The 56,381-nt window shown below is 64.8% G+C and carries 55 protein-coding genes (2 of these 55 only partly in view); 21 read left to right on the plus strand and 34 right to left on the minus strand.

The features are described 5' to 3' along the window. The 18 genes from M2341_RS13360 to ubiA all read right to left on the minus strand — a co-directional run. Positions 1-1,805, minus strand: partial view of a DUF2460 domain-containing protein gene (locus M2341_RS13360; protein WP_264585570.1) — the 5' portion only. 523 nt of this gene lie to the left of the window's left edge; 1,805 of the gene's 2,328 nt are visible here — the first part of the coding sequence; its start codon is at positions 1,803-1,805; its stop codon lies off the left edge, out of view. 102 nt (positions 1,806-1,907) lie between these two features. Then, the gene (locus M2341_RS13365) at positions 1,908-2,471 is read right to left on the minus strand and encodes a tail tape measure protein (RefSeq protein ID WP_264585571.1); all 564 of its coding nucleotides are present in this window, start codon (positions 2,469-2,471) and stop codon (positions 1,908-1,910) included. Next, positions 2,464-2,673, minus strand: coding sequence for a phage tail assembly chaperone (locus tag M2341_RS13370; protein WP_181560366.1), 210 nt, complete (start codon positions 2,671-2,673; stop codon positions 2,464-2,466). The genes M2341_RS13365 and M2341_RS13370 overlap by 8 nt, the downstream gene beginning before the upstream one ends. Next, a complete protein-coding gene (locus M2341_RS13375; protein ID WP_181560367.1) occupies positions 2,670-2,990 on the minus strand; it encodes a gene transfer agent family protein in 321 nt (106 codons plus the stop codon). The genes M2341_RS13370 and M2341_RS13375 overlap by 4 nt, the downstream gene beginning before the upstream one ends. Then, complete coding sequence (locus M2341_RS13380; RefSeq protein ID WP_181560368.1) at positions 2,987-3,394, minus strand: phage major tail protein, TP901-1 family; 408 nt, start codon at positions 3,392-3,394, stop codon at positions 2,987-2,989. Before M2341_RS13380 ends, M2341_RS13375 begins: the two co-directional genes overlap by 4 nt. A 61-nt stretch (positions 3,395-3,455) precedes the next feature. Next, complete coding sequence (locus M2341_RS13385; protein ID WP_264585572.1) at positions 3,456-3,839, minus strand: DUF3168 domain-containing protein; 384 nt, start codon at positions 3,837-3,839, stop codon at positions 3,456-3,458. Positions 3,840-3,847: 8 nt separating this feature from the next. After that, positions 3,848-4,387, minus strand: coding sequence for a head-tail connector protein (locus M2341_RS13390; protein ID WP_264585573.1), 540 nt, complete (start codon positions 4,385-4,387; stop codon positions 3,848-3,850). Positions 4,388-4,482: 95 nt separating this feature from the next. Then, the gene (locus M2341_RS13395) at positions 4,483-5,634 is read right to left on the minus strand and encodes a phage major capsid protein (RefSeq protein ID WP_264585574.1); all 1,152 of its coding nucleotides are present in this window, start codon (positions 5,632-5,634) and stop codon (positions 4,483-4,485) included. Between the two features lie 81 nt (positions 5,635-5,715). Beyond that, positions 5,716-6,135, minus strand: a complete 420-nt coding sequence (locus M2341_RS13400) for an HK97 family phage prohead protease (protein WP_264585575.1) — start codon at positions 6,133-6,135, stop codon at positions 5,716-5,718. Beyond that, positions 6,132-7,277 (minus strand): phage portal protein, encoded by a 1,146-nt coding sequence (locus tag M2341_RS13405; RefSeq protein ID WP_264585576.1) that lies wholly within the window; start codon positions 7,275-7,277, stop codon positions 6,132-6,134. The genes M2341_RS13400 and M2341_RS13405 overlap by 4 nt, the downstream gene beginning before the upstream one ends. A gap of 119 nt (positions 7,278-7,396) precedes the next feature. Beyond that, positions 7,397-8,131 (minus strand): helix-turn-helix transcriptional regulator, encoded by a 735-nt coding sequence (locus M2341_RS13410; protein WP_264585577.1) that lies wholly within the window; start codon positions 8,129-8,131, stop codon positions 7,397-7,399. A 78-nt stretch (positions 8,132-8,209) separates the two neighbouring features. After that, positions 8,210-9,514: a terminase large subunit domain-containing protein gene (locus M2341_RS13415; RefSeq protein WP_264586051.1), complete on the minus strand. Its 1,305-nt coding sequence runs from the start codon at positions 9,512-9,514 to the stop codon at positions 8,210-8,212. Between the two features lie 13 nt (positions 9,515-9,527). Beyond that, positions 9,528-10,067 (minus strand): hypothetical protein, encoded by a 540-nt coding sequence (locus M2341_RS13420; RefSeq protein WP_264585578.1) that lies wholly within the window; start codon positions 10,065-10,067, stop codon positions 9,528-9,530. A 158-nt stretch (positions 10,068-10,225) separates the two neighbouring features. Next, positions 10,226-10,933, minus strand: a complete 708-nt coding sequence (gene trmB / locus M2341_RS13425) for a tRNA (guanine(46)-N(7))-methyltransferase TrmB (RefSeq protein WP_181560376.1) — start codon at positions 10,931-10,933, stop codon at positions 10,226-10,228. Positions 10,934-11,086: 153 nt separating this feature from the next. Further along, positions 11,087-12,295 (minus strand): methionine adenosyltransferase, encoded by a 1,209-nt coding sequence (gene metK / locus M2341_RS13430; protein WP_181560377.1) that lies wholly within the window; start codon positions 12,293-12,295, stop codon positions 11,087-11,089. A gap of 88 nt (positions 12,296-12,383) precedes the next feature. Beyond that, on the minus strand, positions 12,384-13,973 hold the full coding sequence (lnt, locus tag M2341_RS13435) for an apolipoprotein N-acyltransferase (protein ID WP_264585579.1): 1,590 nt from the start codon (positions 13,971-13,973) through the stop codon (positions 12,384-12,386). Positions 13,974-13,977: 4 nt separating this feature from the next. Beyond that, positions 13,978-14,559, minus strand: coding sequence for a YqaA family protein (locus tag M2341_RS13440; protein ID WP_264585580.1), 582 nt, complete (start codon positions 14,557-14,559; stop codon positions 13,978-13,980). A gap of 55 nt (positions 14,560-14,614) precedes the next feature. Continuing rightward, positions 14,615-15,526, minus strand: a complete 912-nt coding sequence (ubiA, locus tag M2341_RS13445; protein WP_264585581.1) for a 4-hydroxybenzoate octaprenyltransferase — start codon at positions 15,524-15,526, stop codon at positions 14,615-14,617. Positions 15,527-15,793: 267 nt separating this feature from the next. Here ubiA and M2341_RS13450 point away from each other — a divergent pair, with 267 nt between their 5' ends. After that, complete coding sequence (locus M2341_RS13450; RefSeq protein ID WP_264579571.1) at positions 15,794-16,555, plus strand: 16S rRNA (uracil(1498)-N(3))-methyltransferase; 762 nt, start codon at positions 15,794-15,796, stop codon at positions 16,553-16,555. 64 nt (positions 16,556-16,619) lie between these two features. Then, positions 16,620-17,993, plus strand: a complete 1,374-nt coding sequence (locus M2341_RS13455; RefSeq protein WP_264585582.1) for a glutamate--cysteine ligase — start codon at positions 16,620-16,622, stop codon at positions 17,991-17,993. A 145-nt stretch (positions 17,994-18,138) separates the two neighbouring features. Here M2341_RS13455 and sthA read toward each other — a convergent pair whose 3' ends face one another. Continuing rightward, positions 18,139-19,536 carry a Si-specific NAD(P)(+) transhydrogenase gene (sthA, locus tag M2341_RS13460; RefSeq protein ID WP_264585583.1) on the minus strand — a complete coding sequence of 466 codons (1,398 nt, stop codon included), beginning with the start codon at positions 19,534-19,536 and terminating at the stop codon, positions 18,139-18,141. Positions 19,537-19,854: 318 nt separating this feature from the next. Between sthA and M2341_RS13465 the strand changes: the two genes are divergently transcribed. From M2341_RS13465 to M2341_RS13475, 3 genes are all read left to right on the plus strand, one after another. After that, entirely contained in the window at positions 19,855-21,060 is a 1,206-nt protein-coding gene (locus tag M2341_RS13465; RefSeq protein WP_181560383.1) for a toxic anion resistance protein, read from the plus strand. A gap of 10 nt (positions 21,061-21,070) precedes the next feature. After that, complete coding sequence (locus M2341_RS13470) at positions 21,071-21,784, plus strand: hypothetical protein (protein ID WP_181560384.1); 714 nt, start codon at positions 21,071-21,073, stop codon at positions 21,782-21,784. A gap of 260 nt (positions 21,785-22,044) precedes the next feature. Further along, complete coding sequence (locus M2341_RS13475) at positions 22,045-22,227, plus strand: DUF465 domain-containing protein (RefSeq protein WP_181560385.1); 183 nt, start codon at positions 22,045-22,047, stop codon at positions 22,225-22,227. A gap of 42 nt (positions 22,228-22,269) precedes the next feature. Here the strand turns inward: M2341_RS13475 and M2341_RS13480 are convergent, their stop codons facing one another. Next, positions 22,270-23,241, minus strand: a complete 972-nt coding sequence (locus M2341_RS13480; protein WP_264579574.1) for an ArsR/SmtB family transcription factor — start codon at positions 23,239-23,241, stop codon at positions 22,270-22,272. A gap of 183 nt (positions 23,242-23,424) precedes the next feature. Here M2341_RS13480 and M2341_RS13485 point away from each other — a divergent pair, with 183 nt between their 5' ends. Further along, positions 23,425-23,634, plus strand: coding sequence for a circumsporozoite protein (locus M2341_RS13485; protein WP_181560387.1), 210 nt, complete (start codon positions 23,425-23,427; stop codon positions 23,632-23,634). 73 nt (positions 23,635-23,707) lie between these two features. Here the strand turns inward: M2341_RS13485 and M2341_RS13490 are convergent, their stop codons facing one another. Further along, positions 23,708-24,088, minus strand: a complete 381-nt coding sequence (locus M2341_RS13490; protein ID WP_264585584.1) for a GtrA family protein — start codon at positions 24,086-24,088, stop codon at positions 23,708-23,710. Positions 24,089-24,296: 208 nt separating this feature from the next. Here M2341_RS13490 and M2341_RS13495 point away from each other — a divergent pair, with 208 nt between their 5' ends. After that, the gene (locus M2341_RS13495) at positions 24,297-26,345 is read left to right on the plus strand and encodes a hypothetical protein (RefSeq protein ID WP_264585585.1); all 2,049 of its coding nucleotides are present in this window, start codon (positions 24,297-24,299) and stop codon (positions 26,343-26,345) included. Here the strand turns inward: M2341_RS13495 and M2341_RS13500 are convergent. After that, positions 26,304-26,762, minus strand: coding sequence for a nucleoside deaminase (locus tag M2341_RS13500; RefSeq protein ID WP_264585586.1), 459 nt, complete (start codon positions 26,760-26,762; stop codon positions 26,304-26,306). The two genes, M2341_RS13495 and M2341_RS13500, sit on opposite strands and share 42 nt — an antisense overlap. Positions 26,763-26,921: 159 nt before the next feature. On the opposite strand from M2341_RS13500, the gene rpmB reads away from it, so the two are divergent. After that, the gene (gene rpmB / locus M2341_RS13505; protein WP_181560391.1) at positions 26,922-27,215 is read left to right on the plus strand and encodes a 50S ribosomal protein L28; all 294 of its coding nucleotides are present in this window, start codon (positions 26,922-26,924) and stop codon (positions 27,213-27,215) included. 81 nt (positions 27,216-27,296) lie between these two features. On the opposite strand, the gene M2341_RS13510 is transcribed toward rpmB, so the two are convergent. After that, positions 27,297-28,301 (minus strand): esterase-like activity of phytase family protein, encoded by a 1,005-nt coding sequence (locus M2341_RS13510; RefSeq protein ID WP_264585587.1) that lies wholly within the window; start codon positions 28,299-28,301, stop codon positions 27,297-27,299. A gap of 188 nt (positions 28,302-28,489) precedes the next feature. Here M2341_RS13510 and M2341_RS13515 point away from each other — a divergent pair, with 188 nt between their 5' ends. Beyond that, a complete protein-coding gene (locus tag M2341_RS13515; RefSeq protein WP_181560393.1) occupies positions 28,490-28,864 on the plus strand; it encodes a glycine zipper 2TM domain-containing protein in 375 nt (124 codons plus the stop codon). Between the two features lie 101 nt (positions 28,865-28,965). Here the strand turns inward: M2341_RS13515 and M2341_RS13520 are convergent, their stop codons facing one another. The 3 genes from M2341_RS13520 to M2341_RS13530 are packed head-to-tail and all read right to left on the minus strand — an operon-like array spanning position 28,966 to position 31,381. Then, entirely contained in the window at positions 28,966-29,766 is an 801-nt protein-coding gene (locus M2341_RS13520; RefSeq protein WP_181560394.1) for a LytR/AlgR family response regulator transcription factor, read from the minus strand. Continuing rightward, positions 29,763-30,863, minus strand: coding sequence for a sensor histidine kinase (locus M2341_RS13525; protein ID WP_181560395.1), 1,101 nt, complete (start codon positions 30,861-30,863; stop codon positions 29,763-29,765). Before M2341_RS13525 ends, M2341_RS13520 begins: the two co-directional genes overlap by 4 nt. A gap of 8 nt (positions 30,864-30,871) precedes the next feature. Then, positions 30,872-31,381 (minus strand): winged helix-turn-helix transcriptional regulator, encoded by a 510-nt coding sequence (locus M2341_RS13530; protein WP_181560396.1) that lies wholly within the window; start codon positions 31,379-31,381, stop codon positions 30,872-30,874. A gap of 178 nt (positions 31,382-31,559) precedes the next feature. Here M2341_RS13530 and M2341_RS13535 point away from each other — a divergent pair, with 178 nt between their 5' ends. After that, positions 31,560-33,656: a RelA/SpoT family protein gene (locus M2341_RS13535; protein ID WP_181560397.1), complete on the plus strand. Its 2,097-nt coding sequence runs from the start codon at positions 31,560-31,562 to the stop codon at positions 33,654-33,656. Between the two features lie 237 nt (positions 33,657-33,893). Beyond that, positions 33,894-34,493, plus strand: coding sequence for a PEPxxWA-CTERM sorting domain-containing protein (locus M2341_RS13540; RefSeq protein WP_264585588.1), 600 nt, complete (start codon positions 33,894-33,896; stop codon positions 34,491-34,493). A 64-nt stretch (positions 34,494-34,557) separates the two neighbouring features. On the opposite strand, the gene M2341_RS13545 is transcribed toward M2341_RS13540, so the two are convergent. The 5 genes from M2341_RS13545 to M2341_RS13565 all read right to left on the minus strand — a co-directional run bounded on the left by M2341_RS13545 (position 34,558) and on the right by M2341_RS13565 (position 40,131). Next, positions 34,558-35,286 carry a DUF2807 domain-containing protein gene (locus M2341_RS13545; protein ID WP_264585589.1) on the minus strand — a complete coding sequence of 243 codons (729 nt, stop codon included), beginning with the start codon at positions 35,284-35,286 and terminating at the stop codon, positions 34,558-34,560. A gap of 183 nt (positions 35,287-35,469) precedes the next feature. Further along, a complete protein-coding gene (locus M2341_RS13550) occupies positions 35,470-36,000 on the minus strand; it encodes a CarD family transcriptional regulator (protein WP_181560400.1) in 531 nt (176 codons plus the stop codon). Positions 36,001-36,391: 391 nt separating this feature from the next. After that, complete coding sequence (fdxA, locus tag M2341_RS13555) at positions 36,392-36,730, minus strand: ferredoxin FdxA (RefSeq protein ID WP_181560401.1); 339 nt, start codon at positions 36,728-36,730, stop codon at positions 36,392-36,394. 94 nt (positions 36,731-36,824) lie between these two features. Next, positions 36,825-37,109, minus strand: a complete 285-nt coding sequence (locus tag M2341_RS13560) for an RNA-binding S4 domain-containing protein (protein ID WP_264571088.1) — start codon at positions 37,107-37,109, stop codon at positions 36,825-36,827. Positions 37,110-37,161: 52 nt separating this feature from the next. Beyond that, positions 37,162-40,131, minus strand: a complete 2,970-nt coding sequence (locus tag M2341_RS13565; RefSeq protein WP_264585590.1) for a helicase-related protein — start codon at positions 40,129-40,131, stop codon at positions 37,162-37,164. 226 nt (positions 40,132-40,357) lie between these two features. Here M2341_RS13565 and M2341_RS13570 point away from each other — a divergent pair, with 226 nt between their 5' ends. The 6 genes from M2341_RS13570 (at position 40,358) to M2341_RS13595 (ending at position 48,311) form a co-directional block, all read left to right on the plus strand. Continuing rightward, on the plus strand, positions 40,358-41,944 hold the full coding sequence (locus tag M2341_RS13570) for a M23 family metallopeptidase (RefSeq protein ID WP_264585591.1): 1,587 nt from the start codon (positions 40,358-40,360) through the stop codon (positions 41,942-41,944). Between the two features lie 160 nt (positions 41,945-42,104). After that, positions 42,105-44,294 carry a TonB-dependent receptor gene (locus M2341_RS13575; RefSeq protein WP_264585592.1) on the plus strand — a complete coding sequence of 730 codons (2,190 nt, stop codon included), beginning with the start codon at positions 42,105-42,107 and terminating at the stop codon, positions 44,292-44,294. A gap of 111 nt (positions 44,295-44,405) precedes the next feature. Further along, on the plus strand, positions 44,406-45,494 hold the full coding sequence (locus M2341_RS13580) for a YjgN family protein (protein ID WP_264585593.1): 1,089 nt from the start codon (positions 44,406-44,408) through the stop codon (positions 45,492-45,494). A gap of 15 nt (positions 45,495-45,509) precedes the next feature. After that, complete coding sequence (locus M2341_RS13585) at positions 45,510-46,592, plus strand: M48 family metallopeptidase (protein WP_264585594.1); 1,083 nt, start codon at positions 45,510-45,512, stop codon at positions 46,590-46,592. 13 nt (positions 46,593-46,605) lie between these two features. Then, positions 46,606-47,364, plus strand: coding sequence for an alpha/beta fold hydrolase (locus M2341_RS13590; RefSeq protein WP_264585595.1), 759 nt, complete (start codon positions 46,606-46,608; stop codon positions 47,362-47,364). Positions 47,365-47,372: 8 nt separating this feature from the next. Next, positions 47,373-48,311: a hypothetical protein gene (locus M2341_RS13595; RefSeq protein ID WP_264585596.1), complete on the plus strand. Its 939-nt coding sequence runs from the start codon at positions 47,373-47,375 to the stop codon at positions 48,309-48,311. A 19-nt stretch (positions 48,312-48,330) separates the two neighbouring features. Here the strand turns inward: M2341_RS13595 and M2341_RS13600 are convergent, their stop codons facing one another. Continuing rightward, complete coding sequence (locus M2341_RS13600; RefSeq protein ID WP_264586052.1) at positions 48,331-49,047, minus strand: SIMPL domain-containing protein; 717 nt, start codon at positions 49,045-49,047, stop codon at positions 48,331-48,333. 111 nt (positions 49,048-49,158) lie between these two features. On the opposite strand from M2341_RS13600, the gene M2341_RS13605 reads away from it, so the two are divergent. The 3 genes from M2341_RS13605 to M2341_RS13615 all read left to right on the plus strand — a co-directional run bounded on the left by M2341_RS13605 (position 49,159) and on the right by M2341_RS13615 (position 50,867). After that, complete coding sequence (locus M2341_RS13605; protein ID WP_264571096.1) at positions 49,159-49,593, plus strand: VOC family protein; 435 nt, start codon at positions 49,159-49,161, stop codon at positions 49,591-49,593. Then, positions 49,587-50,318, plus strand: a complete 732-nt coding sequence (gloB, locus tag M2341_RS13610) for a hydroxyacylglutathione hydrolase (RefSeq protein WP_264585597.1) — start codon at positions 49,587-49,589, stop codon at positions 50,316-50,318. The genes M2341_RS13605 and gloB overlap by 7 nt, the downstream gene beginning before the upstream one ends. A 132-nt stretch (positions 50,319-50,450) precedes the next feature. Then, a complete protein-coding gene (locus M2341_RS13615) occupies positions 50,451-50,867 on the plus strand; it encodes a DUF6491 family protein (protein WP_264575159.1) in 417 nt (138 codons plus the stop codon). A 15-nt stretch (positions 50,868-50,882) separates the two neighbouring features. Here M2341_RS13615 and M2341_RS13620 read toward each other — a convergent pair whose 3' ends face one another. Further along, positions 50,883-52,676 (minus strand): AMP-dependent synthetase/ligase, encoded by a 1,794-nt coding sequence (locus tag M2341_RS13620; RefSeq protein ID WP_264585598.1) that lies wholly within the window; start codon positions 52,674-52,676, stop codon positions 50,883-50,885. A 219-nt stretch (positions 52,677-52,895) separates the two neighbouring features. Between M2341_RS13620 and ggt the strand changes: the two genes are divergently transcribed. Beyond that, complete coding sequence (ggt, locus tag M2341_RS13625; protein ID WP_264585599.1) at positions 52,896-54,623, plus strand: gamma-glutamyltransferase; 1,728 nt, start codon at positions 52,896-52,898, stop codon at positions 54,621-54,623. An 87-nt stretch (positions 54,624-54,710) separates the two neighbouring features. On the opposite strand, the gene M2341_RS13630 is transcribed toward ggt, so the two are convergent. Beyond that, a protein-coding gene (locus M2341_RS13630) for a hypothetical protein (protein ID WP_264585600.1) crosses the window boundary here: on the minus strand, positions 54,711-56,381 show its 3' portion. It continues 57 nt past the right edge of the window; 1,671 of the gene's 1,728 nt are visible here — the last part of the coding sequence; its start codon lies off the right edge, out of view; its stop codon occupies positions 54,711-54,713.

Here is a 56,381-nt window from a genome sequence, read left to right on the forward strand (position 1 = left end):
TGGCCGGACACGCTCTCCACGATCCGCGTCGAGAAAGCCGGCGCCACCTGCGCGCGATTGCCGATGTCGAGCGGAAAGGCGAGGTCGTCGAAATGCTGCACGTCCGCATCTCCTGAAAGCTGGAAATAGGTAAAGCCGTCCCTCGCGACCTGGGGCAGCGCCCAGATGAAGGTGGCGGCATGGCCGCGCGCCCGCGCAGCATCTGCCGCTGCGGCGATCCGGTCCCAACCGGTCTGCGTTGACTCATCGGTGGAGCCAGCCGGCAAAAATCCGGCGAAATAATGCTGCTCGTCTGGCGGATAGCCCAGCCGCGCATTCATGGCAGCGCGCCCTGCGGCTGAGCGGGCGGTTCGGCCCTCGGTCACCCAGTCATAATCTTCGATCTGCAACCGGTCGAAAGCCGGCGCGGCCCAGTCTGTCGGCACGTTCGCGCGTTTGAGCTCCGGCGCCTCAGCGTCCAGCACGCTCGGCAGATAGACAAGCAGAAGAAGCTCAGCGTCGGGGGTCTCCGCGCGCACGGCATCCGCCACGCCCGCCGTCGAAGCGGCCAGCAGAGCGCCAGCCGCATCCAACAAAGCCATCTGCCCGCTGTCGAGCGTATCGCGAACCGTCGGAATTTCCACGGCAGCACTCCCGAACGCGGCGCGGGCAGCATCGTCATAAAGGCAGGGTCCCCCATCCGACATCACCCACCACCAGGGCTCGCCGATCTGGAAACGCACCGCTAGCCCGGCATCCCGCGCGATGCCCGCAAAGGCCCGCGCCACCGCACGCAAATAGTCGTTAGCCGCGGCATTGGCTGGCGAAAGCAGAGTAGAGGGCGGCGTCCACCCTGTCAGCGCGGGCGCTCCGTTCCACGCCCGCTGCTTCCACTCAGGCGGGCAATAGGCCTCGAACAGCTCGTAAGAGAGCGACAGGATCAGCCCGAACCCCAGCGCCTTGCAGCGCGCTGCGAAATCCTCGTGCCAGCGCCGGCACGGCGTCGCTAGCGCACCGCCCACCAGCGTCACGCGGAAATCGCTGCCGTCAGGGGCGAGCCGCATATAGTGGCTCATCCCGACATAGTGATTGATCGCGCCGCGATAGCCGAGCGCAAGCACCTGCCGCAGCAAGCGCTCAGGCGTCTGATTGTACGCATCATCATAGCCGCTGGCGATGGACAGCCCATGCTCCGGCACCATCGGATCGCCGATGGCGATGACCGATCCTGCCCCCTCACAAACCATCTCGCTGATTTCCACCCAGCCTTCGAGGGCGCCAGGAAAGGTCGTCTCTCCCTCATCATAATCGGTCTGGACGATGGAGATGAACAGGCGGTCGATGTCGCGCGCATCCACCGGGTCCGCATCGGCCGGCAAGGCAAAGCCACCGATCAACGCGTCGAAGTCGAGGGAGACGACCGCGTCCTCCGGACTGCCTTCCGCATAGTTCCAGAGCCGCACATACCAGGCGCGCGCATTGCCGGCCGCATCCCGCCCCTCGAGCGTCAACGTCGGGCCCTGAATGGCATCGAGCGGCTTGACCCCAGCGCTCCGCCACCGGAACCGCAGGGTGCAGCCACGATAATCCCGTCGCGTCTCATAACGGAGCAGCGGATGATCCCAGACATCAGCCGATTCCCAGATCAGCCCGGCAAGATCGCCCGAGCTGTGGAACACCGCATCCACGCGCAATCCATCATCCCCGACCGTCACGACGGAGGCCGTCATCGGCCGTGGGAAATTGACTGTCCAGAAAGGTGGCGAGAAGCGCTTGATGACATTGCTCTCCTGATTGCGCCTCTCGGTCGCCAGCCAGTAGGCCATAAGGATTGTCCTTTACTGATGCCATTTCGGCGGCGGATCCCCATCCGACCCCGCCCGCTCGTGTCGAGCGAAGTCGAGACACGGCCAGGATGGAAAAACCGCCTACTCCCCGAGCGCCCCACGCACCGCCCGCGCCACCTGACGCGCACTGCGCGCCAGCGCGCGCGGCGCCTCCTGGCCGCTGCCATTGACGGTGATCGACACGCGCACATCTCGTCCGCCCTGCCCACCGACGCCAGGCGCGATCTGGCCGCTGTTCGTCGGGACGAACACTTCGGGCCCGCGCTCGCCGACGAGATAGGCCCGCCCCGGCGCCACCGGGCCGCCCGTTGCCCGGCCGGGCAACCCAAGCGCACCGGTGAGGAGGCTCGTTCCCAACCCCAAAAGCCCGGAAGAGCCTCCGCCGCCAAGGACGGCCTCCAAGCCGTTACGGACCGCCGAACGGGCAATCTGGTCCATGACGGACAGCGCGATCTTGCCGAGATCTTCAAAGCCGATCCGCCCCGTCCGCACGGCACGCAGCAGCCCAGCCTCGATGGCGCGGCTCGCTCGTTCCGCGCCTGTGCTCAGTAAATCCAGCTCGTCCCGCAGACCGCTGGCATCTTCGCGCAAGCGGGCCATGTCGCTGCCCATCGGCGCGAACAGGCTTTGCATATCCTCATCCATCGGGATGCCTTTCCATCATTTTGGCCAGTGCAGATCGGTCGAACGGCGTGACCTGAGGCCCGGCCAGATCGCGCAACACCGCCAGGGCGTCGGCCAGCTCGGCCGGCGTCGCGCGCCAGAACTCGTCGGGGCGCCAGCCGAGCAACAGCCCGGCCTGCCCGGCCAACGTCCGAGCGACCTCCGCAAAGCAGGCCGACGTCATGCCCCGCCAGCCACGACCTGCCGCATGATTGCCCGGAGCGCCGGCAAGGCCACGCCCACGCCTTGCGCGATCAGCGCGTCGCCCAGATCGGCCCGGGCCATTGCCTCGGGTCGATCCGCAAGGCAGTGCCACAACAGAGCTTCCATCTCGGCGAGGCCGAGCCGCCCGTCCGCCGCGCGCTCGACCAGCGCAAGCAACGGCCCGGTCTCACGCTCGGCAGCGACCAACGCCGCAAAGGTCGGGCGCACCGTCAGGCAGTGCTCGCCGACCATCAGCGCGGCTTCCCCCCGCGCCTCATTCGCGACCGCCCCGCTCATAGTGCGCTCACGGCGCCGGAGCTTTCCAGCGCGAGCGTGTAGGTGCGTTCGCCATTATAGTCGCCGGCATAGTCCAGCCGCGTGACCAGAAACCGCCCACGCAGCTTCTCACCGCTCTCGAAGCTCAGTTCATAATCGTCGATGGCACCGGCCAGCGCATGATTGCGCAGCCGGGTTTCCGCCGCCGATCCGGTAAAGATGCCGGAGCCGGACACACTCACCGAGCGCACCCCCGCGCCCGGCAGAAGGTCGCGCCAGCCGCCGGAATCCTTGGAGGTGACATTCACCGCCTCACCATTGACGGAAAGCTGCGTAGCGCGCAGCCCCGCCACCGTCGCATAGCTTACCGGCGTGCTGCCATTGCCGATCTTGAGCAGAAACGCGCTGCCCTTCTCCACTGCCATCGCCTTGATCCTTTCTGTATCCGCATCCCCGCTCGCACCGAGCGAAGGCGAGATGCGGGCTTCAATTCAGCCGCGCCGCCCTCACGGCATAGTCGGCGCTCGCTCGCCACTCGGTGCGGCTGCGCAGGATGCGTGATCGCTCGAACCGCAAGCTGGTGATCCGCCAGTCGCCCAGATCGCCATCGACCCCCGCGAGCACGGCATCCACGCGCGCCAGCACGGCGGTCACCCGCGCCAGATCATCGCCACGAACGACCAGTTGGATGGGCAAGCGGACCGCCAGACCCGTCACATCCCGCGCGCCCCAGCCGGTCGACATCATCTCGCCGACCAGAAGCCAGGGCGGGCTTGCCTTAATCGGCTCGCCATTGCTCACGAGGTTGACCAGCGCCATCAGATCCGCATCGTTGCGGAGTGCGGCGATCACCGCCCCCCTCACTGCCATCTCGCCACTCATGCGAGGTGCACCCGTCGCCAGGGCCGCAACAGGGAGACAACCGATGCCGGCAGGTCTCCCTCCAGCCCGTCGCGTCGCGCATACCACTCGCCCGCCAGCCGAACGACGGCGTGCTGAAGCGCATCGGGCACATTGTCCGTGGCAAGGGCAAGGCCAGCACGATAGGTCACGCGAACCCGTCCGGCCGATCCAGGATTGAGTATCCGCACCCATCCCGCCCCCTGCGCATCGATATCAATGGCATAGGCCATGACCGGCAGGACGAACGCCGCGCCATCCGCCGGCAGTCCTTCAATGCCGCTGATCGCGCTGACCGGCGCCATCGTCAGCCGACCCCATGCGCCGCTGGCGCCGCGCACTTCGGTCACAGCTCTCTCGATCAGCATCTGGCCGAGATATTGCTCGGCCGCCTCGCTCGCCGCGCGCAGCAGATCGGTGAGCGCAGCATCATCGTCGCTAAGGCTGATGCCCAGATACTGCTTCAGGTCTTCAAGCGGCACCGCGAGCGGCCCACCCTTCTCGATTGTCACGGTCATGATCGCAGCCGTCCTTCAAGCATGAGAAAAAGGCGCCATGCCGGCGGGGAGAGACCGGCATGGCGCCCCTCATCGGTTCGCCGATCAGGGCCTCCTCAGGAGGCGGCGAACTTCATGAGCTTGATGGCCTCGCTGTTGGCGACCGCGCCGCCGATCCGCTTCACTGCGTAGAAGTGGACGAACGGCTTGTTGGTGAAGGGATCGCGCAGAATGCTCGTCTCGCTGCGCTCAGCGATCACATAGCCATTGGCGAAGTTGCCGAAGGCGATCGAAAGGGTGTTGGCGGCGATGTCGGGCATGTCCTCGGCCTCGATCACCGGATACCCAAGCAGCGTCGCAGGCTGACCCGCAATCATGCTCGGCTGCCAGAGGAACGCGCCGTCGCTGGTCTTGAACTTGCGGATCGTCGCCAGCGTCGCGGCATTCATCACGAATACCGCACCCTGCCGATAGGGCGCCCGCAGCGACTGGACGAGGTCGATCAGCCGATCCTGCGGATTGCTGGCCGGGAAGCCGCCCGCTGCCCCGGATGCGACATATTGCAGCGATCCAAACGGACGAACGCTGTCCGCCTGATTGGTGGTGGCATACGTCAGGAAGCCCTTGGGCTTGCTCGTCCCGTCGCCATTGATGAATGCCGCGCCCTCGGCCCGGCCAAATTCGCGGGCGATTTCCTCGGCGAGCCAGCTCTCCACATCGAACTGGGCATCGTCCAGCATCGCCTGGCTGGCCGACGGATTGGCGTAAAGGTCGCCGGAGGGCGGCGCGATTTCCTGGAAGGTGGGGGTCGCCGTCTCGGGCCGCGCTGCCGTCTCGGCCGCCCAGCCGGATACGACACCGCCGGTCGTCACAAGCTTGCGATATCCCGCCGATCCCGTGCGCACCACATTGGCCACCGCGCGGATTGGGGAAATCGATTTGAGCGCCGCGTCGATCATCTGGTCGATCTCGCGCGGCACCGCATAGCCACCGCTGCCGCCGCTCGCGCCCGAGAAGCTCTTCAGCTCCACACCGGCCTCGATGCCGCGCCGCAGATAGCGATCGGTGAAGGCTGCCCGCGCCGGGTCGACGTCGCTGCCCTTGGCGCCGTCCAGAGGCGGCCGACCGGCCAGCGCCATCGCCCGCTCGGCCTGCTTGCGCAGCGCCTCGTCAAAAGCGTCCATCCGGGCTTCCATGCCCGTCAGCCGGTCTGCCTGCAGGATCGCGTCGAAGCTCTCCTCAAGGCTCTTGGTTTCCACGTCCTGCATTGCGTCATTCTCCTGCGGTCAAAAACAAAAAAAAGGGGCCGCAGTCGGCCCCTCGAACATCCAGAAAATCGGCGCGCGTTGTCAGCCAGCCTCCACCGCATGAACCCGCGCCAGCGGCTGCATCGGGTGAGTCACCAGGCTCACCTCGACCAGATCGAGCGCATCCAGCCGGCGGGGCTGATGACCACGCGCCGCCACCACGCGATAGCCGAAGGACAATCCCTCAATCCGGCGATCGCGCAGCAGCGCCTTCGCCTGTTCCGCTGTCGGCCCGGCCGCACTAATCGTGCCGATCACCCGCAACCCGCGTGCATCCTCCGTGACATGATCGATCCGGCCGATCACCGCGCCCGCCCGATGCTGCCAGAGCAGCGGCAGCGCTGTCGCCGCACGGCGCGAGAGGCTGGCCGAGAAGGCGCCCGGCGCGATGACATCGCCACCCTGATCGATCTTGTCGAAGATCGCCGCATAGCCCGCGAACCGCATCGTCGCGGCGCTCATGCGCGCGTGGCGTCCAGCCCCAGCATCGCGCGCTTTTCCTCGGTCGAGAGGAAATCCGCCCTCTCGATCCGGTCCCACAGCAGCATCCTGTCCTCAGCCAGGGCGGGCAAGCGATTGAGATCGACCTCCAGCACCAGTTCGGGCCAGAAGTCGCACAGCCCCTGCCCGAGCGCGCCGAGCAGCTTGGCCAGCAGCGGCAGCACGCTTTGCCGCCACAGCGCCTTGTTGGCCTCCCGATAATTCGAGTAGGTGCTGTCCCCCGGCATGCCAATCAGCACGGGCGGCACGCCGAAGGCGAGCGCGATGTCCCGCGCCGCCGCTGCCTTTAGCGCCACGAAATCCATGTCGTGCGGGGAAAGGCTCATCGACTGCCAGTTCAGCCCGCCTTCCAGCAGCATCGGCCGCCCCGCATTGTCCGCACCCTGAAACGCGCCTTCCAGTTCGGCCTTCAGCCGGGCGAACTGCTCGGGCGCGAGCACGCTGCCATCGCCCGGCGCATAAATGAGCGCACCGGATGGCCGCGCCGCATTGTCGAGAAGCGCCTTGTTCCACTGCGTCGCCGCATTGTGGATCGCCACCGCACCCGCTGCAGCGCCGAGGCAGCCTAGCCCATAATGATCGTCTGCGGGGTTGATCGCTTTGACGTGGATGACCGCAGTCCGCCCCGCCGCATCCTCGCTGGCATAGCGCATCTCGCTTTCGCCCGCCCGGTAGCGATAGCCCACGGGCCAACCGGCGCGATCCTGCTCGATTGTCACCCGTTCGGGGCGCAGGGCATAGAGGGTCGCGGGCAGACCATCAGCGCCATGGCCAATCTGTGCGTAACCATTGCCATGCAGCAGCACATGCGCGGCGAGCGTCTCGATGAGACTTTGCCCCGCCACGCGCCGCTGCACGAGCGCCAGAGCCGCTTGCGCATCCCCCTCCTTGGCAGCCACCGCGTGCAACGCCGCGCTTCCCGCCGCCTCCGCCACCAGCCGCACCGCACGCTGCGCCACCGGGTTAGCAATCACTGCCCCCTTGAGCTGCGCCTCATAGCTTTGCGGCCAGTCGCCCGCTCCTGCCCAGCCAAGCCCCAGCCACGCGCGCGCCAGCGGCGGCCGCGTCGGTGTCGACGCGGCTTTTCGTCCAAACCATTTCACCTGATCGTCTCCTCGCTTGCGCACGAAAAAGCCGCCAGCGTCGGGGCTGGAGGCTGCAAAATCACTTATCGGTCGCGACGGCCGATGCGTGGCAACGCCCCCGATCGCGCGGGAATGGATCAGGCCGCGATCAAGCCGGACCCCACACCTTTGACGGCGGCAGACGTCCGGTCCGACACCTCCAGTTTCTCGTAAATCCGCCGCATATAGGTATCGACCGTTCCCGGCGATATCTGGAGGATGTCGGCAATCACCGTGTTGCTCTTGCCCCGCGCAACCCAATGCAGGATCTCCTTTTCCCGCGCAGAGAGTTGCCGTTCGCGCCCCGTTTCCTCCGCGAAGAGACCGCATATCCGCAAATGCGCCGCTTGCGCCGCAAAATGCAGCTGGGTCATCCGCTCTTCGCTCAGGTCCGCACCCGGCGCGATCCTCCCCAGGCCAACGACGCCATTGCGATTGCCGGGGCCATAACAGGGCAAGGAGAACCCATCGGTGAAATCGATCTGCCGCATGGCGTCCAGAAACTGGCGCTCCTCTACCGTCAGTTCGGTATTGCCCCACACCTCATGCCACCGGATGGGCACGCCTGCTGCCAGCGCCGCGCGCGGCACGATATCCAGCCGCTGGAAGTCGAATGAGCAATAGAGCGCCACCTCCTTTTTGGAGAAGCCATGTTGCAGCGGCAGAGTCGCCGGCATGTTGGTGCCGATTTTCACCCAATAATAGCTGACCGCGCCGAAACCGTTGCGTGCATAATAGCGCGTCATCCCGCGCCACAGCAGCGGGAGGCTGGATGCCTCGGCAATCTTCTCCAAAATGTCGTTCACCCGTGGAAGCTCCTGGGACAGCTTCATGGGACGATCATGCTGTGCCTGCTTGCAACCAATAGCAAGCACTTCCGTATCGTTCCCGAAACGGGGTGAAGCGACAAGCTAGAGTGATCGAACCCGCGCCTGCGGATTGGCCTTCAAAAGCAGTTCGGTCAGGCACCAGACGAGGGCATCCGCACGGTCAGGCGATCGTCCCGGCCCCTCGTAACGCCCATTGATCAACAAGCCGCACAACTGGTCCTCCAGCATCGCAAAGGGTCGGCCATGGCGGACCCGACCAGCCTCATAGGCGGCGGCAATCGGCTCGGCTCGCGCCACTTTGCCCTGCGCCGCGTGAACGAGGCGGACCGGCAGGGCCCTGTCGGCTCCGCGCAGCACGGTACGCACCATCTCGCCGCCATTATTCGCTTCCGCCACGATGCGATCTGCTGCCCAGCGCTCCGCGGCGTGCGCTACAGCCTGTGCCCAGCGTTGCGGGCTCGCCCGCTCGACGCTCGCATCCTCCAGCACGATTGCCGTGCCGGCGTGATCGATTCCTGCGACAATGATGCCGCAAGCGTCGCCCTCCGCACTGGCTGGCGGATCAACGCCGACCGCGACCCGCACCAGATTCCCACGCTCCAGCACGGGGCCCGTTAAACGGCACGTCTCAATGAGCGCCCGCGTCCACAGCGCGCCTTCATGATCGAGCAACAATTCGCCATCCAGCTCCTGTCGCCCCAGCCGCGTGCCTCCGAAATTGCGTTCCATCTCCGCGAGGAAGCTCTGCGGAAGCGCACCTCGATTGTCCTGCGTGCTGCCCCGCGTCACCACCACGCGCGGATCGGCAGCTAGGCGTCGGACCAGTGGCACGGCGCGCGGCGTGGTGGTCGCGACGATGGCCGGTCGATTGCCCAGACGCAGCCCCATCGCCAGATTGTCCCACGCCGCTTCTCCGCGCGGCCACTTCCCGATCTCGTCCGCCCAGGCATGGCTGTGCTGCGGTCCGCGCAACGTTTCCGGGTCCGCAGCGCCGTAGAGCATGGCGCACGCCCCACCCGGCCAGCGCAACTGGCGCTTGGCAGGAAACCATTTCGGTTCAATGCCCTGCGTCGCGATGGCAAGCAGCCCGCTCTCACCTTCCACCATCACAGCTCGCGCTTCATGCAGGCTCGCCCCGACCAAAGCGATGCGCGCGGTGGGGTCGCCCTCGGCCACCATTCGTACCCATTCGGCACCAGCCCGCGTCTTACCGAAGCCCCGCCCAGCCATAATCATCCAGGTGAACCAGTCGCCCCGGGGCGGCAATTGCGCCGGGCGCGCCCGAAAGCGCCAAGCCTGCATCAAGCGCCGCCGTTGGGTGAGTGACAAGTTCCGTAAGAGTTGCTGCCGCCGCGTGGGGCTCAGTCTGGCCAGGCGATCGATCATCGACAGCCTGTCGTCATTCACCTGCCGGCTCCCCGGCATTCTCCTCTATATCGTCCTCCGCGAGGAACCGCTCGCAAATGGCCTCCAGTTCGGCATCCAGCGCGTCCACATCTCCCGGGTCATCGCCGGCGCCACTTGCCGCTTCGGTTTCGCGCCGCCAGGATTCCACCTCCTGCCGATGGGCTGTCAGCAATCGCACGGCCACCGTCAGCGGATAGCTGTGGATGGTCCGCACCTGCTTGACTGCCTTGGTTTCGCCATCGATAACCGTTTCGGTTCGCATCGTCCCGTCGATCGATTGGCGCATAAGATGCAATTCGAGGTCGGAATAACCCTGCTCCAGAGCCTCCTTCCAGGCTCGTGCGAAGTCCGGGTCGCGCCCCTTGAGCGCATAGGCCGTGCATCGGTGCATAGAGGCCGCCTGCGCCGCTGCACTGACATTGGATGTCTCGGCGAGCACCGCAAGAAACTGGCGGCGACGCTGGATTGTCCAGCGCGGGCGCCGGGGACGCGACATGCGCAGTCGCGGCGCACCGATCGGGCGTTGCGTCATGAACACCATCCTGTTGAGAGAGGCCTTCGCAACGCGCCGCATGACGAGGTGGCCGGTTCCATCAAAGCGGCCCGCTCGAGCGATTCGAATTGCGATGATGCCTTCTTCTAACCAGACAGCGTCACGATGTCAACAATAAATAACCTAAATGGTTATTTTCACTTCCGCCGATACCGGAAGTACCAGACCTCATGCCCTTGCCTGCGAGCCTTGGCCTCATAGCGGGTTTCGGGCCAGCCGCCCGGACGGTTGAGAAAATCGCGCGGGCTATCGCACAGCCAGTCGAAGTCCTCGCGGTCCCGCATCACCATCAGCGCCCAGCGCAGGTAGATCGGATGATCGGTCCCGAACCGGAACTCGCCGCCCGGTTTCAGCTTGGCGGCGATCATGTCGACCGGCCCCTTGTTCATCATCCGCCGCTTGGCGTGCCGGGCCTTGGGCCATGGGTCCGGGTGGAGCAGATACACAAAGCTGAGCGCCCCATCGGGGATGCGCGCCAGCACTTCGAGGGCATTGCCCATATGCAGCCGGACATTGCCCAGATGCTGGTCCCGCACATGCCCCAATGCGCCGACCACGCCATTAAGGAAAGGCTCGCAGCCGATGAAGCCATGGTCCGGCAGCATATCGGCGCGGTAGGCCAGATGCTCGCCGCTGCCGAAGCCGATCTCGAAATGCAGCGGCCGCTCGCCAAAGGCGGTCGGGCCGAACAAGCGCTCGGCGGTGATCTCGCCCTCCTCGGGCACGCTGATCGCCGGCAGCAGCTCATCGACCAGGGCCTGCTGCCCCTGCCGCAGCTTATGGCCGGATTGGCGGCCATAGAGACGGTTGAGCGTGGTGGGATCGCCTGATTTGTGCGCAGTCATGCGCGTGCGCCTAGATCATTTTGTCGCTGGAGGAAACGGGGGACGGCGCGCGCGGTGCCTGCTTTCATCCGCCCGCGCAGCACCTACGAAAAACGGCGCGAAGCAAGCCTCGCGCCGTTCCCTATCTCTTGGAACGCAACGGAGCGCTTCGGCTCAGCCCAGCGCGGCCTTGAGGTCCTCGACCAGATCGGTCTTTTCCCAGGGGAAGAAGTCGCCTTCCGCCTTGCGGCCGAAATGGCCGTAAGCTGCGGTCTTGCGATAAATCGGCTTGTTGAGCCCCAGATGCGTGCGGATGCCGCGCGGGGTCAGGCCGCCCAGCTTCTCGATTTTGCCGATCGCCGCCTCGATCTTGTCGTCGCCCACCGTGCCGGTGCCGTGCGTATCGACATAGAGCGAGAGCGGCTTGGACACGCCGATGGCATAAGCCAGCTGGATGGTGCACTTGCTGGCCAGGCCCGCCGCCACGATGTTCTTGGCGAGATAACGCGTGATGTAGGCCGCCGAACGGTCAACCTTCGTCGGGTCCTTGCCGGAGAACGCGCCGCCGCCATGCGGAGCCGCGCCACCATAAGTGTCCACGATGATCTTGCGGCCGGTCAGACCTGCGTCGCCGTCCGGCCCGCCGATCTCGAAGCTGCCGGTCGGGTTGATGTGATACTCAGTCTCGTCGCTCAGCAGCGCGGCGGGCAACACGTCGGCGACCACCTTCTTCACATAGGCCTTGAGCTCGGCTTCCTTTTCGCCGGCATCATAGCCCTTGGCATGCTGGGTGGAGACGACGATGGCAGTGCAGGCGACCGGCTTGCCATTCTCGAAGCGCAGCGTGACCTGACTCTTGGTGTCCGGCTCCAGGAAAGGCGCCGCACCCGAGTGGCGGTCGGCGGCCATGCGCTCGAGGATCTTGTGGCTGTAATCCAGCGTCGCCGGCATCAGGTCGGGCGTCTCGTTGCAGGCATAGCCGAACATAATGCCTTGGTCGCCAGCGCCTTCATCCTTGTTGCCGCTCGCGTCCACGCCCTGCGCGATGTGCTCGCTCTGGCCGTGGAGATTATTCTCGAAGCGCAGCGTCTCCCAGTGGAAGCCCTCCTGCTCATAGCCGATATCCTTGACCGTCTGGCGGACCGTGCGCTCGATTTCCTCCAGCGCGCCCGGCGCCCACTGGCCGTTCTCATACACGCCCTTGCAGCGGATTTCGCCGGCCAGCACCACCAGCTGCGTCGTCGTCAGCGTCTCGCAGGCGATACGCGCTTCGGGGTCTTTGGAGAGAAACAGGTCGACGATCGAATCGCTGATCTGGTCGGAAACCTTATCCGGGTGCCCCTCAGAAACGGATTCAGACGTGAAGAGATAGCTGGAACGCATGGGAGATCGTGACCTTTCTTCTAGCGGCTCTCGTGGCGGAAGTTCGGGGCCGCAGTTCATATAAAGAAATGTTTATGTTGCGCGCTCCTTAGCGAGTGCGCCGGGCGATAGCAACGCCGCTTACGAGCAGCAGAACGGCCAGGCTGACCGGCAGCACGTTACCCAGCCGCGCAAACAAGGTGGGCGGAAGCGGCGCCGGCAGGGGGGCCTCGAATGCACCCGCCTGCTGGAAGGGTATGGACCGCACGACACGCCCGGCTGGGTCGACCAGCGCCGAAATGCCGGTGGGGGTCGAGCGGATCACGGACAGCCCCTCCTCGATGGCCCGCAGCCGCGCCTGCGCCAGATGCTGCGGCGGGCCCCAGCTACCGAACCACGCATCATTGGACGGGTTGAACAGGAAATCGGGACGATTGGCCCGGTCGACCACCTGCCCGGAGAAGATGATCTCGTAGCAGATCTGCACCGCCATCCGCAGCTTGCCGCGCGCCTGCCCGCCATCCGGCGTCGCAGGCAGATCGAGCGTGCGCGGCCCCGGCCCGGGCCAGAAGTCGACGCTGCCCGGCACGAGCCGTGAGAGACCGATCGTCTCCAGCACCGGGCGCATGGGAAGATATTCGCCATAAGGAACGAGGTGCGCCTTGTCGTAGCGGCCCTTAAGGTCCCCGCGCGCGTCCAGCACCCACAGGCTGTTATTGGCGCCCTCCAGAACCTGCGTATCCACCACGCCGCCCTGCTCGTGGAAATGATATTTGTCGCCGCCGAGCATCAGCAGATCGTCCATCCCCAGCAGCGAGGCGATCCGCCCGCGCCAGCGTGGTTCCATATCCAGCACCGCTGGTACGGCTGCCTCCGGCCAGAAGATCAACGCAGGCTTGCCGGACCGCAGCATGGTCAGCTCCGCCAGACGGCGGAAGTTCAGGATTTCAAGATTGGCGTCGTACTTCTCGTTTTGATTGATATTGGGCTGCACCACATGGATGTTGGCAAGGGCGCCAGACTGGTCCTTTGCACCGATATAGCTCGCCCGCAGCTGCCCCAGCCCAGCCACCAGCGCGAGACCGACGATCATGATACCTGCCGGCCGCCATTGCCGGTGCGCCAGCCACCACAAGGCCGCCGCTGCCAGCATGGCGACCAGACCAAGACCATAAGTGCCGATGGCGATGGCAGTCTGCTCCACGCCCGTGCCCAGCCAGATCACCCCGAGCGGGTTCCAGGCAAAGCCGGTGAACAAACTCGCGCGCAGATATTCAGTCAGCAACCAGGCCGTGGCGAGAAACAGGGCGAAGACCTGCGGCCGGTCCCGCCCGAGCGTCCAGCCGATCATGGCGGCCATCGCCGGATAAACCGCCAGATACATCGAGAGCAGGCCAACCGCTGGATAGCCCAGCCAAGCCGGCATCGAATCCTGAAAGGTGAAGGCATGGGCAATCCAGTTGAGCCCGAGCATGAAATGCCCGAGGCCGAACAGATAGCCGATCTGCCCTGCGCTCTTGCGGTCCGGCGCCACCCAGATCAGTTGCATCACCAGCGCGAGCATGATGAGCGTCACCGGCCACAGCCCGAGCGGCGCGAAGCCAGTGGCTGAGATCAGCCCGGCAAGCAGGGCCGTCACCCCCGGCCTGCGCGCAACGAAGGCCGCAGCGATCCGGTAAGGCGCGGGGGAGATTGTCACGCCATCACACCAGATACTTGACCAGCACGAACCCGCCGACGCCCAAAGCGCCGACAATCGCCGTGATCAGCCCGAAGTGCCGGTCGATAAAGGCCTTCATCGGCTCTCCGAACTTCCACAGCAGACCCGCGACCAGAAAGAAGCGCGCAGCCCGCGAAATGATGCTCGCGATCACCAGCACATAAAGGGGCATCCCGGTAGCGCCCGCCGCAATGGTGATCACCTTGAAGGGCAACGGCGTGAAGCCGGCCAGCAGCACGATCAACCAGCCTTGCTCGTTGAAGCGTTGCGCGAAATGCTCAAATTCCGCCGTCAGACCATAAAAATCGAGGATCGCCCGCCCGATCGTATCGAACAGGGACATGCCGATGACATAACCGAGCAATGCGCCCAGCACGGACGCCACGGTGCAGATCAATGCGTAATGAAAGGCCTTGTGGGGCTTGGAAAGGCACATCGGCCCCAGCAGCACGTCCGGCGGAATCGGGAAGAAACTGCTTTCCATGAAGCTGATGCCAAACAGCCAGCGCGGCGCGGTGCGATGCCCGGCCTTCTCGAGAGTCCATTCATAGATGCGACGCAGCATTGGCGCTCCCCGGCGGTGTCAGGCTGCCTGCGCCTGCCCGCCCCCGCTGCGTTCGTCAAGCACTGCCCACCGCAAGGCAGGCGGCGAACATCAGCAAACCGGCAAAGCGGTTCGAGCGAAACTTGATGAGCGGGTCTTTGCCGTCCTCGCGCAAGGTCCAGACCTGCCAGCCGAACTGCACCACCAGAGGCGCCAGGGCCATGAGGGAGAGCCAGCTCGGCACGACTTGCCAAAGTGCGCCGCCCCACAGGAGCAGGGACAGGACAAAGCAAAGCCCCACGCCCGCCCGCACATGCCGCCCCATCGCCAGGGCGCTGGAGCGGATGCCGACCAGCGCGTCATCCTCCTTGTCCTGCAGGGCATAGATGGTGTCATAGGCAATCACCCAAAAGAAGGCGCCGCCATAGAGCAACAGGCCAGCCGCGTTCATGCCCCCGCTGATCTCCACCCAGCCCACCAGCGCAGCCCAGGTGAACACCAGCCCCAGCCAAGCCTGCGGCCACCAGGTAATGCGCTTCATGAACGGATAGGCCGCGACCAGCGCAAGGCTCGCCAGCGCCACGACCTGCGCCTGCCAGCGCAATTGCAGCAGCACGATCAACCCGATGAAGCACAGGATGAGCAACCACGCCCAAGCCGCCTTCAGCGACACAGCGCCGCTGGCGATGGGCCGGTTGGCGGTCCGCGCCACCTTCGCGTCGAGGTCGCGGTCTACGATATCATTGTAGACGCACCCCGCCCCCCGCATCGCGATGCTGCCGAGCAGGAACCAGAGCAGCATCGTCCAGCGCTCCGGCACCCCGCCGGCGAGCGCAATCGCCCAGGCGCCGGGCCAGAACAGCAGCCACCAGCCGATCGGCCGGTCGAACCGCGCCAGCAGCGCATAGGGCCGTGCCGCAGCCGGGAGCAGGCGCAAGAGACCCTGCGCTTCGGTATCCGGCACATATTGCGGCTCGCTGCGCTCCATCGCCTTGCTAGTCCCTGTTGCCTTGATGGTCGCCCCACCCCTGCGCCAGGAGCGACCATCCGATCAACCCCTCGTCGAGCCGGACCTACTCTTCCGCCACCTCCTGGCGGCCTCTGCCCACGTGCCTTGAGCGGCCACCGTTCGTTTCGAGCGAAGTCGAGACACACCCCTCGACCTACGCCATGCTGTCGAGGGTCTCGACTTCGCTCGACACGAACGGAATTGAGGCGTTGCCGAGTCAACGGACGATGCACTAGGGCAATGCTCATGCCCGCCACCCCTGCCTGGCCACCCAAATCTACGCCGCGCCTGTTCGTCGAGACGGCGCTCGGCGAGCAGGTTGCCGTGCCGGTCAAGGGCAACAGCGCTCATTATCTGATTTCAGTGATGCGCCTCCGCGAGGGCGACACCGTCCTTCTCTTCGATGGCCGCTCGGGCGAATGGAGCGCCACCGCCGAGCAGGTCCGCAAGCGCGATCTCGTCCTGCGCTGCGCGGCGCAGACGCGGTCGCCAGAGAGCGTGCCGGACTTCTGGCTCTGTGTCGCACCGATCAAGAAGGGCCGGATCGATCTGGTCGCCGAAAAGGCCTGCGAACTGGGCGTCGCGCGTCTCGTCCCGGTACGCACCGAGCGCAGCATCGTCGACAAGGTCAACGGCGAGCGGTTGAATGCCCATCTGGTGGAGGCCGCAGAGCAATGCGGCCGCACCGCGCTGCCCGAGCTTTCCGACCTCACCACCCTCCCCGTCCTGCTCGCCGATTGGCCGGCTGACCGCACCCTCTTCTTCGCCGACGAGACGGGTGGCGAGCCGATGACCACGAGCTTTGCGGCGAACAGCGGCCCGGCCGCCCTGCTCATCGGGCCGGAAGGCGGCTTTACCGAGAAGGAGCGCGCTCTCATCCGCGCGCATGCAGCCACCCGCCCCATCTCCCTTGGCCCGCGAATCCTCCGCGCCGAGACAGCCGCCATCGCCGCCACGGCCTGCTGGATGGCGCTCAACGGCGACTGGACAAGTTTCGAATCGAAATGAATTTGCGCGGGCGCGGCAAACCTCTTATGGGCGCGCCGATGCAGGGCGAGGACCGGATCAGGCAATGAGTACACGCAAGGAAACGGCGGGCGAAGATCCGATCATCGAGTCTCGCAGCCAGCTCATCAGCCTGTTCCAGGATGGCGAAAAGCCTGCAGATCGCTGGAAAATCGGCACCGAGCACGAGAAGTTCGTCTACCGCCTCGCAGACCACCGCGCGCCCTCTTATGATGAGCCCGGCGGCATTCGCGATCTGCTCGATGGCCTGCGCGCGTTTGGTTGGGAACCGGTCGAGGAAGGCGGCAAGGTCATCGCGCTCTCGGGCAGCGATGGCACGATCAGCCTTGAGCCAGCCGGCCAGCTCGAACTCTCCGGCGCCCCGCTCGACAATCTCCACCAGACCTGCGCCGAAACCGGACGGCATCTGGAACAGGTCAAGGCCGTCGGCGACAAGCTCGGCCTCGGCTTCCTCGGCCTTGGCATGTGGCCGGACAAGACACGTGCTGAACTGCCGATCATGCCCAAGGGCCGCTATGGCATCATGCTGCAGCACATGCCGCGCGTTGGCAGCATGGGCCTGGACATGATGCTGCGCACCTGCACGATTCAGGTCAATCTGGATTATTCCAGCGAAGCGCGCATGGTGAAGATGTTCCGTACCAGCCTCGCGCTCCAGCCACTGGCGACGGCCCTGTTCGCCAATTCGCCGTTCACGGAGGGCAAGCCCAACGGCTACCTCTCCTATCGCAGCCACATCTGGTCGGACACCGATCCGCATCGCACCGGCATGCTGCCCTTTGTGTTCGAGGATGGCTTTGGCTACGAGCGCTATGCCGATTATGCGCTCGACGTGCCGATGTACTTCGTCTTCCGCGACGGCAAATATATCGACGCCGCCGGCCAGAGCTTCCGCGACTTCCTCGAAGGCAAGCTGCCCGCCCTCCCCGGCGAGCGCCCGACCATGGGCGACTGGGAGGATCACCTCTCCACCGCCTTCCCGGAAGTGCGCATGAAGAGCTTCCTCGAAATGCGCGGCGCCGATGGCGGCCCGTGGAACCGCATCTGCGCCCTTCCCGCTCTGTGGGTCGGCCTGCTTTATGACGATGGCGCGCTCGACGCGGCCTGGGATCTGGTCAAGGACTGGACGATGGAGGAGCGCGAAACCCTCCGCACCGAAGTCCCCCGCCTCGCCCTTGGCGCGCCCGTCCCCGGCGGCCGCACCCTGCAGGACATCGCCGCCGACGTCCTCGCCATCGCCCGCGCGGGCCTCACCGCCCGCGCCCGCCTCAACAGCATCGGCGAAAATGAAGGCGGTTACCTCTCCGCGCTGGACGAAGTCGTCGCCACCGGCCGCACCCACGCCGAACGCCTGCTGGATCGCTACAATGGCGCGTGGGGCGGCGACATCACGAAGGTCTACGGCGAAGAGAGTTTTTGAGAGGCGAACCGCCTAAACGCGAAGTTTGTGCCCCTACCTCGTCATTCCCGCGCACGCGGGAATCCAGATGCGGCGTGGGATCTGAGCGGTAGCGATCAACTGGATTCCCGCGTGCGCGGGAATGACGAAGTGATGAACCGAACCCTCACCCCTCCCGCGGCATCCGGTTCCATGCATCCAGCGCGGCAATTTTGTAGGCCTCCGCCAGCGTCGGATAATTGAACGTGTTCTCGATAAAGTAATCGATCGTGCCTTTGAGGTTCAGCACCGCCTGGCCGATGTGGATCAGCTCCGTTGCGCCCTCGCCGATGATGTGCACGCCAAGCAGCCGCCGCGTCTTGAGCGAGAAGATCATCTTCATTAGCCCTGAATCCAGCCCCATGATGTGCCCGCGCGAGGTTTCGCGAAAGCGCGCGATCCCGCATTCATAGGGGATCTTCTTGGCCTTCACGTCCTGCTCGCTCATGCCGACCGTGGAAATCTCCGGCACCGCGTAGATGCCATAGGGGAAATAGGCCGGCGCCGGCGGCATCGGCAGATCGAAGGCATGGCACGCCGCGATCCGCCCCTGCTCCATTGAGGTCGAGGCAAGGCTGGGAAAGCCGATCACGTCGCCCGCCGCGTAAATGTGCGGCACCTCGGTCTGGAACGTCTTGGGATCCACCTTCAGCCGGCCGCGATTGTCCACCGCCAGTCCACAATGCTCCAGCCCGAGCGTATGCGTCGCACCCACCCGGCCGGCCGCGAACAGCATCATCTCGGAGCGGATCGCGCGCCCGTCTTCCAGCGTGGTGACGACGGCTCCGCTCTCATCCTTCGCCACATTGGTGACCTTGGCGCCCAGCCGGATGGTCATGCCCCGGTCGCGCAGCTGATGGATGAATTCCTCGATGATCTCCCGGTCGATGAAGTCCAAAAATGTCTCGCGCGGTTCGATCAGCGTCACCGCCACGTCCAGCGCGGAGAAAATCGTCGCATATTCGATGCCGATGACGCCCGCGCCTATGACCACCAACGAGCGCGGCACGCGCGGCGCCTCGATCAGCACGTCACTGTCCAGTACGATATCGTCGTCGAAGGGGATATTATCCGGCCGAAACGGCGCAGTGCCGACCGCAATCAGGATGCGCTCGCCGCGCACCCGCAGTTCGCTTTCGTCTGGCGCGGTGACCAGCAAGGTGTGCGGATCGGTAAAACGAGCAAACCCCTCCAGCGTGCGCACGCCATTGCGCTGGAACTGGTGCTCCAGCACGTCCACCTCATGCTCCAGCGTCTTGTCAATCCGGTGATCGAGATCGCTGCCGCCAATGTCCTTCTTCACCCGGTAGGAGCGGCCGTAGAAGCCGCGCTCGCGCCAGCCGGTCAGATTGAGCACGGTCTCCCGCAGGGTCTTGGAGGGAATGGTGCCGGTGTGCACGGACACGCCGCCGACACGCTTGCGCCCTTCCACCACCAGCACCGATTTACCGAGCTTGGCGGCTTGCACCGCTGCCCGGCGCCCGGCCGGCCCACTGCCGATCACGACGAGATCATAAACATCCATAATGGCGCCCCCCGCTGCCTGACAGGCTGCCTGCCTGTCCACCCGCCTTCCAAGGGACATCCTCTCGAAGCGATGATGGTGGTGCATTTCCGCCGCCTTTGCAATGTTCTCTCCAAGGCGGCAGGGCGTAGCCTCAAATGGCTTAGATTTGATTTACCATCACTCCGTCTCCGGCGTCTCCTCGGGAGGGCCGTCGCCGCAGCGCAATGCACGTCCTCGCCTCCGGGGACTTACTTCTCCGCCCCATGCCCCCTATACTGAAGACCGGCCTTGAACCGGCGGTGTTATATCGCAATATTACACCCCAAGGAGACCCAGATGGCGACCAGCGCGACGACGACCCAGGACAAGCTCGATCTCACCCCACCCGAGGTGGTGCCCAATGTGACGGCTGAACGCGCTGCCGGCCTCGTGCCGCTGGAAGATGAGAAGAAGAGCAAGCTCGACGAAAAGGTCGATGCCTTTGTCGAGGAACTGGCCGCGCTCGACGCCAATTCCCCTGAGTTCGGCGCCAAGGTCGATCAGATCACCAACATGGGCCGCAAGGAGATTGCGGAAGCTGCGGGCCACTCCAACCGCTTCCTCGACCGCCCGGTTCGCGCGATGGACGCGGACAGCAATGTCGGAACCGACCTTGCCGAGTTGCGCCGTGTGATCGAGGATCTCGATCCCGGCAAGCGCGGCAATCTGCTTGCGCCGCGCAAGCTGTTCGGCATCATCCCGTTCGGCAACAAAATGCGCAACTATTTCGACAGCTACAAGTCGAGCCAGACGCACATCAACTCGATCCTCGGCAGCCTCGCCAGCGGCAAGGACACGCTGATCAAGGACAATGCCGCCATCGATGTCGAGCGGCAGAACATGTGGGCGACCATGGGCCGGCTGGAGCAGATGATCCACATCGCCAAGGCCATGGACGCGCGGCTCGAGCAAAAAGCCTTCGAACTGGAGGCGACCGATCCGGCCAAGAGCAAGGCCATCAAGGAGAGCGCGCTGTTCTACGTGCGCCAGCGCACCCAGGACCTGCTGACGCAAATGGCGGTCACCGTGCAAGGCTATCTGGCGCTGGATCTGGTCAAGAAGAACAATGTCGAGCTGGTGAAGGGGGTGGACCGCGCGAGCACGACCACCGTCTCTGCCTTGCGCACGGCGGTCACCGTAGCGCAGGCACTGGCCGGGCAGAAGCTGGTTCTCGACCAGATCACCGCCCTCAACACGACCACGGCCAATCTCATCGATTCGACGGGCGAACTGCTCAAGACCCAGTCGGCGCAAATCCATGAGCAGGCGGCCAGCAGCACAATCCCGCTGGAGACGCTGCAGCGCGCCTTCCAGAATATCTACGACACCATGGACAATATCGACACCTTCAAGCTGAAAGCGCTGGAGAATATGAAGACGACGGTGAACACGCTGAGCACCGAAGTCGAGAAGTCGAAAGGCTATATTGCGCGCGCGGAGGGTCAGGCCCGCGCGCAGGCAGCGGTGACCAGCGGCCAGTCTCCGCTGACGGCGATCGAGTAACAGGGCCGCCATGCCCAGCGAAGTCGACGAGATCGTCCAGCGCGCCAATGAACTGATTGCGCGGACCAGCGAGCGCTACCGCCATACCGGTCGCAAGATCGCCCGGATGCAGCGCGACTGGACGCGGCGGCTCAAGCGCATGATCCTCGCGGTCGCTGCCGTGCTGGTCGGCGCAGCGATTGCCGGGTTCGTGCTGGGCGGCATCGGCACCACGGGCGTTCTGCTGGTCATGGGCCTGCTCATCGCCTGCCTCGCTTTCGCGTTCATCTCCACCGAGCCCCGCGTCATGGAGCCGGAACGGCTCGCGCAGGCGGACCTCAAGACGCTTCCGCAAAAGACCGAGATCTGGCTCGACAATCAGCGTCGCGCGCTGCCGGCGCCCGCCATTCCCATCGTCAACGCCATCGGCAACCGCTTGGAAACGCTGGCACCGCAGCTCGCCAAGCTCGACCCCCGCGAGCCCGCCGCCGTCGAGGTCCGCCGCCTGCTCAGCGACCATCTGCCGGAGCTGGTTACCGGCTATCAGTCGATTCCCGAACCGCTCCGTCATGTCCCTCGCAACGGCCGCGTGCCGGATGCACAGCTGGTTGAGGGCCTCTCCGTCATCGAGCAGGAAATCGCGCACATGACGGCCCAGCTTGCCGACGGCGACCTGGACAAGCTCGCGGTTCATAACCGCTATCTTGAGCTCAAATATCAGGAAGCCCGCCAACTCGGCGAATAACGCCGGTCGCTCCGCGCCACGCCCGCTATGAGGCGGTTTTTGCGACAGAAAAAGCTTGTTCAGACTTGAACAGCCGTCTCGGCTCGCTACATTGGATGTGCGGGCCGGGCCCCTCTGGCGAGCAACGACGTTCCCCCTGCGTCAGCTCGTGATGTCGGACCGCATCGGGTGACACCGGTGCGACGTCTGGCACCCCCATGCAGACAAGATCATCGCCCGGTTGTCACCCGAGTTTTGGAAACCTTCCAACGGAGTGGCATATGTCCAAGCATATCTTCAGTCTCCTCGATCGGCACCAGAAACTCGATGAAGCCCTGCGCTTTGAACAGCGGCAGCGCGCGCCGGATTTCGGAAAGCTGCAGCGACTCAAGCGCCTCAAGTTGGCGGTCAAGGACCGGCTGGCCTTGATGGCGCGCCGGCGCCACCTCGTGCCGAGCGACTGATCTCCCTCGATTGTCGCGAAATGCAGTTGCGGCGCCCGGCGTTTATGCGCGTCGGGCGTCCTTTTTTTGAGCCAGCGGCACGCGCTGGCTTTGGCCGAGCCACAGCTTCACGGTCAGTTCGCCGCCCGCCAGCGTATCCACCTGTTCCAGCGCCACGCCTGCCGCCGCAAACCACGCCCTGATCTGCTCGTCGGAAAAGCCCAGCCGGCTATGGGCATCGCGCGTTCTCAACTCCTCCCGCTCATGCGGCGCGAAATCGACGATCAGCAGCCGCCCGCCCGGCCGCAAGGTGCGCGCGATCTCGGCGATGACCCGCTCGGGCGCCTGCGCATAATGCAGCACCTGATGCAAAATCGCCGTGTCCGCAGAGCCATCTTCAATGGGCAAAGCACTGAAATCACCGGCCAGAAAATGCACCCGGTCGGCGATGTCGCGCGGCAGCTTCCCGCGCGCGAGCCGCAGCATTTCGGCACTGCGATCGATCGCCAGCACCTGCTCGGACTGCGCAGCGAACAGCGTCGCGATCCGCCCCGTCCCCGTGCCCACATCGAGCAAGCGGCCAAGCTTGTGTGTCTTGAGCATCGCCAGCATGGCCGCTTCCACATCGGCCTCCGGCACATAGAGCGAGCGCTGGGCGTCCCATTCCTCGGCATGGCTGGCGAAATAATCCTCGGCGGCGCGCGCCCGCTCCGCCCGAACGGCCGTAAGGCGGGCCTGGTCCGCCTCGATCCACAGCCGCTCGCTTGCCGAGGGTGCCGCCGCGTCAAGCAGGGCCAGCAATGCCGGCGTCTCCTGTCCCCCGCACAGACGCAGGAACACCCAACTGCCTTCCTTCCGCCGTTCCGCCAGCCCGGCCTCCACCAATATGCGGACATGCCGGGAGACGCGGGGCTGGCTCTGCCCGACGACGAGCGCGACTTCGCCCACCGCCAGTTCCATCTCACGCAGAAGATGCACGATCCGCAGCCTCGTGGGATCGGCAAGAGCGCGGAAAAGATCGAGTTGTCCCAGCATCGCCCGGCTGTCTGCGGCATCCGTGGAGGCAGTTCAAGCCATAGCTTTCATCGCTGGTTAATGGGCATCATTACCAAGGGATTGCGCTGGCGCTCACAAATCGATACGAATCGCTTCGCAGGCAAAGGGGGGGGACCCCTTCCACAGCTTCTGCTCGGTTTGAATTCATCAAGGGGTTTGCCCATGACCAAGACTATTGCCATCTCGCTTGTTCTGGCTGCTTCGCTCGGCCTCGCCGCGTGCTCCAAGTCCGAGACCAACGAAGCCGTCAACAACACCGTGAACATGTCGAACGACGTGGAAAACGCTGCCGACAACACCATGAACGCCGCGGGCAACGCGATGGACAACATGGCGAACGGTGCTAGCAACGTCGCCAACAACGCGATGTAATCCACGGCTTTGCCGCAAGAATTCGAAAAGGGCTGCCGGCGATCCGGCGGCCCTTTTTTATTGCGCGCTCGCCTTAGCGGAACACCCATTGGCGGTTGAGCGTGAAGACCAGCACCGGCGTGATCACGCCCATCAAGGGAATCGGTGACCAGAGCGGCAGCATCAGCCGTTCCACGCACAGCCAGACCCAGAAGGCGTTGAGCGCCAGACTGAGCAGCGAAACGATCCCAAAGCGCACCGCCTGCGCCACCGGACGATCCCGCTTGCCATGCCCCCGGAACGTGAAGCGGCCATGCAGCACATAGCCTGTCGCTACCGCCACCAGATAGCCGCAGACATTCGCGAGTTGCGGGTGGACGCCCAGCAATTGCGCCAGAACCCAGTAGACGCCAGCCTGCAGTGCGGTGACGAAGCCGCCGGTCAGCGCATAGCGCACGAGTTGTCCACCGATCATCAGGTCCACGCCCCTTCAGCCGGCCGGCGTATCGATTTACCCATGTGTGATTTGCCCCGTTGCGCTTTTGATGCACATGACTAAGCCCTAGGCCGTGAACTCGGCAGCGGCAATGGTCGCGGTTCCCCAATGGGGAAGACCGCAGGCGTATCGGGACGAGAAGACCGCCCTGCCTGTTCCTGCACATATGGCTATCGGGCGCTGAACCATGCGGATTGACAGTTCTGCCACTCAAAGCGGGTGGACATCGCGCGCGAGCCGGCTGTGGCGCGCCATAGATGGGTTCGCGCAGCGTGAATGGCGCTGGCTGATCGTCATCGCTTGGCTGATCATCGCGGCCTATTTCCTGAATCGCTCCGCGGATGCCATTCGCTTCCTCTCCCTTGGCGATACCGACGATAATATGCGGTATCTGCAGGTGAGGGACTGGCTGGCCGGGCAGAGTTGGTGGGATTTGCGGCAGCACCGCATGGCGCCGCCCGATGGCGCCAATATCCACTGGAGCCGGCTGGTCGATCTGCCCATCGCCGCACTCATCCTCTTCTTCAGCCTGTTCACCGATCGCGCGCGCGCCGAGGAACTGGCGGTTGGCGTCGAGCCTTTGCTCCCGCTGCTGCTGCTGATGCTCGCCCTCGCCTTCATCGCCCGGCGCTTGTCGGATCGTGGCCAGGGCCAAGGCTGGTTCATCGCGATGCTGCTGCCGCTGGGCGCCGGCATGGGCCTCTCCATGTTCATGCCGCTGCGCATCGATCATCATGGCTGGCAGTTGGCGCTGACCGCGACCGCCCTGGCCGGCCTTGTCGATCGCAAATGGACGCGCGGTGGGGTCGTCACCGGCGTTGCAAGCGCTCTCTCCGTAGTCATCGGCATGGAAATGCTGGTGTATCTCGTCGGGGCCGGCGCGCTCATTGCCTTGCGGTGGATTTTCAAGGAAGGCGCTGCCCGCCGCGTCCGCCCCTATGCGCTTGGCCTCGGCGGCACGACGGCGCTCGGCTACGCGCTGTTCGCCAGCAACGCCAATCGCGCGCCGGTATGCGATGCCATCTCACCGGTCTGGGCCAGCGTGCTCGTGCTGACAGCGGGCGTTCTTTATGGCCTCACCCTCCTGCCGCTCCGGGGCTGGCTGCAGCGCCTGGGCGCTGCGGCCCTTGGGGGAGCGGCCGTTCTCGCTTTTGCATGGCTGAGCTGGCCCAATTGCGTGACGGACCTCTACGGCATCTCGCCGGAACTCCAGAAAAGCTGGCTGGTCTACATCCGCGAGGCCAAGCCGATCTACGTGCAGGCGCAATCGAGTTGGGGGCCGATGATCAGCCTGCCGATCACCGGTCTGCTCTGTGGCCTGATCGGTTGCTGGGCCGCCCGCCGCGATTCGGAGCGGATGTGGGCCTGGGCCACGGTCACGCTGATGATCGCCTTCGCCATCGCGCTGACTTTCTGGCAAATCCGCGCTGGCCCTGCCGCGCAACTTCTGGCCATCCCCCCGGTCGCCTGGGCGGGCTGGGCGATCATCGTGACCCTGATCACCGGCTCGTGGGCGCGGCGACTGCTCGCCGTGCCGGCCGCGCTCGTCCTCATCTGGGCGAGCAGCGTCTATTTCCTCTATCCCATCGTTTCGAAGGCCTTTGCCCAGGCGCCCAAGCCAGAAAACCAGGTGAACGCCGCGCGTACAACGCATAACCAAGCGCCGCCCTCGGCGAAGAACGCCTCAGCCAACAGCACCAACGCCGCACCGGCGGCCAATCTGTCTGCGATCTCAAAACCCGCCACAAAGCCCCTCACCGGCGCGCATCGACCGGAAGTGCGCTGCCGCACTCAACCCGCGCTGCAACCGCTCGACCAGATCGCGCCCGCGACGATCTTCACCCTTGTCGATCTCGGACCGCGCCTCATCGCGATTACGCATCACACGGTCATTGCCGGTCCCTATCACCGAAATCAGGAAGCCATTCTCGACGTCCACCATGCCTTCGATGGGTCGCCCGAGACATTCCGCAAGATCGCGCAGAAGCGCGGCGCGACCTATCTGCTCTATTGTCCCGGCTTCCCGGAAGGGACGATCTACCAGCGCCGCAGCCCCAAAGGCTTCTATGCGCGACTGGCGCGTGGCGAGACATTCCCCTTCCTGACGCCGGTCACCGTCAAGGCGCCGAGCGAGTTGCCCTACCGGCTCTACCGGATCACGCCGCTGGCGGCGCAGGCCTCTTCCGCAACCGCGTCACCGCCGCGCGGCGAAAAAGTCCCGCAAAAGGTTCGCTGAGCTGTCCTCGCCGATGCCGGGGAAAATCTCCGGACGGTGATGGCATTGCAGCTGCGCAAAAACCCGCGCGCCATGTTCGACGCCACCGCCCTTGGGATCAGCCGCGCCATAATAAAGCCGGGCGATCCGGGCATGGGCAATGGCGCCTGCGCACATTGGGCAGGGTTCGAGCGTCACCCACAGGTCGCAATCGCCCAGCCGGGCCTGCCCGAGATGCGCGCAGGCCGCGCGGATCGCGACGATCTCGGCATGTGCCGTGGGATCGCGATCGCGCCGGTTGCGATTCTCGCCCTGCGCGATCACCGCGCCATTCCGCGTCACCACAGCGCCGATCGGCACTTCCCCGGCTTCCGCAGCGCGGCGCGCGCAGTCCAGCGCCAGACGCATCGGCTCGGGCAGAGGAAAAGCGCTCGACATGATCGCAGCTAGTGGCTCATCCGCCCTTCCCTGTCGAGGCCAGTCCTGCTAGGCCGCGCGCAAGGACAGGGTCGTTTTGCGGGAAACCGCCTTGACGATTCGTCCCCCGCCTTGTATCGGCGCCGCTTTCCGAACGACCAAGTATCAGGATCGATTGACATGTCGCGCATCTGCGAACTGACCGGCCGGGGCCGCCAAGTGGGCCACAATGTGTCCCACGCCAATAACAAGACCAAGCGCGTGTTTCTGCCCAACCTGCAGAATGTGACGCTCATCTCCGACACGCTCGAGCGTGGCGTGAAGCTGCGGGTTTCGACCCACGGCCTGCGCTCGGTGGAGCATAACGGTGGTCTGGACAACTGGCTGCTCAAGACCTCTGACGAAAAGCTCTCGCTGCGCGTGCGTCGCCTGAAGCGTGAGATCGTCAAGAAGGTAGCCGTCAAGGCTGCCTGAACGCGCTGGCCGATCCATTCGGCCAGACACAGAGATTGAAAGGGGCGGCCTCAGCAGGCCGCCTTTTTCTGTGCCTGCAATTCAGGGTCGCAGCCCCTGCCCGATCCAGTCGGACGGCAAGGCGAAGCGCAGCAGCAAGGTGCGCTGCAGGGCAAAGCGGTTATTGTCGGAAACGACCCACAGGATCGGCTGGCCCGCCTCCCAGCCCAGCGCCAGCCCCTCGAAATTATCCGCCAGTCCGGGCGGCTCCAGCCGGGCGACGGTCGTGCCGGAAAGCTCGGCGCCATCCTTGAACATCGGCAATCGCACAAGGCTCAGCCGGGCCGTAAAGCCATGTGCCAGCGTCAGCCGACGATTGAGGACCAGCAGCCGGTCTCCGCCCAGCCACAGCGCGTCCGTCGGCCGGTAACCGGCCGGGGCATGATAGCGAAGCCGCAGCGGGGGTGGCGTCTCCCGCGCGACCGGATCGCCCTGCCACAGCAGCGCCTCGAACGCACCGGAGCGGTCCTGCGCCATCTCGGCAATGGCGAGAAACCGCCCATCGCTCAACCGCACCAGCGATTCGATGCTGCCCGTCGAGGGCCAATGTCTGATTTCCGCAGGGGCCACGCAGGCTTCGACACGGCGAAACCGGGGCGTATAGCGGCAGATTCGCTGAAGATGCTCGAACCCCACCCAGGAGCGCCCCGACACCGGGTCATGCGCGAGGCTCTCCGAATCCATCTTCCAACGCGGCCAGTCCTGCTCGACAACCCATCGCGGCAGGGACTGGACCTTGCCAACGCCCGGCCGCCCCGGCCGCATGATCTCGAACAGCTCCCCCGAATCGCTCAGCCCGGTCAGATTGCCGTCAGCGCGCACCATCAGCGCGGAAATGCCGCCGAAGACCTCACGCGGGCTGGTCAGGGACCAGGCGCCCGTCAGGCGGAGCGGCCCGAAGGCCGTGGCGTCGGCTGCGGCCGACGTCAGCGCCAGTGGCTCGGCCTCGATGAGCAGCAGCCCGCTCTCAAGCCCGGGAGAAAGCGCCGGGTGGCGGCCATTCATCAGCAGAATGAAGAGGGCGAGAATGAGCAGGATGCGCCGCATGGCCTTGCTCCTAGCGCCCCCTCGGGCAGCGCGCCAGCCGGGCGACAGCAGAGCGACAAAGCTGAACCTCGGCTAAAATGTCCATTCAGCTTCGGCTCAACGGATGGGGTCTAAACAGAAATCATGACGGACAAGGCGTGGCCACCGTGCCGCAAGATGCCCGCCAAAGGATTTCAAGGAGCAAGACCATGACTGCACGCAAGTTCCTCAGCATCACGGCGGCCGCCACCATGGTCGCAACGTCCTTCGGCGTCACGGCTCCGGCCATGGCCCGTGACCACTATCGCGACTATCGCGGCGATTATGGCCGGGACTATCGCTACAACGACCGCGACTATCGGGATTACCGCGATGCCCGTTATTCGGATCGCCGCAACTATCGCTACGACAACCGCTGCCGGGACAATGGCACGGGCGGCACGATCATCGGCGCCCTTGCCGGTGGCCTGCTCGGCCATGAGGTCGCCGGTCGCCGTGGTGACAAGACCGCAGGCGTGATCATCGGCGGCGCGGTGGGCGCGATTGCCGGCCGCGCGATCGACAAGGCCGACAGCCGCTGCTGAGCAGCCTGACAGCCAAGCTTCTGCCTCCCAGGCAATGGAAAGGCCGGCCCCGCAAGGGACCGGCCTTTCTTTTCGATCTCGTCACCTGACCGGTGGTGCCTCTAATGCACGAAGCGCGCGACCACGTCGCGATAGGAGCGGCTCACCTTCACCTGGCTGCCGGATTCAAGGATCAGGAAGCACTCACCATTGGTATGCGGCTTGACCTGGCGAACCTGCGACAGGTTGACGATGGTCGAGCGATGGATGCGCTGGAAATTGCGCGGGTCCAGCCGCTTTTCGAGGTCCTTCATCGTCTCGCGCAGGATCAGCGAGTTATCCGCGGTATAGATGCACATATAATCGCCGGCCGCGTCGATCCGCTCGATGGTATCGACATCGATGCGGAAAATCTGCCCGCGATCCTTGATGTTGATGAGCTTCTCATAACGGCTCGATGAGGGCGCCTCATTGTCCGCCGGCATTTCGGACACCGCGTCCGGAGCCACCTCGGCCAGCACTTCGCGCAGGCGACCGGCTTCCTCCACCTGCTTCTTCTCATGCAGGCGGGTGCGGGCACGGTCGAGCGCGTCGGCAAGGCGCTGCTCTTCCACCGGCTTCATCAGATAATCGATCGCCTTGGCCTCAAAGGCTCGCAGCGCGTGATCGGAATAAGCCGTCACGAAGATGAAGAGCGGCGGTTCGACCTCCATCACCCCCTGGACCACGGAGAAGCCGTCAAAGCCGGGCATCTGGATATCGAGAAAGACGAGATCGGGCTTGTGTGTCTTGATCGCGCGGATCGCTTCGCGACCGTTGGTGCACGTCTCCACGATCTCAACGTCGGGATGAGCCTCCAGGCGGAGCTTCAGCCCCTGAATGGCGAGGCTTTCATCGTCGACGAGAATGGTGCGTATGGTCATGCGGCTACCCTTGATGGTTCGGCGGTAATGAACGGCATCTCGATGATGACGCTGTAGCCCCCCTCGGGTGGTGAACGCGTTTCCATATTCTGGCGTTCCCCGAACGCCTGAACCAATCGGTCACGAATGTTGGCAAGGCCCACACCCGTACCCTTCGTCATGCGCTGATCGCTCCCATTCAAGCCGGGACCGGTGTCCGAAACGACGATCCGCACGTTTTCGCCGACAGGCTGCGCTGTGACCACGATATCCGCGCCCTCCTCCTGGGGGGTTACGGCATATTTAATGGCGTTCTCGACCAAAGGTTGCAGCAGCAGCGAAGGAAGTCGCGCGGAGGCGACCGCCGGATGAATGTCGAAGATCGGGCGCAGACGATCCTCGAAGCGCATTTTCTCGATCTCAAGATACAGCTTGAGCGTCTCCACCTCCTGCTCAAGCGTCACCTGCGCCGTCGGCTCGTTGATGAGCGTGTAGCGCAGGAAGGCCGACAGGCGGGAGAGCATCGCATTGGCCCGCTCCGTCTGCTTGAGCAGCACCAGCGTGGAAATGCTGTTGAGCGTGTTGAACAGGAAATGCGGATTGAGCTGATAGCGCAGCATGGCAAGCTGGGCACTGCTCGCCTGGCTCTCCAGCAACTGCAACTGGTCGGCCTGCTCTTCCACGGTGATGTAGAAATTGATCGCGTAGTAAAGCGCCGACCACGCCCCCAGCAGCGTGAAATTGAGGTAAAAGGCCCCCAGGAACAGCTTGAGGCTGGAGCCATCGCCCGACTGGTTGAGCGTCGTGAACACCCAGGCATCGATAAAGGCGGACGTTCCGCCCGCGACGATCGCGATGACGATCGAGGCGGTCCAGGTGACGATCGGCGTCTGCCTCAGCAGGAAGCGATAGCCGACCGCCATCAGCAGCGTGAGCGAATAACCGGTGATCGTCGAGATCAGCACCGGCACCAGGAAAGACATTGGCTGGCCATTGGCGATGCCGGAGACGGCGCGCAGCAGGAAGGCGCCGGTCCATCCGACCGCCTGCAAGGTCCAGAACGCCTTGTTCTTATCCTCAAAGAACGGGCGACGGCGGATGACGAGCACCGAGGTCATCGGCGGGCTCAACGCGCGGCGCCCATCGCGCGCAGGGGCGCGGCGGTGCAATCCGGCTCGTCGTCGGCCGCGGCTGGCGCCTCGATCCAGCACAGATCCTGATAGTCGAGCAGGCGTCCATCGGCAGCCTGCAAGCGCACCTCGCGGACCGGCTGCCGGTCGCGACTATCCGCCAGGATTCGGCGCGCAGGCGGCACGGGTTCCCAGCGCTCCCCCCATTGGCGCAGCGCAATCATCACCGGCATCAAGGCTTTGCCTTTCTCGGTAAGGCCGTAAGCGACACGGCGCTTGTCATTGGCGACCGGCTCACGGGTGAGGATGCCCCTCGCAACCAGCTTGCCCAGCCGATTGGACAGGATGTTGCGGGCGATGCCAAGCGCACATTGGAAATCCTCGAAATAGACGATGCCGCTGAAGCAGGCGCGCAGGATCATGAACGACCACCGCTCGCCCATCGTTTCGAGCGCGGCCGGCAGGGCGCAGCCCTCAAATGCATCAAGACCCTTGCGTTCAGCCATGGCCAGCGACGCTAGCGCATTCGGCGCGCCGCGCCAAATGGCGAGTGCTCTGGACTGTGCCTTCGTCGCACGGATCGGGCGGAGCGTGGCGTTGAGGGGACAACTTCCCCCTCGCCAGCCGCTGCAGCGCGAGTTTTTTGTTGCGCTGCACGGGGTCCGGCCACCATGTTGCGCGACGATGTTGCGTCAATATGAACTGGTCGAGAGGGTCAAAGGCTATGACCCGGATGCCGATGAGGCCCTGATCAACCGCGCCTATGTGTTTTCGGTCGCCAAGCATGGCACGCAAAAGCGCGCCAGCGGTGATCCCTACTTCAGTCATCCAATTGAAGTGGCAGGCATTCTGACTGATCTTTTCTTGGACGATAAGACCATCGTCACCGCCCTGCTGCACGATACGATCGAGGATACGCTCACCACCACGGCGGAGATCGAGCGGCTGTTCGGGCAGGACGTCGCCCGGCTGGTCGATGGCGTGACCAAGCTCAGCAAGATCGAGGCGCAGAGCGAAAGCCAGCGGGCCGCCGAGAATCTGCGCAAGTTCCTGCTCGCCATGTCGGACGATATTCGCGTGCTGCTCGTCAAGCTGGCCGACCGGCTGCACAATATGCGCACGCTGCACTTCATCAAGAACGAAGAAAAGCGCCGCCGCATCGCCCGCGAGACGATGGATATCTATGCGCCGCTCGCCGAGCGCATCGGCATGTACGAGTTCATGCGCGAGATGCAGCTCCTTGCCTTTCAGCAGCTTGAGCCCGATGCTTATGATAGCGTCACCAAGCGTCTTGCTCTGCTCAAGGAAGGCGGCGAGAGCAAGGTTGCCCGCATCTCGACGCAGCTGCAAAATATGCTCACCTCGGCGGGCATGCACGTCACGGTCTCCGGTCGCGAGAAGCATCCCTACTCGATCTGGCGCAAGACGCAGGAGCGTCACATCAGCTTCGAGCAGCTGACGGACATCATGGCGTTCCGGGTCGTCACCGACAGCACGGACGATTGCTACCGCGCCCTGGGCCTCATCCACCAGCGCTTCAAGATGGTGCCCGGGCGGTTCAAGGATTACATCTCCACGCCAAAGCGCAACGGCTATCAGTCGCTGCACACCACCGTGATCCACGAGGAGAACGCCCGCATCGAGGTGCAAATCCGCTCGGAACGGATGCATCAGGATAGCGAGTTCGGCCTTGCCGCCCACTGGGCCTACAAGCAGTCCGGCGCGCGGCCCGACGGGCAGGCCGGCTGGCTGCGCGATCTCGTCGAAATCCTCGAGCAGAGCCACGATGCGGAGGAGTTGCTCGAGCACACCCGCATGGCGATGTATCAGGATCGGATCTTCGCCTTCACCCCCAAGGGAGAGCTGCAACAGCTGCCCAAGGGATCGACGCCGGTCGATTTTGCCTATGCTGTCCACACCACGCTCGGCAACCAGACCGTCGGCGCGAAGATCAATGGGCGCGTCATGCCGCTGCGCACGCAGCTTGAGAATGGCGACCAGGTCGAGATCCTCAAATCCGATGCGCAGGAGCCGCAGCCCGGCTGGCTCAGCTTCGCGATCACCGGCAAGGCGCGCGCAGCGATCCGCCGGTTCATTCGCCAGAAGCAGCGCACCGAGACGATCGCGCTGGGCGAGAAGCTCTACGAGGAGATCGTGCTGCGCCTGCCGGTGGAGATTGGCGACAAGGCGGAGAAAGCGGCGATCAAGCGGCTCAAACTGGAAGACAAGGCCGCGCTGATGATCGCCATCGCAACCAACCGCATCTCGGACGAGGAGGTGATGAACGCCCTGGTGCCCGGCAGTGCGGAGGACGCACCCGGCGCGGCCCGGCGGCGCAAGAAGCAGGCGCAGGCCGTTTCGATCATCGGCCTGACGCCCGGCATCGCCTTCACCCTATCAGAATGCTGTCATCCCGTTCCGGGCGACCGCATCGTCGGCCTGCGGCGGCCGGGCGAACCGATCGAGGTGCATACCATCGATTGCCTCGTGCTGGAGACCGGTCAGGATGCCGACTGGGTGGACCTCAGCTGGGACAGCGAAGCCAAGGGCGGCACCGCGCGCCTTTCGGTCATCCTGAAGAACCAGCCCGGTGCTCTGGCGACGGTGGCCAACATCTTCGCGGTCAACAAGGCCAACATCCTCAACCTGCAACTGGTGAACCGCGAAGGCCCGTTCCACACCGATCTCATCGATCTTGAGGTGGAAGATGCGAGCCACGTCGCCCGAATTCTCTCGGCGTTGCGGGCCGTGGACGCCGTGGTCCAGGCGGACCGGATCTAGCCCCGGCGGGCGGCAGCGCCTTGCAAACGATCATCCCGCTTCTCCACGCGCGTTAATCCTTGCTGCAAAACAGTGCCATTGTCGGACAGCGCCCCGAGGGGCCAGGAAACTATCCTTAACGACCTCGCCCCTTTTTGCTGGCGCCTCACATGCTCGGTCATCAGGAAGCCTCCGGTGTAACGAAGGCAGGCCTGCCAAGGAAACGAGCCGAGAACGCTCAATCGGGAAGTTCGATATATGCGTAAGATCCTCATCGCGTCGCTGGTAACCTGTGCTGCTTTTGCCGTTCAGCCGGCTCAGGCCGCGCTTGTCAGCTCTGCCGCCAGCTGCTCCGCATCGGACATTGGCCTCGCGGCAAGTTCGAGCTTTAGCTGCGTCGGCTTTTATAATGGCAATCTGGCCAGTCAGGCGACCACGGGAGATCAGACGTCCGCGCTCGCCCTGCTCGGCTTGACGCTTCCCAACGCGTTTTCCAGCGCCGTGGAGAAGGTTTCCGGTTCGCCCTGGATCTCGACCACCACCCTGAATTTCGACACGATGATGTACGGCACGACCTATATCGGCGTGCACTTCGGCAACATTCCCAATCCGTCGGGCAAGGGTCAGCCGCTCGCCAACAACATCACCGCATTCTATAAGTTCGATGCTGGCACCGACGGCATCGACCTGCTCAATCTCCAGTTCGCCAGCGGCTCGAACGCGACCATCTACAAGACAGGCGCAGCGCCGGTCCCGGCTCCCGTGCCGGAGCCCGCCACCTGGGCACTGATGGTTGCCGGTCTCGGCCTGGCAGGCATGCTGATGCGCCGCCGCGCCGCGAAGGTTCAGTTCGCCTGATCAACCTGACCGCCAGAATTGCATAAGGACAGGGCGTGGGGTTTCCGGCGCCCTTTCTTTTACCTCAAGGCGCAGGGCGTCCGCAGCGCACCAGCCCACTCCCGACCTGGCGCACGGTACAGGCAGGGCGCCCCTCCACCACCGCGCTGCCGGTTCCCACCAGCATCACTTTGGCGGTTCGCTCGGCAAAGGCTTCGGCCGTCGCGGCGCCATCCACCGCGAGGTCAAGGTCCACGGCCCGCAGGTCGCTCGCATCGAGCGTGCCGCTGCCGGAGAGACCGATCTGCACCTTGCGCGCTTGCCCGGACAGGAGCGTGCTGCCCGCACCGCCTTGCACGAGCTTGAGATCGTCGAGCTCGATTCCCCTCACCTCGATGCGACCACTGCCGACGAGATTCACATCGGCAGCCGCCTTGTTGAGGCCCTTCACGCGCAGCAAACCAGAGCCCACAAGTTGCACCCGGCGCAAGCTCGGTGCTGTGAGAGCGAGGCGCGCCGTCCCCCGGTCGCCTCGCGCCCCGGCAGCGCCGGCCCCGGGCGCGCGGAGGCGCACCGTCAGCGTCCGTGCGGACACCGTCAGTTGCAGGGCATCCAGCGTGGCACGATCTCCCTCGCCCCGCGCGGACGCCCCGCGCCCGGTTTCAAGGGAGACTTCCAGTGGTCCCTCGACGCGGATGCTATCAAAATCGGTCACGATATAGGTGCGGTTCGCTGCATTGGCCGCTGACAGTCCGCCAGCGGCAGCCACGAGCATCAGCAGCCGGATCGTTCGGCGCGCGGCACCTGATGTCATGACAGTCATCCCCCGAAGCAGTTCATGAGCGCGAGCATAGCAGATGTGTCGCCCCAAGTCGCCAACACGAGCCCCCATCGTGACGAGGTGACTATGGACGATGCCCCTGGCGTGGACGCGCCCCAACAAAAAACGGCGCCCACAAGGGGCGCCGTCTCTTGATCTCTAAGGAAGAAGCCTCGATTACTCGACGCGTTCCTTGGCATATTTCGGGGCAGCCTCGTTGAGGATCTGGAGGATCTTCTTGAGAGCCGTTGCCTCGTCCACCTCTTCCATCGCCGCGAGTTCACGCGCCAGACGGCTGGAGGCGGCTTCGAAGATCTGACGCTCGGAATAGCTCTGCTCGGGCTGATCGTCCGCTCGGAACAGGTCGCGCGTCACTTCCGCGATCGACACCAGATCACCGGAATTGATCTTCGCTTCATATTCCTGTGCGCGGCGCGACCACATCGTCCGCTTCACCTTCGGCTTGCCCTTGAGGGTTTCGAGTGCCTCGCCCAGTGTCTTGTCCGAGGAGAGCTTGCGCATCCCCACGCTTTCGGCCTTGTTCGTCGGGACGCGGAGGGTCATCCGTTCCTTCTCGAAACGCAGCACATAAAGCTCGAGGTCGATCCCGGCGATCTTCTGGCTTTGCAGCTCGATCACCCGGCCGACGCCGTGCTTCGGATAGACAACATAGTCGCCGACATCAAAAGACAGCGCTTTTGCAGCCATTCTTGCGAACCTTTCTTCTATCTGTTTGTATTCTTGGCTGAGTTACGCGGCACGTTGAGAATGCAGATTTGCGAGAATGCAGATGTGCAGGTGCCAGCCACAGGCCATGCGCGAATACTCCTGAGTGACGAGGGGTGTCACTTCCCGGCGGGTTTAACAGATTCGCAACAAAATTACCAGCCTAACCGGAGGTAATCTGATATTTTGCGGCATATCGCACGCCGACACACTATGGATGGCGTGTCGCGCTGGTCTGGAGAGTTCATCTGGCCCAACCGTAGCGGGCTCGCTCCGAACCCGCCCTTAGTCCTTCGCGAGCCAATAGGTCGGCATCGCGAGGGACCACATCCGCCTGCAATTGCAGGCGAAAACAGTCAGTTGTGCGTAAGGCTCAGCCGCCTTCGCCCGGCTCGGGCGAGAAATATTTGTCGAACTTGCCGTCCTCACCCTTATGCTCTTCGGCATCCGCGGGGGGTTCGCGCTTGGTCGTGATATTGGGCCATTCGGCGGAATATTTGGTGTTCACCTCAAGCCACTGCTCGAGACCGCTCTCGGTATCGGGCAGGATCGCCTCAGCCGGGCATTCCGGCTCGCACACGCCGCAGTCGATGCACTCGTTGGGATTGATGACGAGCATGTTCTCGCCCTCATAGAAGCAATCCACCGGGCATACTTCCACGCAGTCCATATATTTGCAGCGAATGCACGCGTCGGTCACGACATAGGTCATGGCTGGCTTTCCTAGCTTGGTTTTCGCTGATCGCGATATGCGCGCGCCGCCACAGGGTCAACAGGCAAGGGCAAGGATTGCGCGTAGCTTAACTTTATCGGGGCATCACCGTCGTATCCGGGTCGGCGCCGGGCGTGATCGCACTGTAGCAAAGCTGGGCCTCGGGGGCCGGGCCACGCCGCTCCGGCAGATGTTCCACGCGGATCACGCGAATGACATTGCCCTGCGGCAAGGTGAGCAGGTCACCCACACGCACCGGCGCGTGCGCCCGCTCGATCCGGCGGCCATTGATGCGCACGATGCCCCGCTCCGCGAGCGCCTGCGCGCTAGAACGACTGGGGGACAGGCGCACGAACCAGAGGAATTTGTCGAGGCGCAAACTCGGTCCATGGCCGGTCGATGCGCCCTCATCCCGCTGCCTCGCCAGAAAGTCAGTCCTCTCGGCCGAACAAGGCGCCAAGACCGGCCAAGGCCTTGCCCGTGGCGACGATCGGCCGCTCGCGACCACCGCCGTCACGGTCCGGTCGGGGACCACGATCCGGCCTCGGGCCGCGATCGGGACGATTGTCGCGATCCGGGCGCTTGTCCCGTTCACGGCGCGGACCACCCTCGGCCGCCTTGCCGCGCCGATCCGGGCGGTTGCGCGGGCCATCGCCGGCCGCTGGGGACTGGCCATCCTGATCCTGCCGCCCCTGCTGCGCCGGACGACGATGGCCGCCGCGATTGCGCGGCCCCTCGAATTTCGGACGCGGCTTGGGCCGGCCACGGAACTGCCAGTTGGGCGCGCCTTCCGCCGCATCGGGCACCGGGCGGAAACCCGCCTGCCGCATCAGCTCCAGGAAGCTCGCTTCATTGAGGCCAATGGAGACGATCGTTGGATCATCAGCGCCATAGGGCTTGCCGGCCGCAATCGCCTCATGCGCCCCGCGTGCAAGCCGTTCGGCCATATCGATGCGCAGCCAGGCCTCGCCCAGCTTGCGGAACCCCGCAATGCGCGCGCCAATCTCGTCGATCGGCACGACAGGCTTGGCGACCTTGGCAGGTGCGGGCGCCTCAGCAACTGCCGGCGTTTCGGATGCCGGAGCCTCAACCGGCGCCGGAGCCTCCGCGGATGCTTCGGTTTCGGCCTCAACCGGCGCTGCGACGTCGCCGGCTTCCACCGGTTCGCTCGGCGCACTCGCCTTGCGCTCTTCGCTGCCACCACTCTGCAGCAGCACCGCGCCCGGCGCGGGCAGCGCCACCAGCGGCTTGCCGGATTTCAGCGAGAGCAGCACCATGCGCCATTGCGCTGCAGCCGGCTTCATCAGGCCCGGATGATACAAATCCATGACGCCGATCACCACGCCGGCCTTGCGCAAATGGGTGCGGTCTTCCTTGGCGACCTGCCCGAGCGCTTCATCCAGCGTGTTGCGCGGCACGATTCCCCCGGCGTCCGCCAGTTGCGCGAGCACCGCGCGCACCGTCGCAGGCAGTTCGGCCTCCGTGGAGCCGGCCTCCATCTTCAGCAGCGCCGGAATGTGGCGCTCGAACTGATTCTTGAGCCAGAGCGCCAGCCGATCGCGCACGCCCTGCTGAATTTCCGGGACGAGGCTGGAGAGCCCCGCATCCAGCGTCATTTCGGGCGCGAGCAGACGCTGCCCTGCCTTCAATGTCGCGACCGGGTGCCCGTTCCAGATGATCTGCGCATCACCGCCGGGAGGGCTGGCGAGAGTGAACGCTTTATCGTCCACCGCCAGCAATGCCTGAGCCATCTCGTTCAAATGCGCACCCAGTCTCCGTTCGGCAGCGGCCAGCAGCAGCCGCCTCTCATTCGCTCTCGCCAAGGGATCGACGATGAAGCGGAAGCCCCGCATCGTGCCGATCCTGTGACCATCGACTGTTACATTGCCTGCGCCGTCGACGTCCACTGACAAAAACGCCTTGGCATCACCGCCGCGCCGAAGCAAGGCGGAGGCGCGCCGATCAACGAAACGCTGCTTCAATGCGCCGTGCAACGCATCGGAAAGACGCTCTTCCAGAGCCCGCGCGCGCGCCGCCATCTCGACAGGCTGGGCCAGCCAATCGTCCCGCTGGGCGACATAGGCCCAGATTCGCACCGCACCGATCCGCCCGGCCAGCGCATCGACATCGCCCTGCACATTGTCCAGCCGGGCGAGCTGCGCTGCGAACCAGTCCTGCGGAATATGGCCGTTGCCCTGGCTCAGCCACGTCCACAGGCGGTGAATGGTGCGCGCATGGTGCTCGATGCCGAGCTTCTGGAAATCCGGCACGGAACAGGCCGCCCAGAGCCGCGCGACCTGCCCCCGGCCCCGCGCCCGTGCGCGCACGTCCGGCAGGTCGGCGAGATATTGCAGCACCGCCAGGTCAATCGCTTCGGGCGCCGCGCGCAACCCCGCGCGCTCGGGACGATCCAGCAGCGCCTCGATCAGCGTGTCGATGTCATCCATCGGCAGGTCCGCTTCCCGCCAGAAAATCTGCTCGATGGGGTCGAAGCGATGCTCCTCGATGCGCTCCACTTCTTCCGCAGAAAAAGCCGGCTCGCCATCCGCCGCGCCGACATCGCCGAATGTCCCGTCCCGTTGGTGCCGCCCTGCGCGCCCTGCAATTTGCGCCATTTCGGAGACAGTCAGGCGGCGCGTCCGCCGCCCATCGAACTTGCGCAGCGACGCGAAGGCGACATGATCGACGTTGAGATTGAGCCCCATGCCGATAGCGTCCGTGGCCACCAGATAATCGACCTCCCCGGCCTCGAACATCGCCACCTGCGCATTGCGCGTCGCAGGGCTGAGCGCGCCCATGACGATCGCCGCGCCCCCGCGATGCCGGCGCAGCATTTCAGCCACGCGGTACACCTCCTCGACGGAGAAGGCGACGACGGCGCAGCGGCGCGGCAGGCGGGAGAGCTTCTGCGGCCCGCTGTAGCGCAGGGTGGAGAAGCGCGGCCGCGTCACGATTTCCGCCTTGGGCAGCAGCGTGCGCACCAAGGGCGCCATGCTTGCCGAGCCGAGGAGCATCGTTTCCTCGCGTCCACGGGCATTCAGCATCCGGTCGGTGAAGATGTGGCCGCGCTCGGGGTCCGCGGCGAGCTGGATCTCATCCACGGCCACGAACGCGAAATCGGAGAAGGCGCCGAAGCCACCGCGAACCGGCATCGCCTCGGCAGTCGCCAGCACATAGCGGGCGCCGGGCGGCGCGATTCGCTCCTCGCCGGTCAGCAGCGCGACCTGATCGGCGCCCTTGATTCGCACCACGCGCTCGTAAACCTCACGCGCCAGCAAGCGGAGCGGAAACCCCATGAGCCCGCTCGAATGGCCGCACATCCGCTCAATCGCCAGATGGGTCTTGCCCGTGTTGGTCGGTCCCAGGACCGCCTTGAGAGCTGCAGGCTCGTAGCTCGACATGATTGGCTGACACATGGAGCGCGCCGTGGCTCACGGCAAGGCTCAATCCAGACCCCGCATGAATTAGGGATGGTTCCGCAATCAGCCGACGATTGCGCACAACTCGCCGCAAGCTATGGGTCGATATTGTGTCTTTATTTGACTTTAACCCCCTGCCTTTACAAACAAAGCGCGACGTTTGGCAGTCGCGACAGCGTGGCAGAAGCCGTCAGGGGCGCATCAATTCGTGTTTCAGAAGATCGAGCTTAGCCCCACGCAGGGCGCCGGCACCGGTACGCTTTGGCTTAACAGCCCGGCGAAGGTGCTCGCACCGCTCCGCTCTGGAGACTGGCGCGAGCGGGTGCAGGACTGGGCGCATCGCGTCGATCTCGCGCCAGATCTTGGCCAGAACATCGGCAGCCGGACCTGGTGGCGCGGCTTCATTACGTGCTTTTCGCTGTGCGGCATCATGGTCATGTCCGCGCCCGGCGTCCTGACCGTTCCCGGCGCACAACCCGCGCCGCTCTCGACCGAGCAGTTGGACCAGTATCGCTCGCAGATGATCAGCGCCTCGGCGCTCGGGGCCGATACAGGCAAGCGCATGGGACCGACCGATCTGGTCGCGCCGTTGCGCGAGACGCCCGAGCGCCCGCAGATCGAGCTGGATGCCGCCGTCGGCACTGGCGACAGCTTCGCCCACACCCTCTCGCGCGCCGGCATCAGCAGCAATGATGCCAGCGCGGCGATGGCGCTGATCCGGCAGGCCGTCGATCCCGCCACGATCGCGCCCGGCACCCGCGTGCGCATCGTGCTCGGCCGGCGCGCCAACCGCAATGTCGCACGCCCGCTGGATCATCTGTCCCTCCGCGCGAAGCTCGAGCTGGCGCTGGAGATCACCCGGCAGGATGGCGCGCTGACGCTGCGCCGCATTCCCATCATTGTGGACAACACGCCACTGCGCATTCGCGGCCAGGTGGGTGACAGCCTCTACCGCTCCGCCCGCGCAGCCGGTGCCGATCCGTCGACGATCCAGGCCTATCTCAAGGTGCTGTCGGCGCAGGTCAATGTCGGCAACGGCCTGCGGGCTGGCGATACGTTCGATATCATCGTCGCCCATCGCCGCGCCGCGACCGGTGAAAGTGAGACCGGAGAGCTGCTGTTCGCGGGCCTCCAGCGGCAGCGAGGCAAGGACATCAACCTGCTGCGCTGGACGCAGGCCGGGCGCGCGCAGTGGTTCGAAGCATCCGGCGTCGGTGAGCGGCGCGGTGTTCTCGCCCGTCCGGTAAGCGGGCGGCAGAGTTCCGGCTATGGCATGCGCAGGCACCCGATCCTCGGCTATAGCCGGATGCACGCCGGTCTCGACTTCGCCGCCAGCACCGGCACACCCATTTATGCGGTGAGCGACGGCCGGGTGACCTATTCCGGTTGGCACGGCGGCCATGGCAAGTACGTCAAGATTGAGCATGGTGGCAGCCTTGGTTCTGGCTACGGCCATATGAGCCGCATCGCCGTCGCCGCTGGTCAGCGCGTCAAGCGCGGGCAGGTCATCGGTTATGTCGGCTCGACCGGCCTCTCCACCGGACCGCACCTGCACTACGAACTCTATCGCAATGGGCGCACGATCAATCCGGCGAGCGTGAAGTTCACGGAGACAGCGCAACTGGCCGGCGCCGAACTGCGCGCCTTCAAGGGCCGCCTTGCCGAACTCAAGCGCCTGCGCGCCGGCCTTCCTGAGCCTGCGAAGACGGAGCCGACGGAAATGGCAGCGAGCAATGCCTCAAGCGCTGCTGCGTCCGCTCAGTCGGCAGGCGGCGGGTCCAGCCGCACGCGATAAGCGCGATCCGCTCGGTCGCGAGCGACGCCGTTCCTCTCGGATGCCACGCCTTCGGCGCGCCTGACGCGCCCCGCCCTACTGCCGCGTCAAAATTCGCACGAAGCGAACGCCGACGACATTTCGCTTGCGCAGCATTTTCTCACTCGTTACGTTATATCATATGAACACCAATCTCCGTCCGCGCCTCGCGCATACCGCCGCCTTCTCCGCCCTTCTCTCCAGCGCCGCGCTGTTCGCAGCTCCCGCTCTGGCGCAGCGCCAGCCGCCGCCGGATACCGGCGAAGCGCATGGCCATGACGATCGGCCGGAAAACATCGTCGTCACCGCGATCATCCCGCGCTCGCATATCGATGTGCTTGGCGGCACATCCGTCCTCACCGGCGAGGAGTTGGCCCGCGACATCCGCCCGAGCCTGGGCGAGACGCTGGCCCGGCAGCCGGGCGTTTCTTCCACATCCTTCGGTCCTGGCGCCTCTCGCCCGATCCTGCGCGGCTTCTCGGGCGACCGCATCCGCCTGCTCACCGATGGGATCGGCAGCTTCGATGCGTCCGCCACCTCGGTGGACCATGCCGTCGCAATCAATCCGCTGCTCGCCGACCGGATCGAGGTGCTGCACGGCCCTGCGGCATTGCTCTATGGCTCTTCCGCGGTCGGCGGCGTCGTCAATGTCATCGACACGCGCATTCCCACGCATCTGCCCGAGGGCGGCTTCGATCTGGCCGCCACCGGGACATTCGGCAGCGCCGCCCGCGAGAAATCGCTCGCCGGCAAGACCGACATTGCATTGGGCGGCGGCTTTGTGTTCCATGCCGATGGCAGCTGGATCGAAACCGGCGATCTGCGCAGCGGCGGCTATGTGTTGGGCGCCGAGCCCCGGGCCGAAGCGCTGGAAAGCGACGAAGCCGACATTCGCGACCTCGCCGGGCTGCGCGGGCGCATCCCCAATTCCGCTATCGAAGGCTGGAGCTACACCGGCGGCCTCAACTACATCGATTCCGGCGGGTCCCTCGGCTTCTCGGTCGGCCGCTCGCAATTCACCTATGGCCTGCCGATCCGCTACGTGACGCACGAGGATCATGAGGACGAAGGCGCGATCGAGGGCGAAGAAGGCGAGCACGAGCATGGCGCCGAGGAAGTCAAAATCCAGATGAAGCAGACCCGTGCCGATCTGCGCGCGCAAGTGAATGTGGGCGGCGGATTGCTCGACCAGATCCGCCTGCGCGCCGGCTGGGCCGATTACGAACATGCCGAAATGTCGCTCGACGGGCAGGACATTCACACCCGCTTCTTCACGCAAGGCCTCGAAACCCGGCTCGATCTCGTGCAGGCGCGCCGGGGCGGATGGGAAGGCGCGATTGGCGGGCAGATGCTGCTGCGCAAGAGCCACATCGAGGGCGAGGAGAAGTTCCTGCCGGCGATCGACAGCGAGACCTGGGGCCTGTTCACGCTGCAGGCGCTCGATCTCGGCAAGGTGCGGCTGGAGGCCGGCGCGCGCTTCGAGCACAACCGCATCGAGGCGGCGCAGGACAGCGACCTCGGCTCGCCGGACTATCGCCGCAACTTCGACACGGTGTCGGGATCGCTCGGCGCCAGCTATGCCATCGCGACTGACTGGCGGGTCGGCGTCAACCTCTCGCGGGTCGAGCGGGCGCCCACGGCGGATGAACTCTTCGCGCGCGGCAACCATGCCGGCACGCAGGCTTTTGAGCTTGGCAATCCCAACTTCGGCACCGAGCGCGGCTGGGGCGTCGAGGGTACGCTGCACGGACGGGGCCCGGACTTCCACCTCACCGTCTCGGGCTTCTACAACAAGTTCGACCGGTTCATTTACGATTCCATCGTCGATGACAGCGCCTGTCTGGCGGCCAGCGGCGCGACCTCGCTCGAATTCCCCTGCTTCGCCTATCTGCAATCCGGCGCGGAATATTATGGCGCGGAGATTCAGGCAGATTGGACGGCGGCAACATTCGGCCGCACCGAGCTGCGCCTGGACGGTCTGGCCGACTTCACGCGCGCAACGCTCGACAACGGCGAGCCCGTGCCACGCATCCCGCCGCTGCGGCTTCTTGGCGGTGCCACGCTCGATGCCGGCGAATGGTCTGTGCGCGGCGAGATCGAGCATGCCTTCAAGCAGGATCGGGTAAGCGCGCGCGAGACCGTTACGCCCGCCTACACCTTCGTCAACGCCGGGCTGACCTGGAAACCCGCCATCGCGAACCAGCGGGTCTCCTTCTCCCTGCAAGCCAACAACATCTTCGATGTCGAGGCGCGGCGCCACGCCAGCCTGCTCAAGGATTACGCCCCGCTCGCCGGGCGCGACATACGCCTCACGGTCTCCCTCGCCCTGTGAGTGCCGGGCGGGGCGCCCCTCTTCGCGCCCCGCCCTTTTTTCTCAGTCACTTGACAGGTCAGCTGCATCCGGTGTCTGGTCGCCCGCGCAATAGCCGGGGGACCATTGCCAATGAACGACCAGACCGACCGTGCATTCGGTTTTGAAGGAAGCTGGCGGGAATACGCCCCGATTGCCTTCACCAATCTGCTGCTGACCATCGTGACGCTGGGCGTCTATCGGTTCTGGGCAACGACGCGGACGCGGCGCTATTTGTGGAGCCGCACCCGCTTCATCGACGAGCGGCTGGAATGGACCGGCACCGGCGTTGAACTGCTCATCGGCTTCCTGATCGTGCTGGTGCTCTTCGGCATCCCCTTCCTGTTTCTCAACTTTGGCATGCAGGCGATGGTGTTGCGCGGACAGGCACCGCTCGCCGGCGTGCTGGGCCTAACGTCGTTCATGGTGATCTTCTATCTCGCCGGCGTGGCACGCATGCGGATGCTGCGCTATCGCCTCAGCCGCACCTGGTGGCACGGCATTCGCGGCGGCAGCAATGACAAGGGCTGGGCCTATGGCTGGTCCTACGTCTGGCGCAACATCGTCGCGTGGATGGTGATCGGCCTGCTCATTCCCTGGTCTATGACCTCGCTATGGAACGACCGCTGGAACGCGATGAGCTTTGGCCCCCATCCCTTCCGCGCGGCGGCAATGCCCGGACAAATCTTCCGCCGGTTCCTGCTGTTCTACCTGCTGCCGTTCATCATCTTTGCCGTCATGGCCGTACTCATCTTTGCAGGTGGTGGCGCTGCGATGCGTGGCGGTTTCGATCCCGAGACGCAGGCCCAACCCGGCCTCGCCTTCGTGCTCGCGATGATCCTGATGGTGCTGCTGATCTATACGATCATCGGCTTTTTTGCGCTGGCCTATTACGCCAAATTCTTCCGCGTGGCCGTGAGCAGCCTGTCACTTTCGACGCTCGATTTCCACTTCTCGGCCCGCACCAAGGACTGGTTCAAGCTCATCCTCGGCGACATCGCGCTGGTGGTGCTGACGCTCGGCATCGGCCTCGTCTTCCTCTCCTACCGGCACTGGAAGTTCTTCATCGTCCATCTCGATGCCAGCGGCGAGATCAGCCTCTCATCTCTCACCCAGTCGAGCACGAATGCGCCGGGTCAGGGCGAGGGCCTTGCCGATGCGTTCGACATCGGCGCCATCTAGCTCCATAGCGCGCGCATGACCCAGGCCGGCCCGGACGAGACCATCTGGCATTATGATGGCACCAGCGCAACGCGCCATCATCCGGTTCTGGAATGGACAGCGGAGACGTTCACGCTCCGCTGGGGTCTGAACAAAAGCGGCCCGCACCGCTGGGGCGATCTGGTGCCGGTCGATGGCAGCGGCGGGCGCTCTATTTATGGCCTGCGCGGACAGCATGGCTGGCGGCTCGGCTTCACCGGCGCGCCACCGCAGGACTTCGCGATCCACCTGCCCCTCCCCGCGCGTTATGGCCGCTGGATCGACCGTGTCGGCCTGTGGCGGGCGCTGGCGCTCTTCGCCGTGATCGCGGCGGGCGTCGTCTATGCCGTCCTCCGCGCGCCCGATTGGATCGCGCCGCATGTTCCGCTCAGCTGGGAGCAGCGGCTCGGCGATGCCATGATCGGCGATTTCGGCGGTCGCCTGTGCCAGACCCCGCAGAGCCGCGCCGCGCTCGACAAGCTCCAGCGCAAGCTCGGGGAAGGTGTACCCATCCGCCGCATCGGCATCGCCAATGTAAAGATGGTCAATGCGGTCGCCCTGCCCGGCGGCCACATCCTGCTGTTCGACCAGCTCATTCAGGATGCCCAGTCGCCCGATGAGGTAGCGGGCATCCTCGCCCATGAGATCGGCCATGTCCGCAACCGCGACACGATGACAGCGCTGATCCGCCAGTTTGGCCTCAGCATCGTGCTGGGCGGGTTCGGCGGCGACCTCGGCAACACCGCCAACGGCCTGCTGTCCCTGAGCTATGGTCGCGATGCCGAGCGGGCGGCGGACAGCTACTCCATCGGCGCCTTGCAAAAGGCCGACATATCGCCCCTGCCGACCGCCGCTTTCTTTAAACGCCTCGGGGGAGGCGACGGCGGGGAGCAGATCGAGCGTGCCGCCAATCTCATGGCCTCGCACCCCATCTCCGCCGAGCGGCGCAAGGCGTTCGAGGCCTCGGCGCGCAAGGGCCACCGCTATGAGGCCGCACTGACTCCGGCGGAATGGCGCGCCATCGTGAATGCCTGCAAGGATGACAAGGACGTCGCCCCTGCCAGTCGCTTCCCGTTCTGATAAGGGCAGCGTCATGACTGACGATACCACCAGCGCACCGCCCGCCTTCCTGCCCAACGCCGCGGGCCTGCGCCTCGCCTACCGCCACCGGCCCGGCACAGCGCCGACCGTCGTCTTCCTCCCCGGCTACATGTCGGACATGATGGGCAGCAAGGCGCTGGCGCTGGACGACTGGGCCGCCGCCCAAGGCCGCGCCATGCTCCGTTTCGATTATGCCGGCTGCGCCGAGAGTGCAGGTCGGTTCGAGGACGGCACACTCGCCAGCTGGCGCGACGATGCCCGCGCCGTGATCGATCATTGCGTCCCCGCCGGACCGATCATCCTCGTCGGCTCATCCATGGGCGGCTGGCTGGCCCTGCTGCTCGCCCGCGATTTGGGCGCGCGCGTCGCCGGCCTCGTCGGCATCGCCGCCGCGCCGGATTTTACCAATTGGGGCTTTGATGCCGCGCAAAAAGCGATCTTGCAGCGCGAGGGCAAGTTGGTCGAGCCTACGCCTTATGGCGATCAGCCCTATGTGACCACACGCGCCTTCTGGGCGTCGGGCGAGGCGCTGCGGCTGCTCGATGGCGAAATCGCGATCGAGTGCCCCATCCGCCTGCTGCAAGGACAGGCCGATGCCGACGTCCCCTGGCAGATCGCCGTGCGGATCGCGCAGCAGGTTCGTTCAGCCGATGTGCAGACGCTGCTCGTCAAGGATGGCGATCATCGCCTCTCGCGCCCGCAGGACATTGCCCTGCTGATCGCGACTGTCGCGCGCCTCGTGGAGTCCTGACCCTGCCTATGCTCGTTGCCGCCGCGCTTTCCCTCGCCCAGCTCGCCCAAGCGAGCGTGCCCCAGCATGATCCGGAAATCGAGGCGCTGCTGCGGCGACGAGACGAGATGCGCCGCGCCGAGGCCGAGCAGAGAGAGCAGCGCCCCTGGATCGAGCAGGTTCCGGGGGAACGCGCCGGCAATGACAGCACGGAACTCGCCGCCGTCGTCCCGCCCGCCATTGCACCCCGCTTCGCCACTTGTCTGGAGCGCGCCAACGCAAACCCCTCCGAGGGCATTGCCGATGCGGACGCCTGGGCAAAGGCCGATGGCGGCGCCTATGCCGCGCAGTGCCGGGGCTATGCGCTCGGGCAGGCCGGGCGCTGGAGTGATGCGGCAAAGGCTTTCGAGGATGGCGCGGCCTTCAAGGGCCTCGACGCGGTAACGCAGGCGCGATTATGGTCGCAGGCCGGCAATGCCGCGCTGATCGCAGGCGAAACGCCGCGCGCGCTGCGGGCGCTGGATGCGGCCCTCTTGCGCCCCCTGCCCAAGACGCTTGCGACCGGAGAAATCTATCTGGATCGCGCCCGCGCCCGCGTGGCCGCCAACGATCTGCCCGGCGCCCGTACCGACCTCGATCAGGCGATCGTGCTGGCCGCCGCCGATCCGCTCGCATGGCTGCTCTCGGCCACGCTCGCCCGGCGCATGAACGACCTGCCCTTGGCTCGCCTGCATATCGAGGAAGCCGCCAGCCGCGCCCGCAGCGATGCCGCCATTGCGCTGGAACAGGGCATCATTCTGGCGCTCTCAGGCAATGACGCCGGCGCCCGCGCCGCCTTCAGCCGCAGCAAGGAACTGGCTGCGCGCGATAGCGATATTGCCCGGCAGGCCACCGATTATCTCGCCCAGCTGAACGGCGAGCCGGCCCCCGCGGCCGCTGCTACGACAGGGACCGAAACCGGGCGATGAAGCGTGCGTGCGGCCGACCTCAGTCGAGGTAGAAATCCACCGTCGTCACGACCCGCACCTTCTTGAACGGCGTGTCGGCCGCGCCGTAACCGCCGGATGTCTCGCCATCACGCGGCTCGATGGAGAAATAGCCCTGCGTCGCACTCTTGATGCCGCCCACGCCGGTGCCGCTATCCTTGGCGAACTGTTCGGCCGAGGAGCGCGCATCCTTGGTCGCGGCGGCGACCATCTCCGGCTTGATATCGTTGAGCTTGGTGAAGCTATAGCTCATCGCCGAACCTTCTTGCAGCGTCACGCCGCGCCGCACGAGATCGAACTGATTGGCCACCGCCTTTTGCGCCCGATCGATATCGGTCGTGCGCAACTGCATCCGCTGGGTGATCGTGATGTTGGGAACGCCGTTGTTGATGAACTGGTTGACCCCGGCCCCGGTCGCGGTCAGCGCATTGTCCGGGAAGCCGAGGCTCTTGAAATAGCCGCGCAGTTCGGCCGTATTGCCCTCGATATCGGCCCGCACGCTGGCAAGGTCGGTGCCGGTCGCGGAATAGGCGATGGTCCAGGTCGCGAGGTCTGCGGTGACATTCCGCTCGGCGAGGCCCCGCACCGTGACGGATCGGTCAGCTGTGTGGGCACGCCGCAGGCCATCCCCAAGCAGGTAGCCACCGGTGATCATGCCGCCCGCAAGCACCACAGCACCTGCCAAAGCGACCTTGTTCATGTCCTGCAGCCAAACCATTGTGCGCATTCCTCTCTTTTCCCGCGACCGCGAGACGCCTATTTGAGAGGTGACTATCTCACTCTTGTGCTGAACCGTTGCTGACGCGGGACCAAAGGAAAGAGCTGCACCATGCCCAAATATCTCCACACCATGATCCGCGTCACCGACATCGACGCAACCTTGCGCTTTTTCGAATTGCTCGGCCTTAAGGAAGTCCGTCGCTTCGATAATGAGAAGGGTCGCTTCACGCTCGTTTTCGTCGCCGCGCCGGGCGATGAGGATGCGCAGGTGGAACTGACCTACAACTGGCCGCCGGAAGACGGCAGCGCCGGCGAAAGCTATGGCGGCGGGCGCAATTTCGGCCACCTCGCCTATCGGGTCGAGAATATCTACGAGACCTGCCAGCGCCTCATGGACAATGGCGTGACCATCAACCGCCCGCCCCGGGACGGCCATATGGCATTTGTCCGCACGCCCGATGGCATTTCCATCGAGCTGCTGCAGGATGGCCATCTCGAGCCGGCCGAACCCTGGGCGTCGATGCCGAACACGGGTGAATGGTGAGCACGCTCGAAATCCTGCGTGTTCCGGTTCTGTCGGATAATTATGTCTGGCTGGTTCATGACAAGCCGAGCGGGGAGACGCTGGTCGTCGACCCCTCGGTGGCCGAGCCGGTGCTGGCGGCCGCGCAGGCGCGCGGCTGGTCCATCACCCAGATCTGGAACACGCACTGGCATGGCGATCATATCGGCGGGAATGCGGGCATCGTAGCAGCGACCGGCGCCACCGTCACGGCGCCCGCCGCCGAACTCGCGAAAATCCCCAATGTCGATCGCCCGGCACGCGAAGGCGACCGGGTGCGGCTGGGCAACCATGAAGCGGTGGTGATGGAGGTGCCCGCACACACCGCCGGCCACGTCGCCTATCACTTTGCGGAAGATGCCATGATCTTCGTAGGGGATACGATGTTCGCCATGGGTTGCGGCCGGCTCTTCGAGGGCACGCCCGCGCAGATGTACGCCAACATGCGACGCTTCGAGGCCCTGCCCGACGACACCCAGGTCTATTGCGCGCACGAATATACGCTCTCCAACGGCAAGTTCGCCCTTCAGGCAGAACCGCAGAATGAGGCCATCGCGGATCGCCTCGCGCAGGTCGAAGCTGCCCGCGCGCGCGACGAGGCCACCGTTCCCACAACGATCGCGCTGGAACGCGCCACCAACCCCTTCATGCGCGCCCAAAGCGTGGAGGAACTGGCCAGCCGGCGCGCGGCCAAGGACAGGGGCTAGGCAATAGAGGCCACGGCGCTCTGTCCTGGCCTGCGCAACCAAGGGCCCGCACATTCGTATCCGTCATACAAGATGCGAGACAGCCGGAAATCTGCTAGTTTCGCGAGACAGAAGGACGCGAGAGGAGCGGAGATGATGAACAGATTGTGTCTCTCATTGGCGGTCCTGCCGCTGGCCGCCTGCGCGACGGCGGGTCCCGCTCCCGAACCGAGGCTCAGCGAACGCGAAACGCAGGAGTTGGAGCGTCTGCTGGAGGGCAAGACGGCGGGCGAGCCCGTCTCCTGCGTGACCTCATTCGACAGCAGCCGCCTGCGGTCCATCGGCGATAACACCCTGGTCTATGTCGTGAGCAAGGATCAGGTCTATCTCAACCGTCTGCAGGGGAGCTGCACCGGCATCTCGCGCGGCGACACGCTGGTCATGAACCGCATGAGTTCGTCGCAATACTGCCGGGGCGACATCGCCCGCGTGGTGAACCTGCCTTCGGGCGCGATGACCGGCAGCTGTGCACTGGGCGACTTCATTCCCTATCGCACGCCCGGCAAGTAACACGCCGGGCAGCCGTCACGCCTTGTAAAGCGCGTCCAGCCGCGCCTGATAGCGTGCGCGGATCACGTGGCGGCGGATCGACTGCTTGGGCGTCAGCATCTCATTGTCGATCGTGAACGGCTCGTCCGCCAACGCAAAGCGCCGCACCTTCTCGATCACGGACAGGTCAATATTGACGCGATCGACCGCGGCCCTGATCGCCCCGTGCAACGACAGGTCCTCACGCAAGGCCTCAAGATCGGCCGGCTTGCCCTGCGCTTGTGCCCATGCCTTGAGCCAGTCCGGATCGGGCACGATCAGCGCGACGATGTGCGGGCGCCGGTCGCCATGCACCATCACCTGCCCGATTTCCGGCTGCAGGGTCAGCATGCCCTCCAGCTTGGCCGGGGCGACATTGTCGCCCTTGTCATTCACGATCAGGTCCTTCTTGCGGTCCGTGATCATCAACCGCCCGGCATCGTCGAACCGGCCGATATCACCGGTGTGCAGCCAGCCATCCTGGATGGCCCGCGCGGTTTCCGCCGGGTTGTTCCAATAGCCCTTCATTACCAGCTCGCCGCGCACGAGGATTTCGCCATCCTCGGCAATGCGCACCTCCACATGCTTGAGCGGCGGCCCCACCGTGTCCATCCGCAGCCCGACCGAGGGACGATTGCAGCTTACCACCGGTCCCGACTCCGTCTGGCCATAGCCTTGCAGCAAGGTGAGACCGAACGACTGGAAAAAGGTCCCCACCTCCGGGTTGAGCGGCGCACCGCCGGAGACGAGCGCCTTCATCCTGCCGCCGAACCGGGCCTGGATTTTGGGATTGATCGTCCGGTTGAGCACGGCCTCGAGCGGCTTGTTCCACAGGGGCAGCGTGCCGCCCCTCTCGGCCCGCTTGGCGCCCAGCCGCAGTGTCTGCTCCAGCAGCAGCGCGGGCACCTTGCCCTGCTTCTCCACCGCCTTGGTGACGCGGGTTTTCAGCAGCTCGAACAAGCGCGGCACGACCACCATGATGGTCGGTCGGGTTTCGGCAATATTGCTGGCCAGCTTTTCAAGGCTCTCGGCATAATAGATCTGCCCGCCCAGACCGATCGGCAGGAACTGCCCGCCCGAATGCTCATAGGCATGGCTGATCGGCAGGAACGAGAGGAACACCTCGTCGTCCCAGCCGAAATCACCGGCAATGATGTCGACACAGCCTTCCACATTGCAAAGGATCGCACCGTGATGCTGGATCACCCCGCGCGGCGCCCCGCCGGTTCCGCTGGTGTAGATCAGGCAGGCGATATCATCGCGCGTGGCCGTCTGCTCGGCGGCGCAGGCGACAGGATCGGCCGGATGCTCGGCGATGAGCGTCGCCCAGTCACAGATCTGCACAGCCGAGTTCTGCATCGACTTGATCGGCTCGATGCTGATCGCGAATTCGATCCGCGAGCGCACGACGGCGGGCAGCAGGATCGCGCCGATTTTCGCGGTGGAGAAGATCACCGCCCGCGCGCCGCTATTGCCGATGATATGCTCATGATCGCGCGTGGTGTTGGTGGTGTAGGTGGGCACGGTGATGGCGCCCGCCGCCATGATCGCCAGATCGGCAATGCAGAATTCCGGTCGGTTCTCACAGACCAGCATCACCCGGTCGCCCGGCGCGACGCCCAGCGCCTTGAGCGCCTTTGCCATTGAGGCGACCCGGCGGGCGGTCTCCATCCAGCTGATCGGCTGCCATTGCTCGCCCTGCTTGGCCCACAGGAACGGCCGCTCGCCGCGCTCCATGGCGCGCGTGAAAAACATGGCGGTCAGGCTTGGAAAATATTCGAGGGCCTGCAAGCAACGCTCTCCTTGAACCGGCTGCTCCGACAACGAGCGCCTTTACATCCCATATAGCGCGCCGTTCCGCGAGGGCCACTCTGCCCGCGCGCCCGATCGCGCATGCGCGGCAGCGCCGGCAAGATACGCACATCATCCCCTTGCTTCGGGATCGTGCGCGCCCCACTGTGCCGCGACTGCAGCGCAGCGTCATCGATTACAACCAAGCGGGCTTGCCATATGTTCCATTTCCGTGCCGCCATCGGCTTCCTTTCCGCGCTAGCCCTGACGGCCTGTGCGACGACTGCGCCGCCCCGCTCGAGCACAGCGCCGCGTCCTGCTTCGTCGGTAGCCCAGAATTTCGTCGTGGCCTCCAATCCGCTGGCCGCGGAAGCCGGCATGAAGATTCTGCGCCAGGGCGGCAGCGCAGTCGATGCGGCCATTGCCGTGCAGGCGATGCTCTCGCTTGTCGAACCCCAGAGCTCAGGCATGGGCGGCGGCGCATTCATGACCTTCTTCGATGGCGGCACAGGCAAGGTGGTCGTCTATGACGGCCGGGAAACCGCGCCCGCCGGTGCCACGCCGGACATGTTTCTCGGTGCCGACGGCAAGCCCATCCCCTTCCGCGACGCGCTGGTGAGCGGCCGGGCGACCGGCGTGCCGGGCGCGGTGCGGATGCTGGCCCTGGCTCATGACGAGCATGGCAGCCTGCCCTGGAAATCTCTCTTCGGCGACGCGGAGCGGACGGCACGCACCGGCTTCACCATCACGCCGCGCCTGGCCAAGTTCCTGGAAGGCAATTTCCCCCAGATGCAGGTGGCCGATGCGCGGCGTTATTTTTCTGCCCCGGACGGATCGATCAAGAAGGCCGGCGATCAGCTCGCCAATCCCGCTTATGCCGATTTTCTGCAACGGCTCGCGGTGCAAGGGCCGTCCGCGCTCTATGCCGGCGATACCGCGCAACGGATCGTGACGCGCGTTGCCGCCGGGCCGCTAAGCAGCAGCATGACACTGGCTGATCTGGCGGCCTACCGTCCGATCAAGCGTGAGGCCGTGTGCCATCCGTACCGGGTCTATGTCGTCTGCGTACCGCCGCCGCCATCCAGCGGCGTCGCCTTCCTGCAATTGCTCTCCCTGTTGGAACGCACCGACATCGACAAGCGCGGGCCAGCCGACCCGCAGGCATGGTTCCTGTTCGCCGAGGCAAGCCGGCTGATGTACGCCGATCGCGACCGTTATGTCGGCGATCCGGCGTTCACTGCCGTTCCCGTCGCCGGGCTCCTCGATAGCGCCTATGTCGACAGCCGGGCAAAGCTGATCGGCGCTACCGCGGGACCGCCACCCTCGGCCGGCGTGCCGCCCGGCGCGCAGATCGCCGGCATCGACGACACCCATGAGCCTGGCGGCACCTCCCATTTCATCGTGGGCGACGCGCGCGGCAATGTCGTGTCGATCACGACGACCGTCGAATCCATCTTCGGCACAGGCCGCATGGTCGATGGCTTCTTTCTCAATAATCAGCTGACCGATTTTTCCTTCACGCCGCAGGATGCGGACGGAAGGCCGGCAGCCAACGCCGTCGCCCCCGGCAAGCGCCCGCGCTCCTCGATGATCCCGCTGGTGATGATCGATCGCGCGGGCCACTTCGCGGGCGCCATTGGCTCAGCCGGCGGCAACGCCATTCTCGCTTATGTCGGCAAGTCGCTGGTCGCTGCGGTGGACTGGGGTCTCCCCATGCAGGAAGCCCTCGCCCTCCCCAATCTCATCGCACGTGGCTCTGCCTTTCAGGGTGAAGTGAGCAAGTTCTCGCCGGACACGCTGGCAGGCCTGAAGGCCCGCGGCATCGACCTGCGACCCGGACAAGGTGAAGACAGCGGTGTTCATGCCGTCATCATCCGCAATGGCGTGGTGGACGGCGGCTATGACCCGCGCAGAGAGGGGCGGGTCTTGGTGGAAGCGGCGCGCTGACCGCTGGAAAGGGTTCGAGCTAAGCGCAAAATGGAAAAGGTGGACAGCGTTTGTGCTGCCCACCCTCCGATTTTTTGCCTCAACGGATCAGCGCGTGATGTAGGATTGCCGGAACAATTCCACCGCATTCTCCTTATTCGCCTGGCTCAAGGGCTGGCCGACATAGTCCCGCTGCCCCCAGCTTCCCCACTTGCTGCCGCCGCCATAGTCAGAGAACATCACCATCAGATCGCCGACCTGTTCGCGCCATTGCTTGAGGTAAGCAGTGTAGAGCTTGCTCATGCGCGGATCGCGTTGCAGCGCGACCATCTTATCTAAAGGTGCCGACCCGAGGACGTGCTGGCCGGCCTCATATGTGATCGTCCGAATGCCAAATTTGGTCGCTACGTCCTTGACCTTCTTTGATTCGCTGATGCGGTCGGTGACTTCGGCGGCCAAGTTCGCATAAACAGTGTCAACCGCTGCAGGCGTATCAAGCGCGGTCTCGGACAAATTCGCTGCGAAGTAAGGCGCAATCGCCACCGCATCGACTTTCTTTGCGGTGTCGCCGTAACTTAGGACATAGTTCGCATTCCAGGCGCCCGTCTGAATCGCTATAACGCGTACAATCCGCTGCATCTGGCCCGCGAAGACCGACGACCAAATGTCCATTACTTCGCCAGTCTTCTGGGAATAGCGCAAAAGCATTGCACCATGATCATTGGTGGACAAACCAGCAGCCTTGCCTTCCTTCAGAGCTTGCGTGGTCACAGGGTAAGTGTAATTCCAAACCTCGTTGGAGACCTCCACGTAGGCTTTGAGCGATGGGTCCAGTCTCGTGCGGACGAGCTCTGCAAACTTGCGCACATAGTCGTCGTCCGCGTTCCAGGGAACACAGAACCAGGGATCGGCCTTCAGTTCGTTGGCCAACTGGATCATGTATTCCAGCGCCACACCATCTGGTCCATTGACGACTTCGTCGCCCAGCTTACTTCTCGTCTCCCAGCGAACCGGAAGATTGCCTTCCACTCCGCCATAGGACCATTTCATGAAACGCAACACGCCGTAGCGCTTCACCTCGGCAAGATAGGTGGGGTCAAAAGTAGCGTTCGGGTCCGCGTCTACCTCCCTACAATCCGCGTTGCGAATGGGATCGGACGCGCTGATATTCGCGATACGCAACCAGGCTCCCGCGCCATTTTTTGGAACGAAGGTGAAGGTGATGGTCTTACCAGACTGCCTGGCATTCTTCACAGGGTCGCCACCGACACTGACACTGCCCGCGCCTTGCCAGCGGCAGATAATATCCACGCTTTCCCCCCACAGGCTGCGGGTAGGCATCGCCATCGTTCGAATGCCGAGTTCTCCCGGCCGTAAATCGACAAGTCGCTTGTTTGCATCTAGGCGGTCCTGCGGCATGTCAGTCCAGGCACCCTGGGGTGTGACAATGAGCCAGCTCCCCAGCAAGTTCAGAAAAGATCGGTTTCCCACGTAGGTAGTCGGGGGTGTCAAGTTCAGACCCAGCTTCATGGGCGGCACACCCGACACCGCCGACCCGCTTCCAACAGTGGTCGCGGAACCCGGTGTAGAAATCGTTGTCGTGGAAGAGCCCGACGGCTTGGTACCCGAGGACGTCGACGGGAGCGACGCAAGGGTCAGAACCGAGAGAACATCGGCCCATTTCACCAGATTGAGCCCTTTCAGTTTGATTGACGCCGTATAGAGAAGAAACGCGCTGGCCGTGCTGGCAGCCACTGCCGCCGTGCCCATCATCACTGT

The organism is Sphingobium sp. B7D2B, assembly GCF_025961895.1.
In the GTDB taxonomy this organism is placed as follows: domain Bacteria; phylum Pseudomonadota; class Alphaproteobacteria; order Sphingomonadales; family Sphingomonadaceae; genus Sphingobium.

Bases quoted from the DNA above. Each gene is read 5' to 3' on its own strand.
- M2341_RS13365 (WP_264585571.1), bottom strand. From the start codon at position 2,471: ATGGATGAGGATATGCAAAGCCTGTTCGCGCCGATGGGCAGCGACATG.
- M2341_RS13370 (WP_181560366.1), bottom strand. From the start codon at position 2,673: ATGACGTCGGCCTGCTTTGCGGAGGTCGCTCGGACGTTGGCCGGGCAG.
- M2341_RS13375 (WP_181560367.1), bottom strand. From the start codon at position 2,990: ATGAGCGGGGCGGTCGCGAATGAGGCGCGGGGGGAAGCCGCGCTGATG.
- M2341_RS13380 (WP_181560368.1), bottom strand. From the start codon at position 3,394: ATGGCAGTGGAGAAGGGCAGCGCGTTTCTGCTCAAGATCGGCAATGGC.
- M2341_RS13385 (WP_264585572.1), bottom strand. From the start codon at position 3,839: ATGGCAGTGAGGGGGGCGGTGATCGCCGCACTCCGCAACGATGCGGAT.
- M2341_RS13390 (WP_264585573.1), bottom strand. From the start codon at position 4,387: ATGACCGTGACAATCGAGAAGGGTGGGCCGCTCGCGGTGCCGCTTGAA.
- M2341_RS13395 (WP_264585574.1), bottom strand. From the start codon at position 5,634: ATGCAGGACGTGGAAACCAAGAGCCTTGAGGAGAGCTTCGACGCGATC.
- M2341_RS13400 (WP_264585575.1), bottom strand. From the start codon at position 6,135: ATGAGCGCCGCGACGATGCGGTTCGCGGGCTATGCGGCGATCTTCGAC.
- M2341_RS13410 (WP_264585577.1), bottom strand. From the start codon at position 8,131: ATGAAGCTGTCCCAGGAGCTTCCACGGGTGAACGACATTTTGGAGAAG.
- M2341_RS13415 (WP_264586051.1), bottom strand. From the start codon at position 9,514: ATGATCGATCGCCTGGCCAGACTGAGCCCCACGCGGCGGCAGCAACTC.
- M2341_RS13420 (WP_264585578.1), bottom strand. From the start codon at position 10,067: ATGACGCAACGCCCGATCGGTGCGCCGCGACTGCGCATGTCGCGTCCC.
- trmB (WP_181560376.1), bottom strand. From the start codon at position 10,933: ATGACTGCGCACAAATCAGGCGATCCCACCACGCTCAACCGTCTCTAT.
- metK (WP_181560377.1), bottom strand. From the start codon at position 12,295: ATGCGTTCCAGCTATCTCTTCACGTCTGAATCCGTTTCTGAGGGGCAC.
- M2341_RS13440 (WP_264585580.1), bottom strand. From the start codon at position 14,559: ATGCTGCGTCGCATCTATGAATGGACTCTCGAGAAGGCCGGGCATCGC.
- ubiA (WP_264585581.1), bottom strand. From the start codon at position 15,526: ATGGAGCGCAGCGAGCCGCAATATGTGCCGGATACCGAAGCGCAGGGT.
- M2341_RS13450 (WP_264579571.1), top strand. From the start codon at position 15,794: ATGCCCGCCACCCCTGCCTGGCCACCCAAATCTACGCCGCGCCTGTTC.
- M2341_RS13455 (WP_264585582.1), top strand. From the start codon at position 16,620: ATGAGTACACGCAAGGAAACGGCGGGCGAAGATCCGATCATCGAGTCT.
- sthA (WP_264585583.1), bottom strand. From the start codon at position 19,536: ATGGATGTTTATGATCTCGTCGTGATCGGCAGTGGGCCGGCCGGGCGC.
- M2341_RS13465 (WP_181560383.1), top strand. From the start codon at position 19,855: ATGGCGACCAGCGCGACGACGACCCAGGACAAGCTCGATCTCACCCCA.
- M2341_RS13470 (WP_181560384.1), top strand. From the start codon at position 21,071: ATGCCCAGCGAAGTCGACGAGATCGTCCAGCGCGCCAATGAACTGATT.
- M2341_RS13475 (WP_181560385.1), top strand. From the start codon at position 22,045: ATGTCCAAGCATATCTTCAGTCTCCTCGATCGGCACCAGAAACTCGAT.
- M2341_RS13480 (WP_264579574.1), bottom strand. From the start codon at position 23,241: ATGCTGGGACAACTCGATCTTTTCCGCGCTCTTGCCGATCCCACGAGG.
- M2341_RS13485 (WP_181560387.1), top strand. From the start codon at position 23,425: ATGACCAAGACTATTGCCATCTCGCTTGTTCTGGCTGCTTCGCTCGGC.
- M2341_RS13490 (WP_264585584.1), bottom strand. From the start codon at position 24,088: ATGATCGGTGGACAACTCGTGCGCTATGCGCTGACCGGCGGCTTCGTC.
- M2341_RS13495 (WP_264585585.1), top strand. From the start codon at position 24,297: ATGCGGATTGACAGTTCTGCCACTCAAAGCGGGTGGACATCGCGCGCG.
- M2341_RS13500 (WP_264585586.1), bottom strand. From the start codon at position 26,762: ATGTCGAGCGCTTTTCCTCTGCCCGAGCCGATGCGTCTGGCGCTGGAC.
- rpmB (WP_181560391.1), top strand. From the start codon at position 26,922: ATGTCGCGCATCTGCGAACTGACCGGCCGGGGCCGCCAAGTGGGCCAC.
- M2341_RS13510 (WP_264585587.1), bottom strand. From the start codon at position 28,301: ATGCGGCGCATCCTGCTCATTCTCGCCCTCTTCATTCTGCTGATGAAT.
- M2341_RS13515 (WP_181560393.1), top strand. From the start codon at position 28,490: ATGACTGCACGCAAGTTCCTCAGCATCACGGCGGCCGCCACCATGGTC.
- M2341_RS13520 (WP_181560394.1), bottom strand. From the start codon at position 29,766: ATGACCATACGCACCATTCTCGTCGACGATGAAAGCCTCGCCATTCAG.
- M2341_RS13525 (WP_181560395.1), bottom strand. From the start codon at position 30,863: ATGACCTCGGTGCTCGTCATCCGCCGTCGCCCGTTCTTTGAGGATAAG.
- M2341_RS13530 (WP_181560396.1), bottom strand. From the start codon at position 31,381: ATGGCTGAACGCAAGGGTCTTGATGCATTTGAGGGCTGCGCCCTGCCG.
- M2341_RS13535 (WP_181560397.1), top strand. From the start codon at position 31,560: ATGTTGCGTCAATATGAACTGGTCGAGAGGGTCAAAGGCTATGACCCG.
- M2341_RS13540 (WP_264585588.1), top strand. From the start codon at position 33,894: ATGCGTAAGATCCTCATCGCGTCGCTGGTAACCTGTGCTGCTTTTGCC.
- M2341_RS13545 (WP_264585589.1), bottom strand. From the start codon at position 35,286: ATGACATCAGGTGCCGCGCGCCGAACGATCCGGCTGCTGATGCTCGTG.
- M2341_RS13550 (WP_181560400.1), bottom strand. From the start codon at position 36,000: ATGGCTGCAAAAGCGCTGTCTTTTGATGTCGGCGACTATGTTGTCTAT.
- fdxA (WP_181560401.1), bottom strand. From the start codon at position 36,730: ATGACCTATGTCGTGACCGACGCGTGCATTCGCTGCAAATATATGGAC.
- M2341_RS13565 (WP_264585590.1), bottom strand. From the start codon at position 40,131: ATGTCGAGCTACGAGCCTGCAGCTCTCAAGGCGGTCCTGGGACCGACC.
- M2341_RS13575 (WP_264585592.1), top strand. From the start codon at position 42,105: ATGAACACCAATCTCCGTCCGCGCCTCGCGCATACCGCCGCCTTCTCC.
- M2341_RS13580 (WP_264585593.1), top strand. From the start codon at position 44,406: ATGAACGACCAGACCGACCGTGCATTCGGTTTTGAAGGAAGCTGGCGG.
- M2341_RS13585 (WP_264585594.1), top strand. From the start codon at position 45,510: ATGACCCAGGCCGGCCCGGACGAGACCATCTGGCATTATGATGGCACC.
- M2341_RS13590 (WP_264585595.1), top strand. From the start codon at position 46,606: ATGACTGACGATACCACCAGCGCACCGCCCGCCTTCCTGCCCAACGCC.
- M2341_RS13595 (WP_264585596.1), top strand. From the start codon at position 47,373: ATGCTCGTTGCCGCCGCGCTTTCCCTCGCCCAGCTCGCCCAAGCGAGC.
- M2341_RS13600 (WP_264586052.1), bottom strand. From the start codon at position 49,047: ATGGTTTGGCTGCAGGACATGAACAAGGTCGCTTTGGCAGGTGCTGTG.
- M2341_RS13605 (WP_264571096.1), top strand. From the start codon at position 49,159: ATGCCCAAATATCTCCACACCATGATCCGCGTCACCGACATCGACGCA.
- gloB (WP_264585597.1), top strand. From the start codon at position 49,587: ATGGTGAGCACGCTCGAAATCCTGCGTGTTCCGGTTCTGTCGGATAAT.
- M2341_RS13615 (WP_264575159.1), top strand. From the start codon at position 50,451: ATGATGAACAGATTGTGTCTCTCATTGGCGGTCCTGCCGCTGGCCGCC.
- ggt (WP_264585599.1), top strand. From the start codon at position 52,896: ATGTTCCATTTCCGTGCCGCCATCGGCTTCCTTTCCGCGCTAGCCCTG.